Origin of the sequence: Crocosphaera sp. XPORK-15E, from assembly GCF_034931425.1 — a bacterium.
In the GTDB taxonomy this organism is placed as follows: domain Bacteria; phylum Cyanobacteriota; class Cyanobacteriia; order Cyanobacteriales; family Microcystaceae; genus UHCC-0190.
In genome coordinates, this window is record NZ_JAYGHQ010000008.1 from 21128 (window position 1) to 78798 (window position 57671).

Consider the following 57671-nt stretch of genomic DNA (forward strand, 5'->3'; position numbering starts at 1 on the left):
AACATGGTAAAACAAATTAATTTATTTTAGTTAGTAAAATACACAAAACTTAATATAAAGCCGCCCTAAAACGGCGGGGTTTTAAACCCAATTTTCCGATAATTCTTGCTAAAATACCATAAATACTTAGGAGTGTTATCATGACTTCCATCCGAGAAGAAATGCCCGTTTTAGTCCGTCATGAAGGTGATTGGGGCGGTACATATACATTAGTTGATCTAGAAGGAAAAATCCTCGATCGCCATCAATCTCACTTAAGCTGTGAATTTCCAACAGATGGTTCTTTTCCCTATTACCAAACTAATCGTTATACTTGGTCTGATGGTAGATATGAAGAACATAAATTTCCTGGAACTTATCGAGATAAAATATTATGGTTTGACACAGAACGAATTGATGGCAAAGCTTGGGAAGTGGATGATTCTACAGTTATTTTGTGGTTTTCTTATAAAGGAATAACGGGAGCCTATTTATATGAAATGATTCAAATTAGCCCCTGTAATAATCATCGCGCTCGTACTTGGCATTGGTTTAAAGATAATAAAATTTACCAACGCACTCTAATTCAAGAGGAAAGAATGAGATCAATTTAATTTATCATTACCAATTAGAGAATATAAACAAGATCAACGATGGCTAATAAACGCGAAGTTATTATTCCCAAAGGAATGGAAATATTGTATGAAAAGTACCATTACTCTCCTGGTATTAAGGTAGGTAATACATTGTACATTTCAGGACAGGTGGGACGGGATGAAAATTTACAGGTAGTAGAAGAAACGGAAGCCCAATTTATCCAGACTTTCGAGAATGTCAAAAAGGTACTGGAAGCAGCAGGAGCTACTTTTGATGATGTGGTAGAAATGATTACTTATCATGTGACAGGGGCAAATCTTAGCAAGTCTCATGATTCAGAACAACAACAGTTTACTATTCCACATCTGCCCTTGTTTATCAAAGTAAAAGATCTCTATTTCACTAACAAATTCCCTACTTGGACAGGGGTAGGTGTAACGGCTTTATCTACACCTGGATTAATCGTAGAGATTAAGTGTACAGCAATCTTAGAAAATTAAAGGCCGAACTATTCTTAATTGTTTAAAAAGTCGATTACTACCGTCCCTACTTGTTCAGGTATCTGATTCATCATACAAATAGTTCCTTCTTCAAATTCAACGACTTTGCCGTGAGGAATAGATTGAGAAAGAAAATAGCGATCCTTAACTTTCGCTAAACTCTGTCTTTCAAATTCTTTCATATCATCCATGCCCCAAATAATCAGAGTTGGACAATGGATAGAACGAAATCTTTCAGGTGCATCTAAACAGTAATTACCGACAGCCCAAACTGCGTATAAAGGATGACCAAAACATTTTAAATCATCTAAAACCCAACGGTGATTTAATTCAGCAGACCCTACATATCGAGAACGGGCTAACCATCTTTCCATGAGGTGAGAGCCATCTTCTTTAATTTTAAAACCTTCATCAAATCTTCTCAATAACTCTGCTTGTCCTCCTTCACCGAAACCAGCTACATTACCTAAAATGAGTTTTTCGATGCGATCGCTATAGGCAACTGCTACCTCTCCCGCCACAAAAGCACCTGTATGATTGCCAAAAATACTGGTTTTTTTGATGCCTAACTCATCCAAAAGTGCGATCACAGTTTTAGCATAGTCAGCTATGGTGTACATTCTGGGGGGCTTATCAGAATCACCAAAGCCCATCAAATCCATTGCTATGACCCGTCTATTCTTAACCAAAAGAGGCATCAACTCACGATATTCATCACTACTACGGGGGTTCATGTGCAGCAAAAGCAGAGGATCACCCTCCCCACCAATGCGATAAAGAATCTGTCCATCTTCTGTATCCAAAAAAGCCCGTTTAATCTTTTGTTTCATTTTTATCTATTGTGATCTACGGTTTAAATATTGTCCTTTCGGTGAACCTAAAACCTGTCCATTATTATATATAAGATTTCCACGCAAAAAGGTACTTTTAACCCGTCCAGTTAACTCCATGCCTTCAAAGGGTGTATAACCTTGTTGTGACTCTGATTCTGAGGCACGAACCATAAAGCTTTCATTGGGGTCTAATAATACCAAATCAGCATCATAACCAACAGCAATATCACCCTTAGAGTCTAACCCAAATCTTTGGGCCGGATTCCAGCTTAATAACTCAGCCATCTGATTATAGGACATTCCTCGTTTATTGCCTTCACTAAACACAGCAGAAAGCAAATATTCTGTGCCACCAAAACCCGATTTAGCCAACCAAATATTATTAGGATCTTTCAGACTAGCTTTCTTTTCAGCCGAACAACAGGCATGATCACTAACAATCCAATTTATTTGGCCATTAAGTACAGCTTGCCACAAATATTCAACATCAGCACGGGGACGAATGGGAGGGTTAACTTTGGCCCATTTTCCTGTAGGAGTATCCACATCTAACAAAAGATGTCCCACCGTTACCTCTCGTCGGAAATTAATATGAGGAAAGATGGTTTGCATCATCAAAGCTGCTTCTACTGCTTTGCGAGAACTGAGGTGCAATAGATTAATATTAAGACAATTAGTTTCATAAGCTAAGTAGGAAGCAATACAAATGGCTAAACCTTCAGAATGGGGGGGACGGGCTGCACTATAAGCTTTTAAACCCGTTAAAGTAGTATCTTGTTGAACTATTTTTGTATAGGCGTTGAGGATTTCTGCTACTTCGCAATGAAGACTAAGACTCAGGCGATCGCTTGCTTGGGGATATAATTCTCTTAGCTTAGTTAAACCGCGCATAATGAATTCAAAATGAGCAAAATCATATCTTTCCTCTTTATTAATCATCAAAAAGAGGTTTTGTTGATCCGACATTCCATGTAAACCATAGCCACCATAAAACATAAATATTTTAAATGAACCAATGCCATAATCTTCAAATAGCATTTGCATTTCATCAATATGAGTCGCGCTGATGGGGGCAATATGATAGCCATAATCAACAAAAAAATTCCCTTGAGATAGTGCTAAGACTTCTGGGAAAAAATCTCGGTAAGAACCACCTTTATTAAGATAATATTGCCCTGTGCGGATATAATTTAGGCTAGTAGTTACCCCTCCCATTGCTGCCGCTTTGCTTTCCGTTACAGCATCTTGATCTAAAGGTTGATAGATACCGATGTGCATATGGGCATCCACTATCCCAGGAAATCCTAGCAAATTTTGAGCATCAAAGATCTCTTTTCCTGTTTCTGGGCTAATATTAGGAGCTATTTGGACAAATTTATCATCTTTTATGCCCAAATCAAGTAATTCGACTGTATGCTGATGGGGACGAACTACCCGCACATTTTTAATAATTTTATCTAATATAGGAGCTTCAGACACAGGAAACCTCAAAATGAGAATCAATATCCTATGGTATCTTAATTTTAGATGATCATAATTAATTGGATAAAACCCAGTAGAGACGTTGCCTGCAACGTCTCTGCGTTAATCTATTTTGATAAACGGATTTGGTACGATAAGAGTTTTAGCCTTTTGGTGGGTATTGCCCACCCTACAATTAATTTTGTTTAGGTACTTATGACATTTTTTAGTTTTATTCTCTTAACAATCATAGTTGTTAATCCGGGCCCAATTAAGATAATTAGTAACATTCGAGTCAGTTGAATAGCTAAGACTAAACCCGCATCACCTCCTAATTCATTAACCGTTGCAATCATTGCTTCTAAACCCCCTGGAGTAAAACTTAATAGAGAGGTAATTAAATCTACCCCAGTTAAATTATGAAACTCATAGCCTACTATAAAGCAACCTATAATTAAACCGATAACCAATACTATCTCAATTAAAATAGCTTTCCACAATTTACGGGCATTTTCCCAATCAAACTGAACCCCAATAAAAATTCCGACTAACAACAGTCCAATCGAAAATAACCATGAGGGAACTTGTAATTGATATGGCATTGCCCACAATGTAGTTAACCCAACAAGAAAGCTACCTAAAAAAGCAGAGGAAGGCAAACGCAATAAATTACCACCCCAAATCCCTAAAAAACAGACCCCTGCTATTAACAATAAATTCCAGAAAATGGGTAGACTTGTTTTAGCTGATATTAACAACAAGGATGTGGTTTGAGTCTGATCAATAGAGGGAAACATGAAAATAGTAACAGTGGGGATAATAAAGACAACTAATAACAGTCGTAAATACTGGAGGATAGCAACTGTAATGGGATCAGCACCCAATTCTTCACTCATAGCAACAATAGCAGAAGCAGTACCTGGAATAGATGCGAGAAAACCTGTAGGACGACTAATATCAGTCCAGAGAGATAATAGATAGCCTTTAAACATACTTAATGCCGCAGTTATTAGAATACAACCCGCTAGAGGAATAGCATAAATAGTAACAATATTGATGGTTTCTGGAGAAAAGCGAAAGGCTGTGGAAATACCAATAATTGCTTTGCCAATCATCATAATTCCTGGCGGTAATGATTGGGGTTTCCCTTGTACAATGGAATAGATAATTCCAGCAATCATCGGGCCGAGTAACCAACCCACAGGAAAGTTCATCCAGTCAAATAAAAAGCCGACTAAAATCCCTAAACTTATTGGGGCGATGATTGTGGTAATCTGTGATAATTTTGAGGAGTTTAACACGCTTAAGAATCTACTAACCTAAAGAAAATAACTTGGATCTATTCCCGTAGCTTGAGAATTGCTAATAGTATTATTGTACAATTATGCAAGTCTTAGAAATCAGATTCAATAATGAAAGATCGAAATCAAGCATTGCAAGGTCGCACAGCAATCATTACGGGTTCAGGTCAAAATATTGGGAGAGCGATCGCTTTATTATTTGCCTCATCGGGTGCTAATGTGGTGATTAATGGTCATAGTAATCAGGACGCGATTGAAAAAGTGGCTCAGGAAGCACGGGATTTAGGGGGTCAAGCCATAGCAGTCATGGCCGATGTGAGTAATCCTGATGCAGTACAAAAGATGGTTGATCTTGCTATCGAAAAGTTTGGTGCGGTTGATATTGCTGTCTCGAATGTCTCCCTGAGAAAAAGACAAGACTTTACCGATATCTCCCTTGAAGATTGGCATCGAGTGATTAACACCAATCTCAATTCTGCATTCTACCTCGCTAAATCTACTATTCCTGGGATGAAAGTTAGAGGATGGGGACGAATTATTCATATTTCTGGTTATGACGGCTCTATCGGGGCATCCCATCGCGCTCATAACGTGACTTGTAAAGGGGGGCTAGATGCTTTGGCCAAAGCGTTAGCCACTGAATTAGGCCCCTACGGAATTACTGCCAACACCGTCAGTCCGGGGACTATTGATACGAACCGTATTGCTCAGGATTATCCCAATTTAGACGCTAAATACGAAATTATGAAAAAAATAATCCCTGTCCGTCGTCTTGGTTCTTCCCAAGACATCGCAGAAACTTGTCTGTATCTTGCCTCAGATGTTAGCGGTTTTGTCAATGGTCAAGTCATTAATGTTAATGGAGGTGCTTTGATGATTACCTCTCATTTAGATCCAATTCTTCAGTAATTAAAGAGGTGTAGTTAGGGTTTTGTCCCATTCTAATTGATGTGCTAAACCGTACTTAATGAAATCTTCTTCTTGAGCGCGATCGCTTTGACCAAAAATCCCCAAACTGTAGGGATTATCTCTCATTCTTTCTGTTACTAAATTCTGCTCAAATTCCTCAACTTCTTCCCTCGGTTTATTGGTTTTAAAGAAATCAATCACTAACACTACCCTATCCTTATCGGTGTAATTATGGGGAGAATGGGGATAACTATGATCTAAAACCATAAATTCACCTTCATACCAATAATATTTATCATGGCATATTTTCATAGCTACATCTCCTTGCGGCACAATTAATCCTAGATAACCTCGATTGATGTGAGGGTTATAATTAACATGAAGTTTAATGTCTAAACCTGGATGAAAAATACCAAAATAAACATTTCTCAATATGTGATCATAACTCAAATTAACTTGTTTAATCAGTTCAGTTAAATTAGAAAAATATTTTTCTTGTAATGCCCATACTTTTTCCGTTACAGATGAACCATAATCAGGATATAGTATGTGATGTTTTTGGATATATTCTTCAAGAAATAACCCTTGAAATAAGATACCAAAAGCAGTATATTTAGCCTTGTCTTTAGTTTTAATAGTTTTACTTTTGGGACTCATTACCTCATTAGTAAATTTTAACTCTTCATCAGATGCCTCATTCATGAAATTAGTAAATTCGTCTCGAATTACCTGCCAATTTTCTTGAAAGCTCTTGAGGAAAGTAAACTGTTTTGGATCTAAAAAGTATTCATTGTAACTTTTCATGATTTCTCCTGAAGATGAACAGCCCTATCATTCTAACTCTCTTCTCTCAAAGTAGGTAAAGACTATGTAATTAATTTGAGTTAGGCACTTACTGCTCTTGCTTATGGTATTTCTCGAAATAATAAGCTACAATCTAATTTATTCCCTATTCCCTAAAACTGGAAATCTTTATAATTTTTGAGGTGAATTTAAACATTGGAAAAATACCAAAAAACCTACAGAAAATTAATAGCAAAACAATTTAACCAAGATTTTAAATCTGCTATTGAAATTGTTGAACTTCCCCTGCGACAACCCGCCCCTAATCAAATTTTAATTAAAAATAAATTTGCCGGAATTAACAGTGGTTTTGATACCTTACTTTGTCAAGGTAAAGTTCCTTATGTTAATTTAACTCCCCCTTTTGATTTAGGTGTAGAAGCTGTTGGTGAAGTTGTAGGGGTGGGCCATGAAATCTCAGATTTTCACATTGGTGATGCAGTCGTCACCACCATAAGAGGAGGTGGTTATCGAGAATATCAAACTATTAATGGCAACCTTGCTATTAAAGTTCGTCAGGCAACCCCAGAAGTATTAACCCTAATGCCGACAGGAATATCCGCTTTAGTAGCATTAGAAAAGGTGGGAGAAATGACAACAAATGAAGTGGTTTTAGTGACGGCCGCGGCTGGAGGAACTGGTCATATTGCGGTACAGTTAGCTAAATTAGCAGGTAATCATGTCATTGGGACTTGTGGCTCTCAACAAAAAGCAGAATTGCTGAAAAAATTAGGCTGCGATCGCATTATTAACTATCGTACCGAAAACCTCGATCAAATCCTCAAAACTGAATATCCCAAAGGCATTAACTTAGTATTTGATTGTGTTGGTAAACAAATTTTTGATACTTGTGTCGCCAACTTAGCAATAGGAGGGCGTTTAGTCGTGGTTGGTTTTATTGCTGAATATGGCAAAATTAGAGAAGAAGTTACACAACCTCGGCTCTATCATCAACTATTTTGGAAAGCTGCTTCTGTGCGCGGTTTTCTGATGCCTCTCTATCAAGAATATGCTGCCGAAGCACGCGATCGCTTACTAAACCTTTTTTATTCTGGCCAACTCAAAGTTGCAGTCGATCCCACTCAGTTTAACGGCATAGAATCCATTCCTAACGCGGTTAAATACCTGTTAGATGGGCAAAATTGTGGCAAAGTTGTTGTTAGGTTTTAGCTCAAGCAGTGGCAAATACTTTTCCAATCACTTCTACCGATGGGTCTACTTCTAACCAAACTCTAGCACCACAGTTTTTGGGCTTTCCGGGAGAATAAATAATTTTGCAATTTCCCAGAATATCCACCTCATCGAAAATTTGGGTAGAAACCCCGTCTCTTTAGGACGGCTTTATATTTTGATGGTAGCGCAATTACAAAAAAAGTGCTACCATGTGAAACATGACAGAACGTGCCTATCGATTTCGCTTTTACCCAACCACCGAGCAAGAAAACCTCTTGCGACGGACCATGGGGTGTGTTCGATTAGTCTACAACAAGGCTTTGGCGGCACGTACCGCAGGTTGGTATGAAAGGCAAGAACGAATAGGCTATCCTGAAACTTCAAGCTCGTTAACCGAGTGGAAAAAGCAAGAAGACTTAGATTTCCTTAACGAAGTTAGCTGTGTACCATTACAGCAAACATTGAGACATCTTAACACCGCATTCACTAATTTTTGGGCCAAACGAGCTAAATATCCTAACTTCAAGAAAAAGCGTAATGGGGGAAATGCTGAGTTTACTCGTTCTGCTTTTAAATGGAGGGATGGACAGCTTTGGTTAGCCAAGTGTAAAGAGCCACTTAATATTGTTTGGAGTCGTTACATCCCTAATGATTGTAAACCCTCAAGAGTAACAGTTAAGCTTGACCCATCAGGTCGTTGGTTTGTCTCAATATTGGTTAATGACCCAACGGTTCAACCATTACCCAAAACAGGTAAAAAAGTTGGAATTGATGCTGGTATAACCAGTTTAATTACCACTAGCGATGGGGAAAAGGTAACAAACCCCAGGCATTTTAACCGTCTTTACAAGAAATTGAGGAAAGTGCAAAAGGCTTTGAGTCGGAAAACCAAAGGCTCAAATAACCGAGATAAAGCACGTCTTCAAGTAGCTAAAATTCACGCTCAAATCAAAGATTCTCGTACCGATTTTCTGCATAAACTAACGACTAAACTTGTCCGAGAAAATGACTTAATTGCTATTGAGGATTTAGCCATTAGGAATATGGTTAAAAACCGTAAATTAGCGCGGTCAATTAGTGACGCTAGTTGGGGAGAATTTAATCGACAATTAGAGTATAAATGTCAATGGTACGGGAAGGAATTAATTAAGATTGACCGATTTTTCCCTAGTAGTAAACGCTGTGGAAATTGTGGTAACACAATAGATAAATTGCCGTTAAAGATTCGTGAATGGGAATGTCCCAAGTGTGGGATGAACCATGACCGTGACATTAACGCAAGTAAAAATATTTTGGCCGCAGGGCTTGCGGTGTCAGTCTGTGGAGCGACCATAAGACCCGAACAGAGAAAATCTGTGAAGGCAGGTGCTAAGAAGCAGAAACCGTTCGGCTGAGCTCACGGCCGAAGCCTAAATCGTGAGGTTTGGGAATCACCGCCCTTTTAGGGCGCGTGAGGATGTCAAGACACTGTGTAGTGCGACTGCCACGATGAATACTGATAGCTGGTTCTAGATTTTTCTTGTTGACATTACGTTGAATAATCTTTTGATAGTTTTATTTCTGATTTGATTCTAAGTTGAAAATCTTTTGCTCAGAGAATTGAGGGATTTTTTCTCAAATGATTCCCAAAGCAGCTAAACGTTCGATCACAGATTGCTGTGTGTGTAAGAAGTGTTGACGGTCTACTTCTTGCTCTAGCATAGTATTGGCCGGATAAAAATGCGACTTACTGTAACTTTCTGTATAGAGTTCTAATCTTTGGCGCGATAGTAAATTATTTAACCCTGGCCGGCGACGGTAACGACGTAACGCAGTTAAATCAATTTCTGCAAAGGCTGCCATGCTTTCCCCTGTAGCTGTTTCAGCCAAAACAATGCCCCGATAATCAAGAATTTTCGAGCCACCATCAACAGAAGCAGAGGGAATAGGAGTATTGATGATCCCTGCTGTATTAGCTGAAACTAAGTAAGCCATATTTTCTACCGCACGGCTAATCTTAGCCGCCTCTTTCGGCGATCGCTCTTTACCATAAACTTCTGAGGTAGAGTGCAAAAAAATCTCCGCACCCCGCAGAGCAAGAGATCTAGCTATTTCTGGATATAAAATCTCCTCCGAGGCGATCGCAGCTAAATTACCAATTTCTGTTTTAGCAACGGGAAAAACCCCCTCTAACCCGTAACAGTCCAAATAACGATCCCAGACATCATGAGGTGTGGGAGCAAACATAGAATTTAACCTTCTATAGCGCAACACAATTGACCCATTGGGGGCGATCACAAAGCAAGTTTGGAAGTATAAACCCGGAAAGTTAGGATCAAGTTCATAGGCATTACCCGCCAAAAAGATGTTATGTTTTTGAGCAATTTTACCAAGTGCTTCATACTCAGCACCCGCCATGTCTAAGGCAGCTTTTTCTGCCCAAAAAGCTAGAGATTCTCCCAAAGGAAAACCTGTCAGGAAATATTCTGGCAGCACGATTAAACGACAATCAGAGCCAATAAAAGCAATACTAGCCGCAATTTGTGATGCCAAGCGATTGATGGACTTTTGCATTAAAGAAGCTGCTTCAGAGCGATCGCTTGCCTGATTAACAGCAGAACAAGTTACCTGAAGTGCTAAGGCTCGAAAAGAGTCGATTTGATTCGTTTCTCTAACATTCACAGGGGTAATCAAGTATAGTTACAATGAATTCGATTATGCCATGATCTAACTAAAATGACTCAACAACCATCAACTTCTATTAAAGGCATCTACGAGGTCTGTATTGGAGTCACAGAACCAATCCCTGCTATTCAATATTGGGAACAATTTGGCTATCGTATTGGCCAAATGGGTGAATTGTCAGCAACAGCGGCCCAACAATTATACGGGGTAAATTCTGCTTTAAGTTCGATTCGCCTCTATCACCAAAATGCCGATCATGGTTTGATCAGGTTAATGGTTTGGCAAAATCCTAATAATCAGGGTTTGGGGATGGGGTCGATGAAAGTTAAAGGCAATCGTTGGGCCACAAGCTTAACTGGGGATTGCTTGAATGTCTTAAATCAGGTTGAGGAAGCGGCCAAAGCCGGTTTACCGATTAAGTATACTAATCCTCATTGGGAAATTATCTATAACAAAGAGAGGAAAAGCCGTCCTTTTATTGATCCTGCCATTGGGGTACGAGAAATGTTGCTATTACAACCCTTAACGAGACAAGTTCTCTTTCAACGGTTTGGCTATACTATGCCCCATTATGGACAAATTAACGAAAATGCCCCTTTTAAAACCAGCCAATTTACCCACATGGGTCTGGTAATTCAGGATGATAGCAAAGAAACCCTGAAATTTTATGAAGAAGTTTTAGGTTTGCTGCGGGTACGGGATGATGTGGAAACTAGCTATGAATCATCCTTAGCGGGTCGAGAGATTTTTTATTTGCAACCAGGTGAAAAGTTTTTTGTCACTGCCTTTGATGACCCACGATCTTCAACAACAGACCTATCGGCCGCCCGTTCTGGCAGACTCTACATCATCAGATTTCCCGATTCTCTACAGTTAGAGTCGCAGTTTGAGCAGGCCAAACCAGGTTGTTTGGGTATCTGTTTATATACCTACCGTGTCACTGGGTTAGAAGTTTACAGCGATCGCCTGATCACAAATCAAGCTCCAAAGATAACAGAGATCGTTAGTAATGAGTTTGGGGAGAAAAGTTTGTCATTTGTTGCACCAGATGGTTATGTTTGGACATTGTTAGAAGGTTAAGTGACATCTTCTGGTTGTGGTAGGGGAAAAGTTTCACCAGCTAAATAAGCATCAAAGTTCTGTTGAAAATACAACCAGGAGGTCATATCTTCCACATCTAAGCAAGATGGTGGGGCATTTTTATATAAAGGTACGCGATTATTAATTTCATCCTTTAACAGTGATGGTAATTCTGTAAAATCATTGACTTTGCCGCCATAAGCACTATAAATCAATTGACCTGGGCGATCGCCCATTTTCATCCAAGGAACCCAGGGCCCGATCCGATCCCAACAAAGCTGTAGTTTAGAAACGGAAAGAATTTCAGGATTTAATAGTTCTTTCGTGGGAACAGTTAGTTTAAATAACTCCCCTGACTGATAAATCGGATTTGGGCTGTAATCAGCAAATTTTGGCTCTGTGGCCAGAGGATTAGGATAAGTAGAAAATATATCAAATACGAAGGTTGTACTGTCTCCGTTTACCTGAGCGGGAAATTTACCCTTAAAACAACCCTGTACTGGATTATTAGCCACGTGCATGACGGTGAGAGACTCTCCAGTCCAAGGATTTTCCCATTGTCGTAAAATTTCCCCTGTTTCGGGGTGAAGATAGTAAGTTAACTCTCTAGAGGTAAAATCCCAACTACCATCTTCTGTCGGAATACATCTGCTGACACTCACTCCCATCATCTTAAAGAGGCGATTTCTCTTACCACCTGGAACCCAAGCATAAATTGCTCCCGTCCAAACCACAAAGCTTGACTGGTTTTGATCCAGAGATGAGCGCGTCTTTACCCAGTGTTGAGCATCAAAGTTTTGGCTTTCAGCAACCATCTACAGATTCCTCAGTAATAAACAAAAGTTGGTTAAACTCATCGATAAGATTTTAACAATAAACCATGACTAACCCCATAGAAGTCCGCAACCCCCGAACGGGAAAACTTGACTATACAATTGTGCCACCCTCCAGCAATTGGCTTGAACAGCAATGTCTCCGCTTGCGTCAAGGGCAAAAACACTGGCTAAAAATGGGTGTAAAAGGTCGCATTGCAGCCTTACAGCAGTGGAAACAAGCTATATTATCTGAACGCGATCGCCTGACGGAAGCTTTGGTCAATGATACGGGAAGATTGTCAATTTCGGTCATGGAAATTGATTCATTTCTCTCTAGTATTGATCGCTGGTGTCAGTTAGTCCCAGAGTTGTTGTCAGAATCGACAAAATCCACCACAATTCCCTTTATCCAACTACAACAAACCTCATCTCCTTATGCCCTGGTGGGGGTGATTAGTCCTTGGAATTTTCCCCTATTACTGTCTACAATTGATGCTATTCCTGCATTATTGGCCGGTTGTGCTGTAATTATCAAACCTAGTGAGATTGCTTCGCGCTTTGTTGCACCCTTGCTAACAGCAATTAATGCTGTTCCTGATTTACGGGACGTATTAACCTTTGTTGAGGGAGGAGGGGCAACGGGGGCTAATTTAATCGAATATGTAGACCTGGTGTGCTTTACAGGTAGTGTATTAACAGGGCGAAAAGTCGCCGAAGCAGCAGCTAAACGCTTTATTCCTGCTTTCTTGGAGTTAGGAGGGAAAGATCCGGCGATCGTTCTGCCATCGGCTAATTTAGACTTAGCTACATCAGCTATTTTGTGGGGTTCAATTGTCAATACAGGGCAGTCATGTCTTTCTCTGGAACGTATTTACGTTGCTGAATCTATTTTTGAACCATTTGTGAACAAATTAGTCGCCAAAGCTAAATCTTTACAATTAGCTTACCCCACCGTTGAAAGTGGTGAAATCGGTCCAATAATCGCCGAGAGACAAGCAGCAATTATTAGGGAACATCTACTAGACGCAATAGAGAAAGGGGCGATTGTCCTTTGTGGCGGAACAGTAGAAAATAAAGATGGGGGATGGTGGTGTCATCCCACAGTGTTGACTCAAGTAAACCACTCGATGATAGTGATGACTGAGGAGACATTTGGCCCTATTATGCCCGTCATGGCTTTTTCAACAGTAGAAGAAGGGATTAACTTGGCAAACGACACAATTTATGGACTAAGTGCAGCAGTTTTTGCAGAAGAAAAAGAAGCCTTAGCCGTTGCTCAGCAGATAAATGCTGGTGCTATTTCTGTTAATGATGCGGGGCTAACTGCTCTAATTCATGAGGGAGAAAAAAATTCTTTTAAATATTCTGGTTTGGGTGGTTCCCGTATGGGAGAGGCTGCCTTAAGACGGTTTCTACGGAAAAAAGCTTTCTTGGTGAAAACTAATTCTGCCCCTGATCCTTGGTGGTTTTAAAGTACCATTAATTAGATTTACCATCACTACCGAAATATTCTCTATAAGCACAAATCTTGTCATCAGAAACATCAAAGGCGACAGCAACACGATTTTTATAGGGCTGTCCCCGCATTGGCCCCTCATCTCGAAACTCAAAGATGACAGTTTTTTCGTTGCTGGTAATCGAGTCTAAAGTGACAGTTAGTCCTTCATTAAAAGCCTTAGAAACATAGTCAAAGAATTCTTTTGCTCGCTCTTTACCTACATTTAAACCATGAAATTCTCCCACAGGAAACCAGAAAGTAAAATCATCCGTTAACATCTCTAAAAAAGGTTCCCATTCTCCTGTTTTTAAACCATGGGTAAATTTTTTAAAGGCTTTTTGTCCGACTTCTAATGTATTTTGTTGAGAGGTTTGAATCATATTTGTTGAACAATTTTCAGAGAGGTTATATTTTTGGGGATTTAGATGCGATCGCTATTCTCATTGTCTTCTAAATCAACACCAAGATCAAGTAATCTTTGTGCTAATCTGTCAGCCCTTTGTCTTTCTTTTTCAGCCCTCAGTTTTTCTTTTTCAGCCCTTTGTCTTTCTTTTTCAGCCCTCAGTTTTTCTTTTTCAGTCCTTTCTTCGGGGGTAGAAATCCAATTTCCATCTCCATCATACCAGCGTAACCATAGCCTTTCAATCCCCTCATAACGACCTTGCCAAAGCCCTAAACCTAAGCCAATATCTTCCATCCAGATTCGAGGTTCAATTAATTCTAATTCTTGGTATCGACTTCCGGTTAACTGAAAAGCTTTTAAATTATCAGTGTAACGATCAAAAACAATATAATAAGGAACTCTTAAAATATGCTCATAAACTTCCCATTTTGTCGGGGGTTGCTCTGCTTTTCGTAAGGTTTGTCCTAAGTCTTCTTTTTCCGTTCCTGGTGATAGTAATTCTACCACAACAAAGGGGTTAACACCTTCTTGCCAAACCACATAACTTAACCTCATATCCTGTTGCTCATAAAGGCGATCAACCCCTACCACAGCAAACCAATCAGGACGTTTATACCAACCTGTATGACGCACATCATAATAAAGGTTCATATCGGTGGCAATAAACACTTCATCAGGAGAATAATTAGCAGGATGAAATGTTTTTCTTAGTAGGTGGGGTTGGAAATCATGAAATTCGTCAGGCAAACCAGGTTCCTCCGGATTCTCACTAGGGAGATCATACATGGTTGGAAGGACTTTTGTGGGATAATTTAGGGCATCAGTTTGATACATAGTAATAACAATAACTCAAAACTATGATTACAGTATCTTAATTGTACATCAGTTGTTCTAAAGTTGCTTTCATTATATCATTTGTTTGACCAAAAACTGTAAATACTAAGGCTTCTCGATAAACTCTTTGAGCAGGATGATCATAATAATTTGCAGCCCCACTCGATACAGTTACTGCCGCTTTCGTACATCTTTGAGCAAGATTAATTGCCCATACTCTTAATTGTAAATCATCCTCAAAAGAACGGGAATCAATTTTTATGGCTGCTTTTATTTTTTCCTGACAATAATTGAATTCTTCATTGAGATGATTAAACCCTTCTTCAATAAAATCTAATTGCTTTATTTTAGCTATCTTTTCTACAATATCAAGACCGGCTTTAGCACATCCTAATACTAAAAAACTAGGATAAAGAACAATTTTTTTGTCATTTTCATGTATTGCCCTTACTTCGGTAATAGAAACAATATTTTCTGAAGGTAAAAACCAATTGTCAAAAGTAGCACTTACTGTATTTGTTGATTGCATTGCGCCTAACTTCATGGGGTCACTCAAATTGATTTTACCTCCCCTATTCTGACAAGATTTAGTGAAGGGTACTATCGCTCTAAGTTCTTGACCATCATTAAGAGTTGCTCCTAACAAAAAAACATCAAAAAAATTAAATCCAGTGAGCCAAGGCACAGTTCCATTGATTTCATATCCCCCATTTATAGGGGTTGCTATAATCATTGGTTTTCCCTTGCGTCGTAGCTGAGAAAACCCTAAACCACAAACTAATTTATTTTGGACAATTTGAGGTAAATACTGTTTTTTTAATGGCTCATTTTGACTGGAAACAATAGCACTAACGGCCCCTTGATGTTGAACTTGTAAAAAAGCTAATGCACCAGAATAACGAGAAATTAATTGCTGAAAAAGATAAAAAGTTTCAGTCTCTAATTCTAATCCTCCCCAATACTTAGGAATTCTTACCGATAGTAATGAGTGATCAATTAATCCTTGTAATGCAGTTTTTAAAGCATCAGGAGATTGATCAATATCTGAGGCAATAGGTTCAACAACTTCTTTTAAATATGATTCTATTTTTTCTAAAAAATTATCTGAATTTTCAAGATTACTAAAATTATTAATGTTTTGGTTAAGTACAGACATAAGCTCAGATTTAAAGTTGAATCAATGCTAAAACCATATCATTTTTTTTGTATTTTTTAGTATCAATTCTTACTTTTTTAGACAGGCCCATATTTTTGACTTAAATTATCCAAGGGACAGGGTAAAATATTGATTATTTTAAAGCTTCATGTCTTCGCCACGTTTTCCGACTAATTGAATACCAATAGGTAAACCTTTTAATGATAGAGTTAAGGGTAGTCGAAAGGGGATAATCCTGCCGCGATCGCAGTCACCCCTCCCCCTATTACTATCCCCTGGGGTATAATCTAAATTCAAAGGATTATATTGAGAAATATGGTGGATATAAGCTGTGGCCACTTCTTCAGCATAAATCTGGCATTCATGGATTATTTTTGCTAAAGTATGGGCAGGTAAAAAATAAAACAATTAGGCGATAAAATCGGATAATAAGTACCTGTTCAAGATTAGGAGTTGATAAGAGATCGGAGAAAGCTTCTCTTTTTTCTTTGATCCTTGTCACCCTTTGCGGTAAAATTGAAGATATGCAAGAAAATACATAGATTAGCTTATGAATTGTATAGAAGATTCAAAATTAACAAGGATCGGGATATTTTATGATGGTAATTATTTTCTTCATGTTAGTAATTACTACAATTACGAACATCAAAGACGAGCAAGAATTAGTGTCGCTGGTTTACATGAGTTTATAAAAAATCTGATCGCCCAAGAAGAAAAAACTTCGGTTCGACTATGCCAAATTGTTGATGCTCACTATTTTAGAGGGCGGTTAAGTGCTGGAGAAGCGAGTCAAAATCAACTTTACTATGATCGAGTATTTGATGATATTTTGATGTCAGAAGGAGTGATTACCCATTATCTACCGTTAAAAAATTTAGGAGGAAAAAAAGAAGAAAAAGGCATTGATGTTTGGTTAGCACTTGAAGCGTTTGAACTTGCTTTCTATAAAAGATTTAATGTACTTGTTTTAATCGCTTGTGATGGAGATTATGTACCACTGATCAAAAAATTGAACACCCTGGGAACTAGAGTTATGGTACTCAGTTGGGATTTTGAGTATGTTAATGAATTTAATAATCAGATGACCACGAAAACCTCTCAATATCTGCTGAAAGAAGTGACTTATCCCGTCGCTATGCAAGAAATTATCGGCGATCGCAAACAAAACAATGATCCCCTGATTAACAATTTATTTGTTCAACCCAGAATTCCTAAACAAGAGGAGATCTTGATTGATGAAAATACTCCCCTTCAAGAAAGTACAATTCTCAGTTTAAAACAAGGCTATGGCTTTATCAAAAATCCCCCCAATAATTTATTTTTTCATCATACAGACTTAATTGATGTAGATTTTAATGACTTAGAAGAAGGGGCAACAGTTCAATTTTCCATAGGCTCTAATGATAAAGGAGAATCTGTGGCCAAGAACATTAAACGTATTTTTGCTGCCAATGCCCAAGCCTAAAATCTTTTTTTCGGTCGATAATTGGCCACAGACTCCACCAAACCCAAGGCAATAAAATTGGTTAATAAAGCCGATCGCCCGTAACTTAACCAAGGTAACGGAATCCCTGTAATTGGTGCTAATCCCACCGTCATACAGATATTAACCACCACCTGAAAGGCAATCATGGATAACATTCCAATGGCCAATAAAGACCCAAAATTCTCATTAGCTTGACAAGCAATGATTACTAAGCGAAAACAAATTAACCAAAAGGCGACTAAAACCAAAATACCGCCCACAAATCCAAATTCTTCCCCGACTGCCGAAAAAATGAAATCTGTATGCTGTTCAGGAATAAAATTTAACTGAGTTTGGGTTCCTTCAAACAGTCCCCGTCCCCATAATTCTCCAGACCCGATCGCAATGCGAGATTGAATTAATTGATAACCCCCACCCAAAGGATTTTTCTCCGGTTCTAAAAATAGGGTCAGACGATCCTTTTGATAATCCTTCAATAAACCCCACAAGACACCGCTAAGCTTCCCTGCCGCAAAATTAGCCCCCATGGCCCCAATGGTAGCCACAAAGCGCAACGGTAAACTAAACCAGGCAATAATGCCCATAATTACCGCCCAAATAATCCAGCCAGGAAAGGAAATATTGAATAAAATCGCCGAAACCAGAGGAGAGATCATCAAAACTAGCCAACCTGGGTGCATATTTGCCCAGTAAAGCATTCCCAAGGTAATAGCCCCAAAAACTAACCCAGTCCCCAAATCAGGCTGTAACATAATCAACACCCAAGGAACCGCCGTTACTCCCAAAACCCGCAAAACGGAAGGGAGAGTCTGGGCATCTTTTTGATGTAACAAGGCGGCTAAGGTAATAATCAGCCCCACCTTCGCAAATTCCGAGGGCTGAATATTAAATCCCCCAATCTCAATCCAACTTTGGGCCCCATTAGCCGCAACCCCAATGGCAATTACCGCAATCAAAGACAAATTGGTGATGGCATAGGTTAACCAATGCCACTGTATCAAATTTTCATAGCGAAACCGGGCCAAAAATAGGGCAATAATCAACCCAAAGCCCCCAAATAACCAATGTTGCCACCAGTCAACCGATGTTTCATGTAGTTCCGTGCTACGAATCATCAAACCCCCTAAACTGGTTAACCCCACCACCAAGAATAGTAATAACCAGTCAACTTGTGGCAAGGCAGACAACCATAAAGGTAAGCGACGTTTGCGACTAACGCGGTAATTTGCGGCTTTTAACATCATATTGGGGAAACTCCTCACATAAACAACAGAATTGGGTTTAGGCTAAAGCCGCCATCGATACTTTAGCAGCAATTTGTTGGGCGATCGCTGTTAATGCCTTAGCTGAGGCCGACTCTGGGGCCGACATAACAATAGGAACCCCTTGATCTCCTCCTTCTCTGAGGGCAATTTCCAAAGGAATACAGCCCAATAGAGGCACGTTTAATTCTTTTGATGTTTTTTCCCCTCCACCGGAACCAAAGAGGTCGTAGGTGCGTTCTGGTGCGTCTGGGGGGATAAAATAACTCATATTCTCGACAATACCGAGAACATTTACGCCCAATTGTTCAAACATTTTTAAGCCACGACGAGCATCTAACAGAGATACAGTTTGGGGAGTAGTAACAATGACGGCCCCGGCCATGGGAACCGCTTGAGCTAAAGTTAACTGAGCATCTCCCGTTCCTGGGGGCATATCTACCACTAAATAATCTAACGCGCCCCAGTTGACTTGGTAGAGAAATTGACGGATGATGCCATTGAGCATGGGGCCACGCCACATCACAGGTTGATCGGGGTCGATTAAAAAGCCCATGGACACCATTTTAACGCCGTAATTAAAGGCCGGTTCCAGAATATCTCCCTCTGCCCTTTTTTCTACTTTTATCTCAGCGTTTTCTAGTCCTAACATGGTGGGTACATTGGGGCCATAAATATCCGCATCAAGTAACCCTACTTTTGCCCCGGCTTTGGCTAAGGCAACGGCTACGTTAACAGCTACGGTACTTTTTCCCACCCCTCCTTTACCACTAGAAATGGCAATAATATTTTTTGTTCCTGCTACGGTTTCTTGGTTGGGGAGGGCTTTTTGTTGGGGGGTTTCGGCCGTAACAGCGACTTCTACGGTTTCGACTCCTGGTAACTGTTTCACTGCTTTTTTACAGTCGTCTACGATGAATTCTCGTAAAGGACAGGCCGGAGTGGTTAAAACCAGGGTAAAACTGACGTTACCGCCCTCTACCGTGACATTACGAATCATATTGAGGTCTACTAAACTTTTTTGCAGTTCGGGGTCTTGAACTGGCCGTAATACGTCTAAAATTGCTTGTTTATCGAGCATTGTAATTTGTTTGTTCTCCTAATGGGGCAACTCTGGCGGTTACATCGATTACTTCTGTAATAAATCTTAACGGTTTTGGGCCGATTCTTGTTAAAGAATTATGATGAAAGGAGTTCTATAAGTGATTTTCAAGAAATACTATAGCGTTATGTCTCCTGTAAAAAATTTATTTATATCACTTCCAAAAGACAAGATTAGGGAATTTTGTCAACAATACCAAATCCGTAATTTGTCCTTATTTGGTTCAGTATTACGGGATGATTTTACCCCAGAAAGCGACATTGATTTTTTAGTTGAGTTTTTGCCTGAAGCAAAAATTACTTATTTAGATCTGGCAAGAATGGAAAGAGAACTTTCAAAAATACTGAATGGTCGAAAAATTGATCTTCGTACCCCCGCAGAATTGAGTCCTTATTTTCGTCAGGAAGTTTTAAAAACGGCCGTTGTACAATATGCCCAAAATTGATGATCCTACTCGATTACAACACATGAAAGATGCTGCTCTTGAAGCAACAAAGTTTATTCAAGGATGCGATCGGAAGTCTTTAGATAATAACCAAATGTTAGTTTTTGCTTTAATTAAAGCCATTGAAATTATTGGAGAAGCAGCAGTCAATGTTTCTGTAGACTGTCAACAAAAACACCCACAAATTCCTTGGTCTGATATTATTGGGATGCGAAATCGTCTTGTTCATGCTTATTTTGCTGTCGATCTTGATATTCTTTGGAATACAGTTACTCTTAAACTTGATCCTTTAATCGAAGAACTAGAAAAAATTATTAACAATAGATGAATTAGTCTATAATAACCAATAAAAACTATAAAATCATCCCATTATTGTAGGGGTTTAACACTGTTAAACCCATCACCATTAAACCCCAAAACTGTTAAACCCATCACCATTAAACCCAAAACTGTTAAACCCCAAAACTGTTAAACCCAAAACTGTTAAACCCATAAACATTAAACCCACTATTAAACCCATCAACATTAAACCCATCAAGGTTATCTATCCACAACTGAAATCTCAGGGCTTAATGGTATTAAGCCCCTACAAGCGTTAAAATCTTTTCAAAACCTGCAACAATTATCCTTGATATCGTGACTATTTGCTGTCTCAACCCTACTTGTACCAAACCAGAAAACCTTGATGGGACACAGTTTTGTATTGCTTGCGGTACTTCTATAACTGTCCTCCGAAATCATTATCGTCCCCTAAAACTATTGTCTGATGAGGGAGGTTTTGGACGGACTTATCTTGCGGAAGATATAGATAGACTGAATGCAAAATGTGTGATTAAACAACTTTGTCCCCAAAAACAGGGAACTGCTGCATTTGGGAAGGTACAAGATTTATTTGAAGATGAGGCAAAACAATTACAACAACTGGGGGAACATCCACAAATACCGCAGTTATTAGCCTATTTTAAGGAAGAAGATTATTTATATTTGGTGCAACAATATATCGAAGGAAAAACCCTGGATAAGTTGTATAACCGTTGTTGGACAGAAACAGAAGTTAGGGACTTTTTAAACAATATTCTGCCTGTTTTTGAGTTCATACATCAAAAAAAAGTCATTCACCGTGATATTAAACCTACCAATATCATGGGACGGGACGATAATAAGCAGTATGTATTGATTGATTTTGGTGCATCTAAGGACTTTGCTGCAACAGTAGCCACCAGAGGAACAAAAATAGGAACTGAAGGTTATGCTGCTTTTGAACAAATGAAGTCAGGGGAAGCATTTAACGCTAGTGACTTGTTTAGTTTGGGTGCAACTTGTTTCTTTTTACTGACTCAGATTGATCCTTATAACTTATTGTTGGAGGAGGGTTATCAATGGGTTAACCAGTGGCAAACTCATCTCAAACAACCTATTAGCGATGATTTAAGGCAGGTTTTAGACAAGTTATTACAAAAGGATAGACGTAACCGTTATCAGTCAGCAACGGAAGTCTTAACCGCATTACAACCTAAAGCGCAACAGAAACAAATTACTACTCCTCCACCCCAACAACCGACACCAGTAACTAAAGCGCAACAGAAACAAAGTCCCCCTCCACAACCTCAACCTATACACCCAACCCTGGTACAAACCCCTTCTCAACCGCAACCGCAAAATAGACGAAAATTTTTACAATTTTTGGGATATGGAAGTATTGGTGTTATCGCAGTTGGGTTGTTTGCTTGGTGGAAAAACAATAATAGTTCTACTTCCATTCCCACACCTACACCTACACCTACATCTACTCCTACTCCTACTCCCACTCCCACAACAACAGATACCTTTCCCCTGGAAACCTTCAGCTTTGAGACGGTAAAGGTTGACCCCCAAGGAAATATTGTTCAGCGAGAAACGAAACAAGGGGAACAGTTTACTATTGCGCTAGAGAATGATGTTTCTTTGGACATGGTGAAGATACCAGGGGGAACATTTATCATGGGTTCCCCGGAAACTGAAGCGGGAAGACAAGATGATGAAGCGCAACAGGAGGTGACGGTAGATGATTTCTATATCGGTAAATATGAAGTCACTCAACCGCAATGGGAAGCTATTATGGGAAATAACCCCTCAAAATTTAATAAAGGGGGTAAATATCCTGTAGAACAGGTTTCTTGGAATGATTGTCAGGAGTTTTGTCAGAAACTCTCGGAAAAGACAGGGTTAACTTTTACTTTACCCACGGAAGCACAATGGGAATATGCTTGTCGTGCAGGGACAACCACTCCTTTTTATTATGGAGAAACCCTGAATACGGATATTGCTAACTATGATGGTAACTATGTCTATGGAGAGGGCAAAAAAGGCATTGATCGGGGAGAAACAACGGAAGTAGGCAGTTTTCCTGCTAATGGCTTTGGTTTATATGATATGCACGGTAATCTCTGGGAATGGTGTCAAGATGACTATAATCAGAATTATCAAGCTAATAATAAAAATTCTCAACAAGCAGTAAGCAAGGTAACTGCAAACGCAGTGATGCTGGTTTCAGCATCTTCTAATATCGGTATTCTTGTTGAAAATGATTATCAATATAAGAAGGTAGTACGCGGCGGTTCGTACCTCAATGATCCGCGCTACTGCCGTTCGGCTAACCGCCTCATCAACGGCGCGCGTAACGACCTCAACGGTTTGCGTGTTGTGTGCGGTCTTCCCAGGACTTTGTAGCCCTTTGCACTGTTGCGCTTTTGCCCTTTGCCCTTATGGACGCGCGTCAGCGCGGATCGATTTTTTTTTGGGGTAGAAATAGGGCAATATATTCATCAATACTATCATATCACAATTTTTTTTACGGTGTGTGGGTTTAATGGTTGATGGGTTTAATGGTTGATGGGTTGCATGGTTGGGTGGGTTTAATGGTTGGGTGGGTTTAATGGTTGGGCGGGTTTAACAGTGTTAAACCCCTACAAGATTATCGAATACAAACAATTAATGTAGGGGCATAATACCATTATGCCCGATACCATTATGCCCGATACCATTTGTAGCAATTAATGTAGGGGCATAATACCATTATGCCCGATACCATTTGTAGCAATTAATGTAGGGACATAATATCATTATGTCCGATACCATTATGTCCGATACCATTATGTCCGATATCATTTGATGGTTATGTTATCGTAGGGGCTTAATAATATTAAGCCCAACCAGATGTTATGTCCACACATCATGATCCCCATCTACAATATTAAAATGGCAAGTCTAATAAAATTTCTCTGGATAAAGAGTATTCAGGATCTTTATCCCAGTTTAAAGGATTTTCAACAATATATTTGCGTATTTCTTGTAATGCTTTTTCATCACGAATAATATGTTCATAATAATTACGTTGCCAGACTAAAGATGTTCCCTTTTGTCCACAAATATAATTAATTTCTTTAGTAACTGCTGCTTTATAGGAACGAATTACACTAGATAATGAACCCGCAACAATATTACCAAAGCTTCGCGCTTCATTGACAGGTTTTTGAGAATTATTAAGCCATAAAATACCATGAACATGATTAGGCATAATCACAAAAACATCTAAAATAACATGAGGAAAATGTTCAGAAATTTTTAACCAACAATTATGAGCGATCGCCCCTAAAGCACAAATTTTAATTTTCCCCTGTTTAATATCAGCAAAAATACATTGTTTATTCTTAGTACAAAGGGTCACAAAATAAGCCCCATTATCAGCATAATTATACTCTTTGATACGAATAGAACGACGATGGGAAAAATCGGGATTATGAGCCATTATGTTACGATAAGGTAGGGGCTTAATAATATTAAGCCCTGAATATCAAGCCCTGAATATTAAGCCCTGAATATTAAGCCCTTATTTTTCTATCTAAAAATCACTGACTTGAGGTAATACCCCTTTCCCGTAACTGTTGAATAAAATAATCTTCTAAAGAAGCACGGGCGCGATTTAAACTGAGTAATTGAGCATCAATTTTTGATAGAAACTCAATAAATTCATGAGGATCACCTGTTAATTGTCCATGCCAAGTATTTTCAATCTCTTTAATCCCTAAAATCCAAGGTTCTAACTCTTTTTCTGTTCCCCCTTTAACGATAACTTGATAAACATCAGAACGGCCTAAAATATCCTCCAATGACCCCACACATAACAAATCTCCTTTCGCTAAAATTGCAATGCGATCGCAGATTCTTTCAATATCCGTTAAGACATGGGAATTAAAAAAGATCGTCTTTCCTTGTTCTTTTAAAGAGAGAACAATTTCCCTGACTTGATAACGTCCCAAAGGATCAAGTCCCGACATTGGTTCATCAAAAAACACCACTTCAGGGTCATTAATTAAAGCTTGGGCCATGCCAACCCGTTGTAACATTCCCTTAGAATATTTTTTTAATTGTTTTTTCTTAGCAGTTTTTTGGGCCAACCCAACTAAGTCTATTAACTCAGGAATTCGTTTCTTTTGAATTGACCTAGGAATTTGAAATAAACCCGCAATAAACTCTAAAAATTCCCAAGCCGTTAGATAGTCATAAAAATAGGCATTTTCCGGTAAATATCCCACCCGTTGTTTTACCGAACGATTACCTACAGGATACCCTAATAATATGGCACGGCCACTGGTAGGACGGACAATACCTAATAACATTTTTAACAGGGTAGTTTTTCCTGCACCATTGGGGCCCAATAACCCAAAAGTTTCCCCTTGATAAACCGTTAGGGAACAATCATTAAGCGATCGCAATTTTTGATTCATCCAAAAGCCAGTACGATAAACTTTACTTAAGTTAGTTGCTTGCACCACTGGCATTGCTTCATGAATGGGGGTTTGGGGTTGTACTTGAGTAACAGAATCCATCGCTTTTATGTTTTCTTCGTAATTCATTTGGATAAACTCTATCTCTATTGTTCCCTATTTATCTGGAAAAATAAACATCTTTAGAAATTTTAACAATTTCTTTCCCCTTCCTCTAATCAACTTTTCCAATTATGATTAGCTTGTTCGAGAACATAGTGAGAAACGGCTTCAATTTCTTGGGGGGTTAATTTCTCTTGATAAGCTGACATATTATTTTTACCATAAGTCACTAAATCTGTAATAGCTTCTAGAGTATCTAGTTTATTCCTTTGTAATGTCTTCAGTCGTAAATTTTTCCCCCGTCTAATAATATTAGAACCATTGGGATGACAACCAGAACAGTGAATCTGAAAAATTTCCGCCCCATTAATTGTTTCAACTGCCACAGCAGAATTATTAACGGTTATGAACAGGAAGCCTAAGATAATAAAGAGTAAAATTGAGAGAGTTTTCAAAGTAAATCTGTCCTCATGAATGTCCTATTTCAGTTTACGCTAAGCTAAATTAGAGAGGGAGGCATTTGTTGATCTTCACTATTACCCTAAGCTGCTTATGACAAATTCGGTTCATTCCGCTACCGGAAGTCTTTGGGACTTTGACATTTATCAACCCCAACAAAGTCAAGATAGTCAGTTACTGAACCTTTTAGGCTTTGTTCCTGGGTTAAAAGAACTGCTGATGTTGCGTCAAGTTCATGCTTTAGAACATGGGACGGTTTGGGTATTAAGTGAAAATCAGCAGGGATATCCCCAAGATAATGACACATTGGGGGGACTATCCACCGCTAATGGGTTTTATATCTATGGACAGGTTAACCAATTTGATTTACAAAAAGCCGTCCGCCAAGCCTTACAACGCTTCAAAGCTGGAGAATGGAATTTAGCGGTACATCCTCGCTGTGGGACGAATACTTCCGTTAATCTCCTCCTGACGGCTAGTTTTGCTGTAGGGGCCCATTTAATTTTACCCAGGGGCCCCCTTGAACAATTATTAGGGTTAGTCTTAGCTACCTCCACCGCATCCCAACTTTCTCCAGAGTTAGGACTCTCGGCCCAAAAATACCTAACCACTGCCATTCCCTTTAATTTAGAACTCACTCAAATCGCCAAAACCCAAGACTTTTGGGGACATCCGGCCCATTTTGTTGAACTAGAATGGCGAGATTCGCAATAAAACTTAAAATTTGGAAGTACCAAGGTGTCCCGATCAAATAGTAGTATTTTGTTTGTGTACCACACTGAAGTGTGGGATTGAATATCCATTTATCAAGGACAATAACTATGGTCAAGCGTGGCGACAAAGTTAGAATCAAGCGTAAAGAATCTTACTGGTACAATGATATTGGCACCGTTGCCAGTGTCGATAAAGCTGGTATCATCTATCCCGTCATCGTTCGTTTTGATAAGGTCAATTACAATGGCTTCAGTGGCAGTCCTACTGGGGTTAATACCAACAATTTTGCCGAAAGCGAACTTGTTGTCGTTTCCTCAAAATAATTAGGTTTCAGGGATAATATTGTGCCAGAACTCCCTGAAGTAGAAACAGTTTGTCGAGGGTTAAATCAATTGACCTCTGGACAAACTGTTCGGGGTGGGGAAGTGTTGCTATCGCGTACTCTTGCTCATCCCGTTTCTGTTAAGAAATTTTTGACTCAGATAACTGATGTTCGGTTTGATCAGTGGCAACGACGAGGAAAATATCTATTAGCCCGACTAAAAGACCTCTCAGGGCAAGAAAAAGGCTGGTTAGGGGTTCATCTACGGATGACGGGTCAATTATTATGGGTAAAGCAAGATGAACCCTTACAACGTCATACCCGTTTGCGTTTGTTTTGTGATAATTCTCAAGAGTTGCGTTTTGTTGATATTCGTACTTTTGGTAAGGTTTGGTTAGTTCCTCCTGGTCAACCTGTAGAAAACATCATCACAGGACTGCAAAGATTGGGGCCAGAACCCTTTTCTAATAGCTTTTCGTCAAATTACCTCACCATGCGGTTAAAGAGTCGTCAGAGCAATATTAAGACGATTTTGCTTGATCAAAATATTGTGGCGGGTATTGGCAATATTTACGCTGATGAGGCGTTGTTTAAAAGTGGCATTCGACCGACAACTATAGCGCAACAGTTGACCTTAGCGCAGGTTAAAAGGTTACGAGAGGCCATTATTGATGTTTTACAGACTGCTATTGAGAAGGGGGGAACTACTTTTAGTGATTTTCGGGATGTAACGGGTATTAATGGCAATTATGGCGGGGTTGCTTGGGTTTATGGCCGAACTAATCAACCTTGTCGGGTTTGTGGCACAATCATTGAACGGATTAAGCTTGCGGGACGATCTACCCATTTTTGTCCCCACTGCCAGGATCAGGATTTGGAGGATGATAAGATGAACACCGATTAGGTGATTGCTTGGTGGCTTGATATCTGTATTGACTCAGTCATCTTAATAAATGCTTTTTGTCAAGAGCAGTTTGCAAATCTTAAAAATACGCTTATTAAAAGTTCATGATTTTATGGGGTGTTTAGGGGAAATTAGAGTAACAAGAAACTGATGTGAACCAAAGTTACATGGTTTGCCGGTCACATAAGGTTTTTAGACAGTAATAGACCCATATTGTATCATTTAAAATCTTAACACGAAAATAACCAAAATGCAGTTATCAAGGAAAATTAGGGAAAATCAGGAAAAACGTTCAAATGGTTAACTTATGTAAATGAGGGCGTTTATTTGAAAAATCAAATATTTATCGAGTTTGTTGATAAATATAGCTTATCAGTCGCCGAGTTGCTTAATATTCAATAAGAATATGGGTTAATTGTGCAACGCCCTATCATCTAGAATCTTACCAATAGAAAAACTGTCATAGTTTGATCTTGCCTATTTTTTGATTTGGGTTACAATTGCGGAATATTAGTATTTTTCAGCATAAAAAAGTCAAAGCCATGATCGCTTATCAAAAGCTTTTAGCTTATTTATTGGTTCCTTTTGTCATATTATCTGCCTATCTTGTTTCTGCTATTACTGGTAAGGAAGATAGTGTTAAGTCGTCTTCAGATGAGAAGGAAGATATTATTGAGTCGTCTTCAAAAGATAAGGTAACGTTTGTTTGTCGTACGGATGAGTATAACGGTAAAATGGTTCCTGCAACTGTAGCTAATAATCCTAAGTTAGATGAAGCAACAACGATTATTTTATGGAAACCTGATAATGATTATTTTGGAGAAAAATGGAATCCAGAAAAACGTTGTCAAGAAGTGGCTAAACGGTTTCAGAAAATACATGATCGTGATGGTTTAAAGTATGTTGTTGCTACAGTAGATACCTGGGTTCCTGATAGAGATATTTCTGTAGTTTGTGGAGTAAAAGAAAAAGAAGTACCTTGTTATGAGGATGATTTATTATTTACTTTAGAAGCAACAGATGAACCGGATCAAGTCTTAGCACAATTGATTGATCGTCGTAAGTTTCCCAGTACAAAACCTGAGTTAGTTAGAGGACAGAAACAACGAGTTTATTATGATCTCTCTAATATATTGAATACAGAACAATCTGCTTTTTAATGCTTTATTTCTTCCCTAAGTTATGTTTTCTTATGTTGAAAGATTATCTTTAGATTATTTGAGGATTATTTATTATGAAATTGACAAAGATTTTGAAATTCATTGTTTTGTTATCTTCTATTCTAGGGCTATTAGAATTTGGGAATTCTTCAGTTTTAGCACAATTTAAAAATGATTCTATTGAACTACCTAAAGGTTTTGTAGAGAGATGGAAAGATTATAAAACAGTTTGGAATCGTGGTGAGGAACATAACTATGAGCTATATGATATGCGAATGAATATTCCTCCCTATACTAATGATGATGCTAACTTAATACTTGACAGATATTCTAGTGGTAGTGGTGATTTTGTCTCAGATATAAATCCTTTAGATAATTTTATAACTTTTGAAGATACAAAATTAGCGTTAAAAATATTTCAGAAAAATAGTAATTATGAGAATGAAGTACGTACTTTAGAAAGATTATGTACACAACATATTAGTGATTTCGATGTCCCATTGGATGAATTAATCAAATATTGTGAACAGTATTTACTCAAACTTAAAGAGAAAGATGAGGTAGAGATGTGGATTTATATAAAAATGTATAATCTTTATCAAAAAGCAGGAAATACTGTTAAATCCAATCAAATTTTAAATAAGATGATTGATGATAATCAAGATGCTCAAGAACCATATTACAGTTTATTGATGGGAAATTTAACAAAAGAAGTTACCTATTATCATCAAGTCATTAATGATTCTCTAAATCGTTTAGACGCTAATCAATTTGCATCATCACAACCACAAGAATTGATTCCTCAACTGCCATTTGCATTACTATATGTTGGTGAATTGTCTAAATCAGAGCAAGTTTTTAAAAGATTTGTCTCTCTTCAAGAAAAACAAATTTTGTATGGAGGATTCGGCAATAATTATGTTGGTGTAGCAGATTATAATGAACTATATTTAGGAATTCAAAAAAATCTTGTTGTTCAGGAGAAATATGAGGAAGCTTTATTATATGCCGACAGAGGAAGATCGTTAAGACTTGCTAATAGACTAGGAGGAAATAGTAAAAAATCAACAATCAATGAAATAAAAGAAATTGCTAAATCATTAAACACAACTTTTGTCGAATATTCATTACTAGAAAATCAATATAATTTTCCTAATAGTGAACTTTTAATATGGGTAGTGAATCCTAATGGAGAGATTAACTTTCGTTTGGTTAATCTTGATGAGCTTAACATTAAATCTTTTCCTAAAAGTTTAGGGACTGAAATCATAACAAGAGGAACTATTTTTACAAATACGAAAAAAGTACCTTGGTTAATTATCGTCTATACTGTCATAACGGGTGGACTATTATTTGGATTTTTATTTTATGTAACTAATTATAAAAAAACTGCCATTTTAGTGTTAGTCGTAACAATTTTAGCTGTGGCTTTTTCTCCTATCATTGATAATAAAATTGCTTCGATAATGCCCAATCAAAATAAAAATAATAATAACTTAGTAGCAGAGAGAAAATTTGAATTCAATAATCTACTTCAATCATCTTTGTTAAAGGTAAGAGGGAAAAGCTCAAAAAAGTTGGAACAATACTTACAGGATAGTAGCTGTTATGATAATAAGAATTGTTTATATCAACTTTATCAAGTTTTAATTGAACCAATTGCTGAATTTTTACCAACCGATCCAGAGAATAAAGTTGTTTTTATTCCACAAGGAAATATCTATAAAGTTCCCTTTGCTGCATTAATGAATGCCAATGGTAAATATTTAATAGAAAATCATACTATTGCCCTGTCTCCCTCAATTGTAATCTCTAAAATTCTCCATAATAAACTACAGGAAAAATCAACTCAAAAAGACAATATTTTAATAGTTGGTAATCCTAAAATGCCAAAAGTAAAACTAAGTCATTTCGGTCTTCCTGAAACTTTAAGCGAACTTCCAGGTGCAGAATATGAAGCTAAAGAAATTGCTAAACTTTATAATACCCAACCCCTTATAGGAGAAGAAGCAACAGAATTAAGGGTTAGAAAAAAAATGTTTCAAGCAAGTCTTATTCATTTCGCCACTCATGGTTTTGAACAAGTTAACACCACTATCAATACAGGCGTTCTTCAACCTGCAATAATACTAGCTCCTTCCGAGGGAAATAATAATAAAAATTACGACAACATTTTAGACGACATTGTAACTGATGGTTTACTAGCTGATGATGGTAGTCTAAGTCTTGTCGGAGATGGTAGTCTTAATCAAATGAATTTTAGGGCTAAATTAATTGTTTTAAGTGCTTGTGAGACAGGTTTAGGAACAGTCGTTAGTGAAGGGGTTATAGGTTTTGCTTATGACTTTTTCTCTCTAGGAGTTCCTAGTGTAGTGGTTTCTCAATGGCAAGTACCCGACGCAGCAACCTCTGAGTTAATGATCGACTTCCATAAGAACCTACAAGCAGGACAAAATAAAGCCCAGGCACTACGCCAAGCCATGTTAACCACGATGAAATCAAATCCCGAACCCGTCAATTGGGCTGGATTTATACTTGTGGGTGAATCAGATACGCTTAAGTAGTGTATGCCGTCTCAAGAGGGTTTAATGGTATTAAACCCCTACCAGTTGTCTTGTCTGCGCTCAAAGTATTATTGGTCAGAAAATTTTTTCTCAAAAATGCTTGACAAACTAGGGATAGGTTCTGTTATTATTACAAAGGCGACATCGTTGGGGTGTAGCCAAGTGGTAAGGCAGCTGGTTTTGGTCCAGCCATTTCCTAGGTTCGAATCCTAGCACCCCAGTTAAAAATAATTATGTAGAGTTTATTATTGGCAAAAGTAAGCTGAAAACTTCTTGCCGCTTACTTTTGCATTAAGTGCGGCGGTATAGTATTATTCAGAAAGCACAAACTAGACAGAGTAATGATTTGTATATGATAAAAAATATTAGGATAATTTCCCTCCTACTCATTATCATTTCTTTAAGTTTTGGATTGTTTATTCTGACTTTTGTTACACTAAAGTTCACCAATTATAGTGGCGATCAAATTAACGATGCTTATCGAGTGATGGGAATCTGGGAAGGCCAATGGCCAACCTTAGGGCCAGGCCCAGCAGCTTGGTCTGGTTTGGTTGGAGATGTCTATTTACCGCCGCTTTACTATTATTTGGTGTTTCCTGCTACCATAATAACCCATGATTTATCGGCTCAGGCAATTCCTAATGCTTTATTTACTTTTTTGTCTATCCCTATACTCGCTTTAACTATCTATAAATTACTTGAAGGCGTTGGTCATAATAAACGATTTTTTTTGTCAGCTTTAGCTGGATTTTGGTATATTTTTCTTTTCAGAAATATTGTTCTTAGTACAGGAGATAGCTTAGGTGGTAATCCTGTCTCAGTTCCTTTTTTTCTACTTTGTTTTACATTACTGTATACTTATCAACTAGAAGCAAGACTCCCACTCTATCTTGAAGTTTTGTGTTGGCTTGCCTATGGATTAGTCATAGCTATTATTACTAATTTGCACTTTTCTAGTTTATTTGTTATGCCAGTGGTCTTTATCATTAGTATTATTGTTTATATTGCTAAAGATCCCAAAAAGGCAAAAAGATGGATTTTACCTGGCTTAGCAATCTTAACAGCTTTACTTACTTTAACCCCTTATTGGATAGGAGAATTGGGACGAAACTGGATAAATACTCAAAGAATTTTATCTCTAGTCTTTGACTCTAGCACAAAAGAAGGCCATAGTGTTTCTTTGTTTCAGAGGTTTAATGCTATTCTCCATAGCTATTTTGATTTAGGCCAGGAAGTATACTTTCCGGGCAATTCTTGGAAAAATTTGATAATCTCATTGATTTTTTTGGGAATAATTTTGGTGGTTGGAATTTATAAATTTAGAGGTAACTGGACAATTTTTCGTCTCTTAGGAGTAACGTGGGTAATCTTTTGCTTAGCCTATTCTTCAACCAATTTAGAAAACACTTATAATCCTGTATTTTACAAAATTTTAATTTATCTGGCTCCTATTTTTCTAGCTATTTGTAGCTTAGCTTATCTAGATATATCTCGTCCTCTTGAAAAATATTTAATAATTTTAATTATCGCTTGTATCACAGTATCAATTTTAATCAATACTAAGTATTTCTATAATTACATCAGTAGTAGAGGTGGCATTCCGAGAGTTCCCAATACATCTGATATTAGTCAGGCACTGGAAAAAATTCCTGCTCAAGCAACGGTTTGCCACCACAAAGAAAGTTATAGAAATATCCGAAACCAGGAATATATTGATCGATATGTGAACAAAGGAAGTTTGAAATTTATAGCTAATTGTGAGCCTGGTTATTACTTATTGTATTCCAAATATGAAGCATTAGGAGATTATACCCTAAATAAGAGAGATCCTTTGTCTGAAAAGATGAATTTTTCTGGGAAAGATTATCAATTATTTGACGAAACATCGTTATTTTATATTTATAAGATTAAATAAATGCTTAAAACTAATAATTGACAATGATAAATTAGTTAATCATGTTTCATTATTCATCATTTCCCTAACAACTAATTCTGCTTCTTCTTTGGTATGAATTTCTCCATCTAAGGTTTTATTGAGTAATTGACTTAAAACTGCTTTATACTTTGGCCCTGGTTTATATCCCATTGCTTTCAAATCATTCCCATCTAATGGTGCATAAATATGTGACCATTTGGTTAAATATTGCCAAATAATGCGGCGAATATTTTTGTTAGACTGAACAGCAATAATAATTAAATCGGGTAATTTATAGGCATTTAATAGATTAACTTTTTCACTTAATTTGTGACAATTTTGTAATATTTTATTGACTTCTATTTTGTTTTGTGATATGTATTTTAATCTTTCAAGACTATCTTTTGGCAATTGAAGATTATCCGCTATTTTATTTCTTTCACCTGAATTTATGTGAGAAATCAACACTTCTAAACGAATTAACCAATGTCCTAAATTATTATCAGGATCAAGATATTTTAACCAACGGGAAGCATAACGAATTTGCCACAATATTTCCTCATTTAAACTAATTTGAGAATGTAAACAGCGTAAAGCATCTAAATCAGCCAATAATTTTAAAGCTGGTTTCCAATAATTTGCTGCTAAAATGTATTTTAGTTCCGCTTTTAATCGCGTCGTTAAAGCCGGGGCGACATGATTTTCAATGCGTAACCTTTCATAAACCCCGCTTTCTATAGCATAACGAATATAAGCCTCTGTTTGGGGTTCAATTTCAAACTTTAAACGCACAGCAAAGCGCACTGCTCGATAAATTCTGGTAGGATCTTCAATGAAACTATTAGCATGAAGTACCCGAATTTCACGCGCTCGCAAGTCTAAAATTCCCCCAAAGAAATCTAATAATTCTCCTTCCCTTGGGGACGTTAATCTTACTGCTAAAGCATTAATAGTAAAGTCTCGTCTATATAAGTCTTGACGGATAGAACTCGCTTCAACTTCTGGGTTAGCCGCAGGGTAAGGATAAAATTCTGTTCTCGATGTTGCAATATCTATCCATAGTGACCCAAATTCTGGATCTTTGTGCCATAATAAAGCAGCAGTCTGAAACTCTCCATGCACTGACAAACGTGCATTTGGAAACTTTTTTTGCAGAGTTGAAGCTAATTCAACACCGGCCCCAACATCAGCAGCACGATGAAACCCATCTACCACTAAATCAATATCCTGTAAGAGAATTTTATCGGTTTTTTTTGTCAGTAATAAGTCTCGAACTGCCCCACCCACAATGTATAAATGCCAACCTTTTTCTTGAGCTAATTTTGCTATTTTTTGCAACAATTTCCAAATAGGAGGAGCTAAGCGATCGCGGATCGAAGGTAATAAACAAGAAACAGTAGGAACTCGATGACCATTTTCATCTTTAACGTCTTTTCTCTCTTGATGAATCTGTCTTAATAAATCTGTTCTAGTGACAATTCCTACTAATTTATTATCGTCAATAACAGGCAATCTTCCCACATCATAAGTTACCATGATTGACTCTATATCAGGTAATAAAGTCTCAGAATTTATGGTTTTTAACTGTCTGCTCATATATCCCTTTACGGGAGCATGACTAAACCCATGATGTAGAGCTAAATCTAAATCTCGACGGGAAATAATGCCAACTAAACAATCATTTTCATCCACCACAGACAACCCAGAATGACCATAGCGAAATAACACTCTTTGGGCTTGTTCTATAGTTGTTTCAGGACGAATTGTTCTCACAGGAGAAGACATTAAATCTCTAGCAGTTAAGGGCTGAGGAATTTGGGCAATAAATTCTGTGACTAATTGATTTAAAGTTTCTTCTGGTTCCACATCTCGTAATATTAAAGAAGCAGCTTGACTATGGCCTCCTCCTCCATAAACTGTAAATAATTGACTGAGGTTTGTTCCTTCAATTTTTGTCCGTCCAATTACAGTTAAACGCCCGTCAGGATAGGGTTTATCATTGTGTCGTTTATGATAAGAATGGGCAAATAATAAAGCATCACTTTCTGTTAACTCGATTAATCTTTCTGCTAAATTAGATAATCCAGATACAAAATTTTCTGTAGAAAGTAAAACCCAAGCAACCTGATAACCTCTAACAGTTTTAGTTTGTAATTTGTCTAAAGATTCTGTAAATAACTGTTGCAATTGTAGGGAAAAACCAGGATCACAATATTCAGCAATAGTCTTAAGATTTGCTCCCATTTCCATCAACCATGCCAACGCTTTCGCATCCCGTGAAGTCGATTGAGGAAAGGTTAAAGACCCCGTATCCACATGAATTCCTAAAGCCATGATAGTCGCTTGAATGGGGTTAGGATAGACGTTTTCTTGCTGCATCTTTTCCACAATTAGAGTAGTTGTGGCCCCAACAGCTTCCAATTGTTTAAAAGTGGTCGGAATATCAGAAATTGTATTAAGATGATGATCGTATAATTCGATAGTATTAATCTGAGGTAACTTAAACCATTCTGCCGCCTTTCCTAAGCGATCAATTTGTTGATTATCAACCACAATTAAACTACGAATTTTCTTCTCATTCACACTTCTTAATTCGATTAAGGCAATTTCATCTCGATGTAAAGCCAAAAAATCCCTAACCGCAGGATGGGCCCCACCCGTCAAAACAATGCGACTACCAACTTTTAGGCAAGATAGTCCAACAGCAGCCCCTAATACGTCGAAATCAGCCGTTTGATGGCATAAAATTATGTCCATGTTAAAGTCTGTGTTATGCGATCGCTTTCTCAATTATATAAAGCCCTATGTCAAAGCTTTGTAATATCTTGTCGGTAATTCTACAGAATAGCGATATAGTAAACATTAGCATACGTTCATTAGGCACAATCGGTAATGCAGGTTTCATTCCGGTCGAAACAACTCCCTCACTTATTTTCAGACTCCTCTCTGACTCGCCTCAAATCAGGAGTCATCAATGTTCTTACCCAAAAAAGACTGTACAAAATCGGTCGTTGGTTATTGGGGTCAACGGGTGCAACTTTAATGCTGGCCTGGAACGGGAAACTGGTTTTAGCCACTACCACTGGCCTTGGCTTAATGGTACTTGTCTATCAAATGCAAGGATGGAACTGGCAACGTCGTTGGCATTATGGGCGGGAGTTTCTCAAAAGTTCTCAGGGTAAGTTAGCTGTCGCCGTAGGAAGTGGCGTTTTAGCAGTTATGGGTAGCTATATCGCTATTTCCCTTTGGGTTGAGGCTGAAAATCACTGGTTAGCCACTGGGTTAATTTTACAAGGTTTAGGAACCCTATCAACCCTAGGATTATTGGCTTGGCAAATTTTTCATGTTCAAATAAAAACCCAGGAAAATCAATATTATCAATGGATATCTGCCCTAACGGATGCTGATACCTTAAAACGATTAATTGCGGTGCGAAATCTTGGTAATATGTTGGAAAAACAGCAGTTAAGTCCCAGTCATACTCAGCAACTTTGGGAGTATTTCCGCTTAATGTTAACCACAGAAAAAGAAACAGTCGTGCGTCAGGCAGTGTTACAATGTTGTCAACTGTTGGATCACTCCCCCATGTTTAACAAATCATAGAAATTAATTTTGTATGCCCACCCAGTCAAATTGAGAAGCAATATGAGTAAGCTGTTAGTTAACTTAAGAAAAGTTATATTATTAATTGTTTTAAGTGTAATTATTTTGGCAGTGGTAATCCAGCCGGCCATGTCCCATAGACCCCACGATGTAGTAAACCAAATAGAATTATCCCCAACTTATGATCAAGATAACACTCTCTGGATTATCGTGAGAAGTAATCTTTTTAAGTCAGTTGATGGGGGAGAGAGTTGGCAAAGAATCACCAACGGAATAGATAGTCGAACAGATCTATCGGGACTAGATATGTTTGCTCAAAGTAAAGATATCCGGTTCTACCGAACTTAGTGTGGTAAAAATCGTTCAAACCCTAACTCAGCCTGACTTGGCAAGGAATTTACTAAAAAGCAAACTATTAAAAACTAAAATACTTGCAAAATCAGGCTTCCAGGATGTTATTTTTAATAGTTTTACATGACAGGTTCGGTAGAACCAGATATCCTATTTTTATCTTCCTATGGTGATGGAATGTATAAGTCTCAAGATGGAGGAACATCTTGGGAAAAAGTTAATCAAGGATTAGAGACACTCAAAATTGAGTCAGTGGCTATTTCACCCAATGATCCTGACTTAGTTTTAGCAGAGGGAACTGAGGGAGGGCTATACAAAACAGACGACGGGGGTAAAAGTTGGACATCTGTTATCGATAGCAAAACCCAAATTACTGCTATGGCTTTTTTGCCAAATAACGATAGTCAAATTATCTTAGGAGATAGTAAAGGCAATTTACACTTGTCCTCAGACAAGGGAAAAAATTGGCAGCTTATGGGAAAAATTCAAGATAATAGCCCCATAAATGCTGTGGCAATTTCACCCAATTTTTCCACAGATAAAATGATTCTGATTGGAACTGATAAAGGTATTTTTAAGAGCGTTGATCTTGGTAAATCTTCGGTTAATATAAGTCAAGAAAATTTAGATAAAAACATTAGAGATATTGTGATAAAATCTGGTGAGAATAATAACCCAAAGATTTTCGTCTCTACCAAAGATACAGGAGTATTTCAATCTGAGGATGAAGGAAAAACTTGGACAAAAATCAGTCAAGGTTTAACCAAAGATCATCAAGCTGACGACTTCAAAGTTCCTCATTTTTATAAGTTAGGAATTTCCCCTTTCTTCAGCCAAGATGGGGTGATGTTTGTCGGCGGTTTCAATGGCTTGTTTAAATCCCAGAATAGGGGTGAAAATTGGCAAAAACTAGAAACCTTGTCAGCAGGGACAGTTGTCAGCTTAGGGATCTCTCCTAACTATAAAAATGACGGTACCCTAGGGGTTGTAACCTATGTGGGCAATGCTTATCTTAGCGAGGATGGGGGAAAGACTTGGAAAACCATTAATAAAGGGTTAGAACCCCCTCGCTTCACCGGAAAATTCGACTTTCAGGGACAAGATCCTCGCCGCTTTTTTGATATGGCCTTTTCTCCTAACTATGAATCTGATGGGAATATTTTTGCCACTGTTCTTTGGGATAACTTTTTAAGATCTACTAATCGAGGTGATAATTGGCAAATTGTTGGTCTTCCTGGGGCAAAAGGTCAAGCACTTCGAGGCTTTACTATTGTTCCTTCCCCTAATTTTGCCAAAGATAGCACTGTTTATGTCGCTACCATGTATGGTTTAATCATGCGCTCAACAGATGGTGGTCAAAACTTTTCTATTATGTCAGCCATTGAGAGTCGTAAGATTAACGAATCTTTAGCTATAGTGATATCGCCTAATTTTGCGGCTGACCAAACCCTCTATGCTTCGGGGACTAAAGGAATTTATAAGACGACAGATGGGGGTAAGACCTGGCAAACTACAACTGAAAATACGCCCTTAGAAGATCGCCCTTATGTGAAGTTGGCCATATCACCAAATTATCAAAATGATCGCACGGTAATAGCTGGAACAGGTCAAGGGGTTTACATAACAAAAGATGCAGGAAAAACCTGGGTTAAGTTGACAAAAACAGACTATGGAGATGATGGATATGTTGAAGGTTTAGCCATTTCCCCAAACTATCAAAATGACCAAACTTTTATACTAAGTATAAGAGGAAAAGGACTTTTCAAAACTGTTGATGGCGGCCAAACCTTTGGGAAGATTGGAGATAATATGATTACTTTGGCAAGAATGAATGACGTTCCTGCTGCGGGGAAAGCCATACAGTTTTCGCCGTCTTATGCTGAGGATAATACCCTTTTTGGCTTTGGGGGAACCCGCACAGGAGTCTATAAATCCACCGATGGTGGCAATACTTGGGAGACGATTGCTATTCCCATCAATACTAATGATAATTATGATTTAATAACTTGGGGCAGTCTGATCTTTGAGGTTTATCGGGGTCGTATATTGAGAATAGCTGCTGCTGTAGTAGTTGCTTTATTGAGCTATGTTGCTTTAGGATATTTAGGGTTGGAGAAGAAGCTACCTTTGAGTAAGCTACAAATTAAGTCAATAGGAACATTTGTAACCTTTATTGTGGCATTACTCATATTGTTGAAATTATGAAAAACCTATCGGCTAAACTGCCCCATTCGCCTAAATATTCTCTAATTATTCCGATTTATAACGAACAAGAAACCATTTCTGAACTTTATCATCGAGTCAGCCAAATTATGAATGACCTTAATGGTCAGGTGGAGTTAATTTTAATCAATGATGGGAGTAAAGATCGTTCCCTAGAACTCATTAGACAACTCCATCAAGAAGATTCTAGAATATGTTACCTCAGCTTTGCTCGTAATTTTGGACACCAGACGGCGGTAACTGCGGGTCTTAATTTTGCCAGAGGAGAAGCAATTATTGTTTTAGACGCAGATTTACAAGATCCGCCAGAGTTAATTCCAGAAATGATTGATAAATGGAAACAGGGGTACGAGGTGGTCTATGCTCAACGGATTAAGCGAAAGCAGGAAGGCTGGTTTAAACGATTTACTGCCTATGCTTTTTATCGTTTGCTTCAGTTATTAGCAGATGTGACAATTCCCGCCGACACGGGAGATTTTTGTTTGATGGATCGAAAAGTCGTTGATATCCTCAATGTTATGCCCGAAAGAAATCGCTATATTCGAGGATTAAGAGCATGGATTGGATTTCGGCAAACTGCTGTTCTATTTGAACGAGAACCTCGATATGCTGGCACTGTTAAATACACCTTTCGTAAATCATTTTCTTTGGCTCTTAATAGCTTAATTTCATTTTCCAGAGTTCCCTTGAGAATTTCCACCTACTTAGGGTTATTATCCGCTATTTTAGCTCTATTCATGGCATTTTTGGTCTTATACTGGCGATTGATTCAAACGAATTCCCCCGTAACAGGATTAGCTACCATTATGATTGCTATTTTCTTTTTAGGCTCAGTTCAACTGATTTGTCTAGGCATTCTAGGGGAATATATCGGTAGAGTGTATGAGGAAGTCAAAGGTAGGCCTCTATATACCCTAGCTGAGATAGTAGGATTTGAGCAATCTCATGCAACCGATAGCTAAGACAATGACAGAGATATAGTTACATTTTTAAAGTTATGTTATCTCCCCTATTTATTGAGGATTAATCCATATGTTAATATCTAAATCTTGGAAATTTTTAGTGATTGTTGTCTTATTAATTGGTATTGTTTTACGGTTTGTGAATCTCGATTCAAAAGTTTACAGTGCTGACGAAGTTAGGAGTATCATGAGACTTTCTGGTTCGACAAATCAGCAGTTAATTGAGGAAGTGTTTGATGGAAAGATTACCAGTGTTGAAGAATTGCAAAGCTATCAAAAGCCAACCCCTCAAAAAAATCTATCTGATGCGGTTAATGCCTTAGTAAGTAATCCCGAACATCCTCCTTTATATCCTTTATTGACTCGCTTTTGGATGCAAATTATTAATATACCAATCGCAGCAAGATATATTTCTATTTTATTTAGTATAATAGTCTTTCCTAGTATTTACTGGTTATGTCTAGAATTATTTGAATCACCTGTAGTAGGTTGGGTAGCTATGTGCTTAACAGCAGTTTCCCCTTTTCATATTCTAGCTGCTCAAAATACTACTCAATATAGTCTCTGGACAGTAACAATAACATTATCAAGTGCTGCTCTGATTAATGCTTTAAGGTTAAATAAAACAGCCTGTTGGTTGAGGTACGCTGTTTTTTCAGCAATGGGATTTTACACCCATCTTTATTTTTGTACCGTTGCCTTAAGTCATGGACTTTATGTTTTGACAACTGAGAAATTGCGATTAAGTCGTAGAACAATTGCCTATTTGTTATCTTCTGTTGGCTCATTACTTCTTTTTAGTCCTTGGATTTATGTCATAGTGACTAATTTAGACACGATCAAAAAAAATACTACATACTACAGCCTAAGCCACACCAATTTTAAAGTTATAAGCTCTCGATTTCTGGAAAACATTACTAATATTTTTGTTGATTTTCATAATAAAACAAAGTTAGAAAACTCGATTTTAAGCTACTTAATATTAGGTTTGATTGCATTTTCTATTTATTTTATTTGTCGTTCTACTTCAGTTAAAACATGGTCATTTGTCTTGCTTTTAGTTATTTCAAATACATTGTTTCTGGTGATACCTGATAGTTTTGGTGCTTCAATTCGTGCTTTGCAATATAGATATTATCTTCCCTGTTTTTTGGGAATTGAGTTATCTGTTTCTTATCTAATTGCCCATCAAATTAGTAACTTATCATTAAAAGTTTGGCAACGACAACTGTGGCAAATTATATTTCTGGTAATTGTGTGCTTGGGAATTATATCTGGTATTTTTATTGCCCAGGATCAAGATTGGGGAATAGATGACCAAAAAGGAACTGCTAGTTCTCAAAATATTCAATTGGTTCTTCCAATTAATCAATCTGATCGTCCTTTAGTTATGAGTGCTACCACACCTAGTTTTATTCTGGCATTAAGTCACATGGCGGAACCCAAAGTTAAATTCAGATTATTTAGCCAACAAAACAGATCACAATGGGACAAAAGCATAAATCTTTCAACCGACGCTGCACAATTTAGTGATATATTCATCATTTATCCAAACCAAGAATTTTTGGGATTTATTGATCAAGACAAACAATTTAAAAGAAAATCAGTTGTTAATAATAAGCTTTACAAGCTTGAAAAAGCAAGCTCTTCCTAAGCTCATCCCATAGATATTCAAGATAGGTTAAGGAGGCAGGAGGCAGAGGACAGAAGGGCAGATCAACTCAGTAGTTAAAATTCTCCCAGAGTTTCAATGGTGCTGCAATGGGTAGATAGTGTGGTAAAGCATTGTCTAAAGGAATAAGTCGCTTTTTCAACTAATTCACTAGAAATTTTTATATCTGATTGTTTTCGATTTCTAATGATATGACCAGCTTTAATATTTTCTGACGAATCCCCAATACCTCTCATACCAGTTGTTTTTAATGTTTCATATTGTTCTGAAAAACTGTCTTGGGTCTCCAAAAAAAATTTTAAGCTATTTAAAACCAAGTCACTCTGATTGATCAGTTGCTCATAAGTGATAAAAAAGCTTCGTTTTTTATTGTTAATTAATTTGGCATAACTTTCTAGTATCTCTAAGCGTTCTTGATAGTAAGTTAGAGCTTTTTCTTCATTTAAGTGAGGTTTTATTTCCAAAATACTTGCTAGGGTTCTTTGGGGTTCTCTAATTAGAAATAGACTATAGACCTGATCAGAAACTAAAAAATCATCTGCTAAAAATTTATGGTTATGTAAAACTTTATCTAATACATATTTATGGTTCATTTGATAGTCTTTCATAGTCCTGTAAACCTTAAATATTAATGTTTTAAAATCTAACTCCGAAGCATAGTTAATATGGGTTTCTCCATAGCCAATAATTTCAGGATTAGAATTGAGTAAATGAGTCAATAAAGAAGATCCAGATCTCATGTGACTCAAGATGAACAAGATGCGAAAAGGCTTTTTCCGAAAACGTATTTGATAGGGATTCTGATCAGTATCAATCCGAAATTGATAGTAATTATCAGCTAGATTATTTTTAAGCTCTCTAAAATATTGACGCATTTGTTCTACTTGAGATGTCATTGGGCTTAAATTTTAGATAAAGTTCCTCGACTTTCTAGTATAATCTAATCTGTTTTAAAACAAATATTTCAACAACAAGAGGCAATCTAGATGGCACTTCCAAGCTGTTCCCTGTGGATTTTCGTAGCCCGCACAGATGTTTCCTTTATGATGCACACCATTCCTCACTTAGTGAGAATGAACCATTTTCCTTTTGAGGAGAAGGTTTTGGTCATTGATACCGCGCCCTTGACTGGGGATAAAGTGGGCCGCCCTGGAATCGGTACTATGCAAGAACTTCTAGACTGCACTCAACAGCTACTCAAGGCTAATATTGTCGATAGGATTGTCGATATTAATTATGATCCAAATTATCGCCAACGAGTTTACCGCAAGCACTTTGGTAGCTCGATTCGCTGCACCCACAACTATAAAGGGTATCCGATCTTAGGGTCGATTTTTAAGATTGAGGAATGCAAAAGCGACTATATGCTTCACTTCGACAGTGATATGCTACTGCACCAAAAACCAGATTATGATTGGATTACAGATGGTGTTGAGCTAATGCAGCAGTTTCCTGAGATGATGTTTGTCAGACCGTTAACAGGGCCACCAACGGAAGATGGCACAATTTACCAAAGCAGTCCCTACGAAAGAGAATCGGACAAATTTTACAAATCTAAGTTTTTTGGAAGTCGAGTGTATTTAATTAACTGTAAACACTTCGATGATTTACTGCCTTTACCAATTATTTGGCGTTCCTATCGGCAGCAGTTTATGAATGAAGTTCCCCTATCCCTAAAAACTTTTCTTAATCAGATTACGGGTAAGGGAAAATTAGATTCTTGGGAAATTATGGTATCTAAGAAGTTAGAGCAAACTAAGTATTTTAGAGGAACTTTGATGAATCCTAAAGCCTGGACTTTACATCCTAAAGATCGGAGTCCAGAATTTATCAAAGCTTTACCTAACATCATTAAAAAAATTGAAGCAGGAGACTATCCTTCTGAACAAGCTGGTTATTATGACCTTATTTCTGACCTATGGTTCTAGATTTTATGGAAACAATCAGCATTATTATCCCCGTTTTAAATGAAGAAAAAGTTATTAAACAAAACCTACTCCGACTCAAACATAGCTCTGGTATAGAGATAATTTTGGCTGATGGGGGAAGTCAAGATCAAACTATTCTCATTGCTCAAAATATGGGAGTTAAGGTTGTTTTTTGTACTCAAAAAGGTCGTGCTTATCAAATGAATCAAGGTGCGTCTATTGCTACCGGAGATATTCTTTTATTTCTGGTTATTGTCGGGGTTTACTCTGGATATCAGCTTTTATATGCTTTTCTTGGTTATCGGACTTTACTTAATATACTTCAAACTTCCGGTATTAGCTCATTTATTCGACAGTTACTCATGTCTATTTACGATATTTCTATCAATCAGATTTTATTCTATGTTCTTCCTTACGGATGTTTGTTTGCTTTGGGGATTCTAGCAGTTAATTTGAATCGCCAGAATTTCTTGAAGATGTTTTTATTTTTCTTGGGGATTTTTATAACAGGTTTATAAGATAATCAATTTTCCAATAAAAGCGTTAAACCATGCGCTATTATCTCTGTCAATAGAAACAAAAATAATCCTAATAAAACGATTGTCAATAGACATCTCCAAAAGCCCAAATTTGACCCCGATGCTACAAGGGTTTGAAGTTAATTTCTGGAGATGTCTAATGAAAATTTTGTTTATCAAGAATATTGGTCAGGAGACTGGAAAAAGCAAGGGATAGTTCAAGTATTTATTCGAGAATCAACCCAGTAGTTAAAACTGGAGAGATATAAATAGGTGTGGAAAAGGCATTTTATCTCTTATAATTATCTTCAATATCTTATTGATGCCTTGTCCCTACAAATTTTCAATATGTTATGATAAAAGTGTAACCTTTCATCATCCATCAATCAATGAGTTTAGATTATGATCTCGTAATTATTGGTGACACCTTAGAAGCGTCTTATGCTGCACTAAAAGCCGTTAAACTAAAAGCGCGAGTTGCTTTAGTATTAGGGAAAACAGAAACTAATACTTATACGGAAATTGATCGTTTTACCTTTAATTACTTAACTTGTTTTGACAAAAACTGGCAAAATTTAACCCAATGGGAACTAAATAATGATTTTGTTACCCACTTAAATTCTTACCAAATTAAAACTTGGACAACCCAAGTTAAACAAGACATCAAAGAATACTATTCCCCTGCTATTTTAGCGGCTGCGGGAATAGATATTATTATGGAGTCAGGAGAGTTTTGTCGTCTTCCTCAATTGGGGTTTGTGATTAAAAATAGAACCTTACGATCGCGTAATTATTTATTAGCAATGGGTTCTATTTCTAGTATTCCTAAGATTCAAGGATTATCAGAGGTAGGATATTTAACTCTTGAAACATTAGACTTAGAAAAGCTTCTTAATGATCTAATTATTGTTTCACAAACCCCGATAGGTATTGAACTTGCACAAAGTTTAAACCAGATAGGAAAAAAAGTTACTTTAGTCGTTGAAGATAGCAGTATTTTACCTCAAGAAGATGCTGACGCTATACAACTTATTCAAGCACAATTAGAAGCGGAAGGCATAAAATTATTGGTTAATTGTCCCATTAGTCAAGTGAGAAAAATTGAAAATAAAAAATGGCTTCAAGCAGGAAATGAAGCCCTGGAAACTGATGAAATTATTTTCATAACCAAACCAAGTCCTAATATTCAAGGATTAAATTTAGACGGGGTAAAAGTTCAAGTACAACCCCATCAAATTATTGTCAATGATAAATTACAAACAACTAACCCACAAATCTATGCTTGTGGGAGTATAATAGGAGGATATTCATTATCCAATCTTGCCAAATACGAAGCAAATATTGCTGTAAAAAATGCTATTTTTTCTCCTATTTTTCAAGTTAATTATCATCCTCTGCCTTGGCATATTTTTACTCAACCTATTTTATCAAGAGTTGGATTAACCGAAACTCAAGCAAGACAGAGTTATGGGGATGATATTATTGTCATTAAACAAAATTATAAGACCTTAGCTAAAGCACAAATATTAGATGAAACCACTGGATTTTGTAAAATAATTACCCGTCGTAATGGTATAATGTTAGGAGGGCATATTATAGGAAATAATAGTGATGAATTAATAAATATAATTGCTTTAGCGATTAAAAATAACATCAAAATTCAGCAATTTTCTCAATTATTTCCCTCCTATACCACTATCTCAGAAATCTTATTTCAGATCTCTGAAAATTGGCAAGATAAAAAATTTCAAGAAAATAAATCCTTAAATAATTGGTTGGAAACGTTACTATTTTGGCGTAGAAAATGGAATTAATTAGGATTTTTGTTGTGGGTTACGGTGAATAATCAATTAACCGATTAAGCGACATAGCATATCGCTACCTAACCCACCCTACACATTACTTCCATTCATCCCAAGTTTCATTAAAAATTGAAGTATTAGGAAAAGTCGTCGGATTATTATTAGCATCTAATCTTTGCCGTAATTCCTGTAACTTTTTCGACCGAAATATAGGTTCTTCCACTAATTGATAAGGTAAAATTTGTTCATCAATAGCAAATGCAGCAGCAGTACCCGCAGCGGCCCCAGATGACCATTCAAACGAGTGTACCCGATAAGCAGCAGCAGCAATATGACTAACAGCAATACTCTTGCCAGTAACAATTAAATTATCAATATTTTGGGGTAACATTGACCTTAAAGGGACTTGGAAAGGATAAGCTTGACCTTGACCCATTCTTTCCCCTTCTCGTTCCGTATTCCCTGGTTTTTCTGCGGGATATTCAGTCATACAGGGATGAAAATCAATAGCATAATGACCAATACCCACCGAGTCAGGATAAATAGTTGATCTTTTACGTCTTGTCACCTGTTCAGGAGATGCTTCACCACTAAGAATTTTAAACCCTTCTAACCCTGCTAAAGTACCATGAAGTTGACGATAAGTATCAGGAGAAAGGGTCTTTTTATAATAATCATCTTGATAGTTACGGCGAGAAATATCAATTTCATTCACCATAAATCCATTTTCATAAATAAAAGATTCTCGGCCAATAATGCGCCTTGCTTCGCGCATATAGGGGTATTTTGATAACCCGTGAACTGTTCCCATGGGAGACTCTAAACCGGTCAAATAACGATTATTTGGGTTTGGTGTTTTGACCCCTTCTCCTAACTGAGAATCTGTAGTTCCTTCCACCAACCAATAAAAATATCCAATCGCGTTTTCTTCCCCTTTCCGTAAGGTTTCTGTCCGCAAACCTCCCATCCAGTTTCCAGGATTAAGTTGCCCTATTTTTTGTAATTGTTCACGGGTATAAATAAGATTATCTTGAGAAGTTCCTGGACGATAATCATTCCCCCATGTCCAGTTTTGCATGGAAATATCCCCAGGAGTGGGAACGGTAAAAGTGATCCCCCCAAAGGTCTTTGTTTCCCCTTGTTCGGGACTCCAAATACGACGATAAGTATGGACTAAATCGAAGTCAGCTAACCGTTTTAATTCATAACTATAATAAGGAGAATATTGTAAGTAAAAATCTGGTAATTCATGTTTTTGGGGTTCTTCCGTGGTTTCCATGGCAAAAGTATAGGTAAACCCTTGGGTACAATAGGGGTCATTTTTTGTACTGGAAGCAGAGGGTTCTAAATAGGAACGGGGATCAATTCCTAAGCGATAAGGTACATCAGCTAAGGCAATAATTTCTCCCGTTTCTGTTGCTTCAATTACATACCAATCAGCCGGAGTTTGTTTATCATGGGGTTTAGGAATAAACTTAATAATAGTCTTTTTAAATTGTTCTGAATCTTCGTATTTATAGGAATCTTCAATAGTTTGAGAAAGGGGATAAGTGTTTAATTTGGGGGCATTTTCAGCAGGAGTATGCTGAATTGCGATCGCACTCATAATTTGCTTTCCTGTTCCCCCATTTGGGTTCTTTTCAATGGTTAAATCTTTAATTACTGTTGAAGGAAACCATTTTAAAGTTCCTCTGCCTTTTTTAGCTGCCTCAGTTAACATTTCCTGGAGGATTTTATCACCATCCCCAGGCAAAAAACAAGAATCACTAACCCAACAGTCTCCTGGGTTAAGTTCCCCGTAATGTTGTTCAATGCGTTTTCTTAATTCTAAATAACCCCGTGGATAAATTAACTGCGATCGCTGGGTTGGGCGTTCATCCAATGCAGAGGTTCCTTGGGCGGAAATTTGTCCCCCCACCCAGTCAGTTATTTCCGTCAAACAGACTGTTTTTCCTGCTAATAACCCTTCATAAGCAGCGGCAGTTCCGGCCAGTCCTCCACCCACAACCAACAATTCACATTCTACCGTTTCGTCAGGGTTACGGGGAGGAGTTGCGAGGGTTAAAGGGGTCAAAACTTGCCACATCACCAAAGTTACAGGAAGGGTAGCAAAATAGCGACGGATTTTATTGAACATAGTCTGTGAGGTTGTTTTTGCCTTAAAATTAAGCCTTGTTTATTATTTATAGAAGTATTTTTAAGGTGCTTTGTTCCCTTATGACTATCACAATTTATCAATGGATACCATAAGTTTAATCGGCTTTGTTTTTGATTAAGTTATGTTATATTTCTTCGATAGAATCTGAATAGGATTGTTCCACAGTTACCTCTGGTTTCAGATCACGAGTTAGCATATCTAAACGAGGAGTCATTTGGGTATTTAATTGGTTAATAGCCCATTTTGCCGTATCTTGAACCTCTCGATCTTTATCGTCGATCGCATGACAAAGCAGTTGACTAATTTGGGACATTAATTCATAAATTCTGGTTAAATCTCGGATGGCATTTTTACGAACTTGGGGATTTTTATCTTGTAAAGAAATCGATAAAGCTTGATTCATTGGTCTCAGAGTTCTTGCACTAATTTGAGATAAAGCTTCTAAAATCAAACTTCGTTCTTGAGAGTCCGTATCAATCATCAAATCTACGAGAGGTTTCATCGCCCTAGAATCAGCTTTTTGGGCTAATCCCCAGATAGCTTTACGGCGTTTTTTAGGATCAGTTTCTTGTAAATAATCGATTAATATTTCAACGGCATCTAGACTAGAAATACGGCTTGTTGCTTGAATTTTTAATTGGCCTTCATCCGCCGAAGACTCTGATAAAATTATTGGTTTAAGTCCATTGTTATTGGAGATTATCGGTTCTTTAATTGATGATTTTTCCTGGTCTTTTAAAACTGGCTCAAAATATTCTTCGTCTTCTTGATTGGAGATTATCGGTTCTTTAATTGATGATTGTTCCGGGGCTTTCAAAACTGGCTCAAGATATTCTTCGTCTTTTTGAGAGGTCAATAATTCATCTTCAAATTTCTCTTTAGGATAGGTAGAAGGACGACGAAAAAATAACCAAAACACTAGACCAAAACCACCAGTAATAATAACTAAACCTAATAATAACCAAATCCAATTAGTGGTTAAATTACTGAGGGGGTTAGCTTGTTTAGCAAGATAAAATTCAACATTTTGCAGAGCTTGCTGAGCATAAATATCATTGGGACGAGCTTGCAGAGCTTTCGTGAATTGTTCTTTTGCTTTTTGATAATTCTTCTCTCTTGTCGCTTGATACCCTGCTTGCATCAAAGGATTATACTGAGAAGGTTTAGATGCTTCAGTTGCGGGAGCTTGGGCGACGGTTTCAACCTTTCTCTCGGTTGCGCTCTGATTTAATAAAAATACCCTAGCGTTACTATCGGGGGCCCAACCCAAAGCAGTGAGACAGATAATTACTAATAGGGATAAACGATAGTTAATCATATAGACAATTTAAAATGTTTTGGCTCAGTTTTCTTAATTTAACCTTTAATTCTTGTTCTTATGTTATGATTTGAAACTTTTTGACTCAACTCAATTTAGTTTAGCCAGATTTGTCCAAGTTTTTTGAGGTCTGTCCATTTTTAACATAATACATTGGTTTAACTCATCTGTCCTTAATCCTTATTTAAAGATAGAAGCTGACTCAAATTTAACTCATCTTCCTTTTTTTGCCATCATAGCAGTCATTAAGTTTCCTTGCTTGGCCAACCCTGAGTGCGGATGTCAAGAAAATTTTTGTATGATTGAATGAAAAGGTCAAAGCCTTGTCAACAGAGGTTAAGCCACTGGAGTTGTCCCCCAGCGATCGCCAGAAATCAGGGTATGTTGTTCCCATTGAGAAGAAGACTGAGGATAATCTAAACGATAATGGCCGCCCCTGCTTTCAGTGCGGAATAAGGCACTATTAAGCATTAAGTAGGCAATATCTAATAAATTAAGAGTTTCGGCGCAAATCCGCAAATACGTCTGTGCAATTGGTAATTCAAACCTCACCCATTGAGCAGGAGATAACCTCAGAATATAATTACTCATGGTCAAGCCAGTAACTTGAGTTCGCCACTGTTTAACCTGTTCTAGAGCCGATTCTAACACTCCTTGAGTGCGAGAAATTCCCGCACTTTTCCACATTAGGGTAGGCAAAGCTTGACGAATTTGCCGAATTAATTCAATGTCCGTTTCCCACCCTTGAAGATCTTCAATCACAGTAACAGAAACCTGCTTTTTAGGAGACAAAGGATTAACCTCAAGGTTAGCTAATTGGGCCGCAAACACCAAACATTCTAACAAAGAATTACTCGCCAAACGATTAGCCCCATGTACCCCTGTACTTGCCGTTTCCCCAATGGCATAAAGTCCAGGAATAGAGGTACAGTTATCCAAATCTACCTTAACCCCACCCATCCAATAATGGGCTGCAGGGGCGACAGGAATGGGTTCTTTGAAAACATCAATGCCCCATTTTTGACAGACGCGAATAATATTGGGAAAGCGACGGCGAATTTTAGCGGCTTCAATCGGTCGCAAATCCAGATAAACTGGGTCATGGGCCGGATCTGGGGCGTATTTGTGCAAATGACTAAAAATTGCCCTACTGACCACATCCCTAGGTGCTAATTCTCCTGATGGGTGATAATCAAAGGCAAACCTTTTCCCTTGAGCATCGATCAGATGGGCCCCTTCTCCCCGTACCGCTTCACTAATTAAAAAATGGGGGGCCCCAGGTTTCGTTAACGCCGTAGGATGAAACTGAAAAAACTCTAAATCTCGAACTATCGCCCCGGCCCGCCAAGCTAAGGCCACCCCGTCCCCCGTACTAACTAAGGGGTTAGTGGTTTGGGCATAAACTTGGCCGCCGCCTCCTGTGGCTAAAATAACGGCGGCAGCTTGAATCCAATAGATTTGGTGGTCATAGAGAATACTTAGCCCCTGACAGCGTTTTGTGGTGGAATCAAGCCATAATTGAAGGGCGATCGCTTGTGGGATAATTTCTATATTGGGACGTTCGATCACTTTGGCCGTGAGGGTACTAACAATGGCCCTTCCTGTGGTATCGGCAGCGTGAAGAACACGAGGATGAGAATGGGCCGCTTCTAGAGTCATGGCTAATTGTTCCCCTTGACGATCAAAGGCCACTCCCATCTCTACTAGGGATTTAATGGCGGTAGCAGCATGATCTACCAAAAATTGAACCGCAGAACTATCACAGAGGCCGGCTCCAGCTTTTAGGGTATCCTCTAAATGGAAGGTCGGAGAATCATCGGGGGCGATCGCCGCAGCAATTCCCCCTTGGGCCCAATCACTAGCTCCGGTTTTTAGGGTATCTTTGGTAATTAGTCCCACTCGATACTGTTTCGGTAAGCATAAGGCCGCATAAAGTCCGGCCGCCCCTGACCCGACGACAACAATGTCAAAGGGGGTCATCAATCTTTCTATTCCCACAAAATTCGCTGAAGATGTCAAGGTAACAACGGATAAATTTTTGCTTCTTTAACTGTAGCTGAGATCTTACTCAGATCTTGCACCAGCACGGAAAAGCTAAAAAAATCCGATTTTTAAACCGTCAAACCCTGATTATTTCGTTGAAATTTAGGCAAAAAATCGGATTTTTGGTTCAGGTGCAAGATCTCAGTTTTACCCAATTTTATCTAACCCCTAAAAACTTGTGCATTTGTAAACTCATTCGCCAGTCAGGATGATCTAAAATATAATCAAAAATCAAAGGCTGACTTTGAGGACTATTCCACTCTGGTTGTAGATATTTAATCGCTTCAGGATGTAACTTTTTAGCTTGTTCTTCTGCCCAAATTAAATCTTTTTGATTAGCAATAACAACTTTTAATTCATTCACATGAGAATAAACACTTTCATGGGGAACTTTAAACGGTTTTGGTGAAAACGTTACCCAGTCAAACTGCCCACTAAAAGCATGGGCCCCAGAGGTTTCTAAATGTACCCTTAACCCCAAACTCTGTAACTCCTTAGTTAAGGGCCATAAATCGTGCATTAAGGGTTCTCCTCCTGTAATAATGACAATGGTGGGATTAGCTTGTTTTGCTGCTTCTCCTAACACCTTAATCGACTGTTGAGGAGATAATTTACTCGTCCATGACTCTTTTTGATCACACCAGGGACAATAAACATCACATCCGGCCAAACGAATAAAAAAGGCACTTACACCCATCCAAGTGCCTTCGCCTTGAATCGAGTGAAAAGTTTCTACAATGGGGTAAGTAAGAGTGGTCGGTGCGATCGCTTTCATCCCAACTAAAGGTAAACTATCCATAAACTATTATTAACACTTATCAAAAATCTCGCTATCTTACGGTTCTAATGCACCCATGAAATACAGTTTATCTCGGTTTTTTCTCACCTTTCCCCTGCTAATCATTAGTTTGATCGGATGTCAACCCATCGAACCCATTTCCTTTGAGCAGACTCCCAGATCACAAACACCCCAACCTCTCCCACAATCTAGTTTAACCGATCCCAGCTTTCTTGAGGGAATTGAAGAAATCACCTATCGAGAAATTAATCAATATCGTCTTGCTCAAAATTTACCCCCATTAAAGCTTAATTCTCAAATTACCCAACAAGCTAGAATTCATAGTGAAAGAATGGCCTCTGGCCTCATTCCTGTTGGCCATGAGCGACTAGAAGAAAGACTAAAAATTATTAATTTTAGTACCCCCCATCAAAAAGGTGTTGAAAATTTAGCCATTCAGCAAGATAATTCCGATCCGGTAAAATCTACTATTAAACAATGGTTAAGTAATCCTGAAAGTCGTCAAAATATTCTAGGAAAATATGATGAAACAGGAATTGGAGTCGCTAAAAATACAGCAGGAAAATATTATTTTACCCAAATTTTTATTCAAGAAAATCCTTCCTCAATCAAAGATTCTGTTCCATTTACCGATCCTTTAGAACCTTGGAAAAATCGAGATCTTGTCTTAGAAAAATCTGGTCAAGATAGTGAATTATTGATTGCTTTAGAAGCAGAAATTAACCGTCGAGTCAATCAATATCGGTTATCTAAAAATTTACCCCCCTTACAAATGAACGCAGAAATTAGTTATGTGGCCCGACAACACAGCCAAAATATGGCCAATAAAACAGCCACTTTCAGTCATGATGGGTTTGATGGACGGGCCAAAACTGTGGGGAAAACAATTCCCTATCAAACCTTTGCTGAGAATTTAGCTTATATTAAAGGATATCCTGATTTAGCTGCCGTTGCCGTTAAAGGTTGGATTGACAGTCCTGGCCATCGTAAAAACATGGAAGGAAAGTTTAATTTAACCGGAGTAGGTATTGCCAAAAATGCCGATGGGGAATATTATTTCACCCAGTTATTTTTATTACAACGATAATCTGATGACAGAATCTAACAATTTTCAAGTCTGTAATTACGATCTTTCTGCTGAAACCTTAGCCCGTTATTTAGAAGCTGATGCCCTGGCCATTGATACAGAAACTATGGGATTAGTTCCCCAAAGAGATCGTCTCTGTTTAGTACAGTTATGTGACCCCAGTGGTTTTGTTACCGCCATTCGTATTGAACGAGGACAAACGGAAGCCCCCAATTTAAAGCAATTAATGGAAGCGAAAAATATTGTTAAGATTTTTCATTATGCTCGCTTTGATGTTGCCCAATTTAAGTATAGTTTTAACATAGAAACTCAGCCAATTTTTTGTACTAAAATTGCCAGTAAATTGGGCCGAACCTACACCGGATCTCATGGTTTAAAATCCTTAGTCCAGGAATTACAAGGGGTTGAATTAGACAAAAGTTCTCAAAGTTCTGATTGGGGCAATGCTAATAATTTATCCGATGCTCAATTAAGTTATGCTGCCAATGATGTGCGCTATTTAATCCAACTGCGAGAGCAATTAATTACTATGTTACAAAGAGAAGAAAGATGGGAATTAGCTCAACAATGTTTTGATTGTATTCCCGTATTTGTCGCCTTAGATTTAATGTATTATAAAGATGTTTTTGAGCATTAATTCTGTGTCAACTAATCATCAATGGTTTGTCAATGATAACCTTACTTAACACTTATTACTTGTGAAAAGTTGTAAACTTCAAGGTAGGATAGAGTAACTAGCACCCTGAGCAGCAGAGGTAAATTATGGCAGAGACAATGACCTTAACTCCAGAAAACGTTGAAACAGTATTAGACGAAATGCGTCCCTACTTGAATGCAGACGGTGGCAATGTTGAACTCGTCGAAATTGATGGCCCCATCGTCAAACTAAGGCTTCAGGGAGCTTGTGGCTCTTGTCCAAGCTCTACCATGACCCTAAAAATGGGTCTTGAACGGCGTTTAAGAGAAATGATCCCTGAAATTTCGGAAGTTGAACAAGCGTTCTAAAACGGAGCAAACTCCCTCGTTATCTAAACAAGGGAGTTTCTTAACTTAATCACTGTCAGGAAGTTCAAACAGATACCCTCTTCCCCGAACTGTTTTAATGAGTTTGGCATCAGGATCATCAATTTTTTTGCGAATTTGACCAATATGAACATCTACCTTCCGTTCTACCCCAACTTCGTGATTATCGCCCCAAACGGCTGAAATTAGGTCGCTTCGTTCCCAAACCCGATTGGGATGGGTGGCTAAAAAGTATAATAGTTCAAATTCTAGGGTTGTTAGAGGAAGCACTTCATCTTCCAGGGTGACTTCACAGCGGTTAGGATCAATAGCTAAGTCGTTAATGATTAAACGACGATCAGGATAACTGAGAGGGGTTCCACCGAAGTTGCGTCGTTTCAGTAAAGCCGCAATTTTTGCCTTGAGAATTTCTAAATTAAAGGGTTTGGTCAGATAATCATCGGCCCCCTGTTCAAATCCTTCTAACACATAACTGGTGTCTGTCATACAGGTTAGCATTAACACTAAAGCCCCTGTTTGACGAATTTCTTTACACAAACCGAAGCCACTCTCATCAGGTAAATTAACATCCAAAATGACTAAATCTGGGTTAAGCTTTTGAAAGATTTGACGAGCCATTTTTGCATCTGCTGCTGAAACGATATTATAGTTGTTATAACTAAAAAATCGAGAAATTAATTGGCAAATTGCGGGATCATCATCAACAATTAAAATTTTGGGTTGCGGGGAACTTATTGCCATAGATTTTTGATGTAAGGGATGTTAACAGAAATAGAAAATAAGGGTTAGGGATTTATGAATACTATCTCAGTTGTAAGAAGTTTTCTGGGAATTTTATTGAGCTTTAGGCAATAAAACCTGATAGTTGTTGGTTCTCAGCATCAATTTAGGGCTGTTTTTTTTATCTTTTTCTGTCCATGACATTCTCTAAAGACGCTTTTTTTCAATCCCAAAAGACAACCCCTTTGATTGAGGCTTTGAGTACCTTAAAAAACCAGCCTGATGCTGCTTTTTATACCCCTGGCCATAAAAGAGGGCAAGGAATCGCTCACTCATTGACTTCTTTAGTGGGAACCGCCGTATTTCAGGCAGATTTGCCAGAGTTGCCAGAATTAGGCAATTTATTTGCCCCTGATGGTGCGATTCAACAAGCCCAAATCCTAGCAGCCGAAGCGTTTGGGGCTGATCAGACCTGGTTTTTGGTCAATGGGTCAACCTGTGGCATCATTGCTGCTATTGTGGCAACTTGTGGTAGTGGCGATAAGATTATTGTACCCCGTAACATTCATCAATCTGTCATTACAGGTTTAATTGTCTCTGGGGCCGTTCCCATTTTTCTCAATCCTGAATATGATCCTATCTGGGATCTTGCCTATAGCTTCACTCCAGAAGCCCTAGAAGGGGCGTTAAAGCAACATTCTGATGTTAGGGCCGTTTTGTTGGTTTATCCCACCTATCACGGTGTCTGTGGGAATATACAAGCGATCGCAGATGTTACTCATCGTTACAATATTCCCTTGTTGGTGGATGAAGCCCACGGGGGACATTTTGCGTTTCATGAGGCTTTACCTCCTTCGGCTTTGTCCCTAGGGGCAGATTTAAGTGTACAATCGACCCATAAGGTATTAGGGGCCATGACTCAGGCTTCTATGTTACATCTCAAAGGCGATCGCATTGAACCTCAACGCATTAGTCAAGCTTTACAGTTAGTTCAATCTACCAGTCCTAATTATTTATTATTAGCGTCTTTGGATGGGGCTAGGCAACAAATGGCTATCCAAGGACAAACATTATTAAATGAAACTATAAAATTAGCTGAAATTGCTAGAAATGAACTCAGTCAAATTGAAGGATTAGGGGTTTTTAAATTAGAAAAAACTTGTCCAGGTTTTCAATATTTAGATGTTACAAGATTAACGGTTAATGTTACTTCATTAGGGATCACGGGTTTAGAAGCTGATGAAATTTTACACAATAAATTGGGGGTAACGGCAGAATTACCGATGTTATCTCATTTAGCTTTTATTATTTCGATTGGCAATACACAAAATGATATAAAACAATTAATCAAAGCCTTTAAATCTCTAAGAGATTTTTCCTCACCCCCTCGGTTGATGAGCGTAGTCGAATCTCCGTTGATGAGCGTAGTCGAATCAAACCCCCTCACTCCTTCATCCCTTAAATTATCGCCTCGTGATGCTTTTTTTGCTCCCAAAGAATTAGTAGGAATTGAGCAGAGTCTTGGGCGTATTAGCGGGGAATTAATTTGTCCTTATCCCCCAGGTATTCCTATCTTAATGCCTGGAGAAATTATTACATCTGAAGCTATTCAATATTTAATCAAAATTCAAAAATTAGGGGGAATGATTACGGGATGTAGTGATCAAAGTTTACAAACTTTTAAAGTTATTAAGTAAATTGGGTTAACATCATTAATATGACAAGATTTGTAGGGTGGGCAATGCTCACCTTACATTTATTTTTAGTTATCATATAATTGCTTAATTGTCAATTATCAATTGGTAAAACTATTCTTTTTTAACATTATCAGGAACACCTACGGGAGAAAGATTAGCTAAAGATTTAAGATTTTGAGTACGAATTAATTCTGTAAAATCAAGAATAGAACGACCTTCTAATTGGGCCGCATTTTCGATTCCTTCTAGTAGGTTTTTGGCTGCTTCTACTTCAGAATAACCTCGTCTAACCGCAACTTTGATTGCCGATTGATCAGCGTCTAATTCCCGTTGCACACTGCGATTATTTTGCCAAATTTGTCGGGCTGAAATTGCAGTTAAACCTCCAGCAATGAGCATTCCTAGGGCATCACCTTGTATAGTTTGGAGGGTTAAACCGATCACACTAGCTAAGACAATACCCTGATATAAATCCGCTTTAAACCAGCGAATATTGGTTAAACTGCTAGTAGCTCTTAAA

General features: G+C 37.9%; 52 protein-coding genes and 1 tRNA gene (1 of these 53 cut by a window edge). 30 read left to right on the plus strand and 23 right to left on the minus strand.

Going from position 1 to position 57671, the window contains the following annotated elements:
- Positions 1-140: 140 nt before the first annotated feature.
- Entirely contained in the window at positions 141-593 is a 453-nt protein-coding gene (locus VB691_RS09605) for a DUF3598 family protein (protein ID WP_323291269.1), read from the plus strand.
- A 39-nt stretch (positions 594-632) separates the two neighbouring features.
- Positions 633-1076 carry a RidA family protein gene (locus VB691_RS09610; RefSeq protein ID WP_323291270.1) on the plus strand — a complete coding sequence of 148 codons (444 nt, stop codon included), beginning with the start codon at positions 633-635 and terminating at the stop codon, positions 1074-1076.
- A gap of 14 nt (positions 1077-1090) precedes the next feature.
- Here the strand turns inward: VB691_RS09610 and VB691_RS09615 are convergent, their stop codons facing one another.
- The 3 genes from VB691_RS09615 to VB691_RS09625 all read right to left on the minus strand — a co-directional run bounded on the left by VB691_RS09615 (position 1091) and on the right by VB691_RS09625 (position 4671).
- Positions 1091-1906, minus strand: a complete 816-nt coding sequence (locus tag VB691_RS09615) for an alpha/beta hydrolase (RefSeq protein ID WP_323291271.1) — start codon at positions 1904-1906, stop codon at positions 1091-1093.
- Between the two features lie 6 nt (positions 1907-1912).
- A complete protein-coding gene (locus VB691_RS09620; RefSeq protein WP_323291272.1) occupies positions 1913-3388 on the minus strand; it encodes a dihydroorotase in 1476 nt (491 codons plus the stop codon).
- Between the two features lie 188 nt (positions 3389-3576).
- On the minus strand, positions 3577-4671 hold the full coding sequence (locus VB691_RS09625; RefSeq protein WP_323291273.1) for an AbrB family transcriptional regulator: 1095 nt from the start codon (positions 4669-4671) through the stop codon (positions 3577-3579).
- A 111-nt stretch (positions 4672-4782) separates the two neighbouring features.
- On the opposite strand from VB691_RS09625, the gene VB691_RS09630 reads away from it, so the two are divergent.
- Positions 4783-5580, plus strand: coding sequence for a 3-oxoacyl-ACP reductase family protein (locus tag VB691_RS09630; protein WP_323291274.1), 798 nt, complete (start codon positions 4783-4785; stop codon positions 5578-5580).
- Here the strand turns inward: VB691_RS09630 and VB691_RS09635 are convergent, their stop codons facing one another.
- Positions 5581-6384, minus strand: a complete 804-nt coding sequence (locus VB691_RS09635) for an aspartyl/asparaginyl beta-hydroxylase domain-containing protein (protein ID WP_323291275.1) — start codon at positions 6382-6384, stop codon at positions 5581-5583.
- Positions 6385-6579: 195 nt separating this feature from the next.
- On the opposite strand from VB691_RS09635, the gene VB691_RS09640 reads away from it, so the two are divergent.
- Positions 6580-7593 carry a zinc-binding dehydrogenase gene (locus tag VB691_RS09640; protein ID WP_323291276.1) on the plus strand — a complete coding sequence of 338 codons (1014 nt, stop codon included), beginning with the start codon at positions 6580-6582 and terminating at the stop codon, positions 7591-7593.
- Between the two features lie 221 nt (positions 7594-7814).
- Positions 7815-8990, plus strand: coding sequence for an RNA-guided endonuclease TnpB family protein (locus VB691_RS09645; protein WP_323291277.1), 1176 nt, complete (start codon positions 7815-7817; stop codon positions 8988-8990).
- 220 nt (positions 8991-9210) lie between these two features.
- Here the strand turns inward: VB691_RS09645 and VB691_RS09650 are convergent, their stop codons facing one another.
- A complete protein-coding gene (locus VB691_RS09650) occupies positions 9211-10257 on the minus strand; it encodes a nitrilase-related carbon-nitrogen hydrolase (protein WP_323291278.1) in 1047 nt (348 codons plus the stop codon).
- A gap of 54 nt (positions 10258-10311) precedes the next feature.
- Between VB691_RS09650 and VB691_RS09655 the strand changes: the two genes are divergently transcribed.
- Positions 10312-11340 (plus strand): VOC family protein, encoded by a 1029-nt coding sequence (locus VB691_RS09655; protein WP_323291279.1) that lies wholly within the window; start codon positions 10312-10314, stop codon positions 11338-11340.
- Here the strand turns inward: VB691_RS09655 and VB691_RS09660 are convergent.
- Complete coding sequence (locus VB691_RS09660; protein WP_323291280.1) at positions 11337-12155, minus strand: DUF1838 domain-containing protein; 819 nt, start codon at positions 12153-12155, stop codon at positions 11337-11339. The two genes, VB691_RS09655 and VB691_RS09660, sit on opposite strands and share 4 nt — an antisense overlap.
- 65 nt (positions 12156-12220) lie before the next feature.
- On the opposite strand from VB691_RS09660, the gene VB691_RS09665 reads away from it, so the two are divergent.
- Positions 12221-13627, plus strand: coding sequence for an aldehyde dehydrogenase family protein (locus tag VB691_RS09665; RefSeq protein ID WP_323291281.1), 1407 nt, complete (start codon positions 12221-12223; stop codon positions 13625-13627).
- A 7-nt stretch (positions 13628-13634) separates the two neighbouring features.
- On the opposite strand, the gene VB691_RS09670 is transcribed toward VB691_RS09665, so the two are convergent.
- The 4 genes from VB691_RS09670 to VB691_RS09685 form a co-directional block, all read right to left on the minus strand.
- Positions 13635-14033, minus strand: a complete 399-nt coding sequence (locus VB691_RS09670; RefSeq protein ID WP_323291282.1) for a nuclear transport factor 2 family protein — start codon at positions 14031-14033, stop codon at positions 13635-13637.
- Between the two features lie 41 nt (positions 14034-14074).
- The gene (locus VB691_RS09675) at positions 14075-14890 is read right to left on the minus strand and encodes a Uma2 family endonuclease (protein WP_323291283.1); all 816 of its coding nucleotides are present in this window, start codon (positions 14888-14890) and stop codon (positions 14075-14077) included.
- 37 nt (positions 14891-14927) lie between these two features.
- On the minus strand, positions 14928-16046 hold the full coding sequence (locus VB691_RS09680) for an acyl-CoA dehydrogenase family protein (RefSeq protein WP_323291284.1): 1119 nt from the start codon (positions 16044-16046) through the stop codon (positions 14928-14930).
- Positions 16047-16184: 138 nt separating this feature from the next.
- The gene (locus tag VB691_RS09685; protein ID WP_323291285.1) at positions 16185-16454 is read right to left on the minus strand and encodes a hypothetical protein; all 270 of its coding nucleotides are present in this window, start codon (positions 16452-16454) and stop codon (positions 16185-16187) included.
- Between the two features lie 142 nt (positions 16455-16596).
- On the opposite strand from VB691_RS09685, the gene VB691_RS09690 reads away from it, so the two are divergent.
- Positions 16597-17511 (plus strand): NYN domain-containing protein, encoded by a 915-nt coding sequence (locus VB691_RS09690; RefSeq protein WP_323291286.1) that lies wholly within the window; start codon positions 16597-16599, stop codon positions 17509-17511.
- Here the strand turns inward: VB691_RS09690 and rodA are convergent.
- Positions 17508-18776, minus strand: a complete 1269-nt coding sequence (gene rodA / locus VB691_RS09695) for a rod shape-determining protein RodA (RefSeq protein ID WP_323291287.1) — start codon at positions 18774-18776, stop codon at positions 17508-17510. The genes VB691_RS09690 and rodA overlap by 4 nt on opposite strands.
- A gap of 37 nt (positions 18777-18813) precedes the next feature.
- Positions 18814-19875: an Mrp/NBP35 family ATP-binding protein gene (locus VB691_RS09700; protein WP_323291288.1), complete on the minus strand. Its 1062-nt coding sequence runs from the start codon at positions 19873-19875 to the stop codon at positions 18814-18816.
- Positions 19876-20023: 148 nt separating this feature from the next.
- Between VB691_RS09700 and VB691_RS09705 the strand changes: the two genes are divergently transcribed.
- From VB691_RS09705 to VB691_RS09715, 3 genes are all read left to right on the plus strand, one after another.
- Complete coding sequence (locus tag VB691_RS09705) at positions 20024-20341, plus strand: nucleotidyltransferase family protein (protein ID WP_323291289.1); 318 nt, start codon at positions 20024-20026, stop codon at positions 20339-20341.
- Positions 20328-20669, plus strand: coding sequence for a DUF86 domain-containing protein (locus VB691_RS09710; protein ID WP_323291290.1), 342 nt, complete (start codon positions 20328-20330; stop codon positions 20667-20669). Before VB691_RS09705 ends, VB691_RS09710 begins: the two co-directional genes overlap by 14 nt.
- A 308-nt stretch (positions 20670-20977) precedes the next feature.
- The gene (locus VB691_RS09715) at positions 20978-23050 is read left to right on the plus strand and encodes a bifunctional serine/threonine-protein kinase/formylglycine-generating enzyme family protein (RefSeq protein ID WP_323291291.1); all 2073 of its coding nucleotides are present in this window, start codon (positions 20978-20980) and stop codon (positions 23048-23050) included.
- A gap of 523 nt (positions 23051-23573) precedes the next feature.
- Here VB691_RS09715 and VB691_RS09720 read toward each other — a convergent pair.
- The 3 genes from VB691_RS09720 to VB691_RS09730 form a co-directional block, all read right to left on the minus strand.
- Positions 23574-24128 (minus strand): transposase, encoded by a 555-nt coding sequence (locus VB691_RS09720; protein ID WP_323291292.1) that lies wholly within the window; start codon positions 24126-24128, stop codon positions 23574-23576.
- Between the two features lie 100 nt (positions 24129-24228).
- Positions 24229-25209 (minus strand): ABC transporter ATP-binding protein, encoded by a 981-nt coding sequence (locus VB691_RS09725; RefSeq protein WP_323291476.1) that lies wholly within the window; start codon positions 25207-25209, stop codon positions 24229-24231.
- Positions 25210-25325: 116 nt separating this feature from the next.
- A complete protein-coding gene (locus VB691_RS09730; protein WP_323291293.1) occupies positions 25326-25664 on the minus strand; it encodes a c-type cytochrome in 339 nt (112 codons plus the stop codon).
- Positions 25665-25761: 97 nt separating this feature from the next.
- On the opposite strand from VB691_RS09730, the gene VB691_RS09735 reads away from it, so the two are divergent.
- The 7 genes from VB691_RS09735 (at position 25762) to VB691_RS09765 (ending at position 33247) form a co-directional block, all read left to right on the plus strand.
- Complete coding sequence (locus tag VB691_RS09735) at positions 25762-26382, plus strand: DUF6391 domain-containing protein (protein WP_323291294.1); 621 nt, start codon at positions 25762-25764, stop codon at positions 26380-26382.
- Between the two features lie 107 nt (positions 26383-26489).
- Entirely contained in the window at positions 26490-26705 is a 216-nt protein-coding gene (locus VB691_RS09740; RefSeq protein WP_323291295.1) for a photosystem I reaction center subunit IV, read from the plus strand.
- A gap of 21 nt (positions 26706-26726) precedes the next feature.
- Entirely contained in the window at positions 26727-27608 is an 882-nt protein-coding gene (locus VB691_RS09745) for a DNA-formamidopyrimidine glycosylase (RefSeq protein ID WP_323291296.1), read from the plus strand.
- Between the two features lie 500 nt (positions 27609-28108).
- The gene (locus tag VB691_RS09750) at positions 28109-28768 is read left to right on the plus strand and encodes a COP23 domain-containing protein (protein ID WP_323291297.1); all 660 of its coding nucleotides are present in this window, start codon (positions 28109-28111) and stop codon (positions 28766-28768) included.
- A 74-nt stretch (positions 28769-28842) separates the two neighbouring features.
- Positions 28843-31332, plus strand: coding sequence for a CHAT domain-containing protein (locus tag VB691_RS09755; RefSeq protein WP_323291298.1), 2490 nt, complete (start codon positions 28843-28845; stop codon positions 31330-31332).
- 148 nt (positions 31333-31480) lie between these two features.
- Positions 31481-31553 (plus strand) — tRNA-Gln (locus VB691_RS09760).
- A 191-nt stretch (positions 31554-31744) separates the two neighbouring features.
- Positions 31745-33247 (plus strand): hypothetical protein, encoded by a 1503-nt coding sequence (locus VB691_RS09765; RefSeq protein ID WP_323291299.1) that lies wholly within the window; start codon positions 31745-31747, stop codon positions 33245-33247.
- 39 nt (positions 33248-33286) lie between these two features.
- Here VB691_RS09765 and VB691_RS09770 read toward each other — a convergent pair whose 3' ends face one another.
- Positions 33287-36004 carry a CBS domain-containing protein gene (locus tag VB691_RS09770; RefSeq protein ID WP_323291300.1) on the minus strand — a complete coding sequence of 906 codons (2718 nt, stop codon included), beginning with the start codon at positions 36002-36004 and terminating at the stop codon, positions 33287-33289.
- Positions 36005-36139: 135 nt separating this feature from the next.
- Between VB691_RS09770 and VB691_RS09775 the strand changes: the two genes are divergently transcribed.
- The 5 genes from VB691_RS09775 to VB691_RS09795 all read left to right on the plus strand — a co-directional run bounded on the left by VB691_RS09775 (position 36140) and on the right by VB691_RS09795 (position 42040).
- A complete protein-coding gene (locus VB691_RS09775; protein ID WP_323291301.1) occupies positions 36140-36850 on the plus strand; it encodes a hypothetical protein in 711 nt (236 codons plus the stop codon).
- A gap of 42 nt (positions 36851-36892) precedes the next feature.
- A complete protein-coding gene (locus VB691_RS09780; RefSeq protein WP_323291302.1) occupies positions 36893-37198 on the plus strand; it encodes a hypothetical protein in 306 nt (101 codons plus the stop codon).
- Between the two features lie 126 nt (positions 37199-37324).
- Complete coding sequence (locus tag VB691_RS09785; protein ID WP_323291303.1) at positions 37325-39406, plus strand: WD40/YVTN/BNR-like repeat-containing protein; 2082 nt, start codon at positions 37325-37327, stop codon at positions 39404-39406.
- The gene (locus VB691_RS09790; RefSeq protein WP_323291304.1) at positions 39403-40386 is read left to right on the plus strand and encodes a glycosyltransferase family 2 protein; all 984 of its coding nucleotides are present in this window, start codon (positions 39403-39405) and stop codon (positions 40384-40386) included. The genes VB691_RS09785 and VB691_RS09790 overlap by 4 nt, the downstream gene beginning before the upstream one ends.
- Positions 40387-40456: 70 nt before the next feature.
- A complete protein-coding gene (locus VB691_RS09795) occupies positions 40457-42040 on the plus strand; it encodes a glycosyltransferase family 39 protein (protein WP_323291305.1) in 1584 nt (527 codons plus the stop codon).
- Between the two features lie 74 nt (positions 42041-42114).
- Here the strand turns inward: VB691_RS09795 and VB691_RS09800 are convergent, their stop codons facing one another.
- The gene (locus VB691_RS09800) at positions 42115-42933 is read right to left on the minus strand and encodes a sulfotransferase family protein (protein WP_323291306.1); all 819 of its coding nucleotides are present in this window, start codon (positions 42931-42933) and stop codon (positions 42115-42117) included.
- Positions 42934-43044: 111 nt separating this feature from the next.
- On the opposite strand from VB691_RS09800, the gene VB691_RS09805 reads away from it, so the two are divergent.
- The 3 genes from VB691_RS09805 (at position 43045) to VB691_RS09815 (ending at position 46318) form a co-directional block, all read left to right on the plus strand.
- Positions 43045-43986, plus strand: a complete 942-nt coding sequence (locus VB691_RS09805; protein ID WP_323291307.1) for a hypothetical protein — start codon at positions 43045-43047, stop codon at positions 43984-43986.
- A gap of 5 nt (positions 43987-43991) precedes the next feature.
- On the plus strand, positions 43992-44504 hold the full coding sequence (locus VB691_RS09810; RefSeq protein ID WP_323291308.1) for a glycosyltransferase: 513 nt from the start codon (positions 43992-43994) through the stop codon (positions 44502-44504).
- 389 nt (positions 44505-44893) lie between these two features.
- The gene (locus tag VB691_RS09815) at positions 44894-46318 is read left to right on the plus strand and encodes an NAD(P)/FAD-dependent oxidoreductase (RefSeq protein WP_323291309.1); all 1425 of its coding nucleotides are present in this window, start codon (positions 44894-44896) and stop codon (positions 46316-46318) included.
- Between the two features lie 85 nt (positions 46319-46403).
- Here the strand turns inward: VB691_RS09815 and VB691_RS09820 are convergent, their stop codons facing one another.
- The 4 genes from VB691_RS09820 to VB691_RS09835 form a co-directional block, all read right to left on the minus strand.
- Positions 46404-48443, minus strand: coding sequence for an FAD-dependent oxidoreductase (locus tag VB691_RS09820; RefSeq protein ID WP_323291310.1), 2040 nt, complete (start codon positions 48441-48443; stop codon positions 46404-46406).
- Between the two features lie 145 nt (positions 48444-48588).
- On the minus strand, positions 48589-49782 hold the full coding sequence (locus VB691_RS09825; protein ID WP_323291311.1) for a HEAT repeat domain-containing protein: 1194 nt from the start codon (positions 49780-49782) through the stop codon (positions 48589-48591).
- Positions 49783-50118: 336 nt separating this feature from the next.
- Complete coding sequence (nadB, locus tag VB691_RS09830; RefSeq protein ID WP_323291312.1) at positions 50119-51762, minus strand: L-aspartate oxidase; 1644 nt, start codon at positions 51760-51762, stop codon at positions 50119-50121.
- A 220-nt stretch (positions 51763-51982) separates the two neighbouring features.
- Complete coding sequence (locus tag VB691_RS09835; protein WP_323291477.1) at positions 51983-52600, minus strand: 7-carboxy-7-deazaguanine synthase QueE; 618 nt, start codon at positions 52598-52600, stop codon at positions 51983-51985.
- A gap of 79 nt (positions 52601-52679) precedes the next feature.
- Here VB691_RS09835 and VB691_RS09840 point away from each other — a divergent pair, with 79 nt between their 5' ends.
- From VB691_RS09840 to VB691_RS09850, 3 genes are all read left to right on the plus strand, one after another.
- Entirely contained in the window at positions 52680-53711 is a 1032-nt protein-coding gene (locus tag VB691_RS09840) for a CAP domain-containing protein (RefSeq protein WP_323291313.1), read from the plus strand.
- 4 nt (positions 53712-53715) lie between these two features.
- A complete protein-coding gene (locus tag VB691_RS09845; RefSeq protein WP_323291314.1) occupies positions 53716-54348 on the plus strand; it encodes a ribonuclease D in 633 nt (210 codons plus the stop codon).
- A 125-nt stretch (positions 54349-54473) separates the two neighbouring features.
- Positions 54474-54716, plus strand: a complete 243-nt coding sequence (locus VB691_RS09850) for a NifU family protein (RefSeq protein ID WP_323291315.1) — start codon at positions 54474-54476, stop codon at positions 54714-54716.
- 45 nt (positions 54717-54761) lie between these two features.
- Here the strand turns inward: VB691_RS09850 and VB691_RS09855 are convergent, their stop codons facing one another.
- Positions 54762-55475: a response regulator transcription factor gene (locus VB691_RS09855; protein ID WP_323291316.1), complete on the minus strand. Its 714-nt coding sequence runs from the start codon at positions 55473-55475 to the stop codon at positions 54762-54764.
- 176 nt (positions 55476-55651) lie between these two features.
- Here VB691_RS09855 and VB691_RS09860 point away from each other — a divergent pair, with 176 nt between their 5' ends.
- The gene (locus tag VB691_RS09860) at positions 55652-57151 is read left to right on the plus strand and encodes an aminotransferase class I/II-fold pyridoxal phosphate-dependent enzyme (protein ID WP_323291317.1); all 1500 of its coding nucleotides are present in this window, start codon (positions 55652-55654) and stop codon (positions 57149-57151) included.
- Positions 57152-57262: 111 nt separating this feature from the next.
- Here VB691_RS09860 and VB691_RS09865 read toward each other — a convergent pair whose 3' ends face one another.
- Positions 57263-57671: the 3' portion of a DUF3318 domain-containing protein gene (locus VB691_RS09865; RefSeq protein WP_323291318.1), read on the minus strand. 203 nt of this gene lie beyond the right edge of the window; 409 of the gene's 612 nt are visible here — the last part of the coding sequence; its start codon lies off the right edge, out of view — the gene reads right to left on this strand; it ends in the stop codon at positions 57263-57265.

Excerpts from the sequence above, each read along its gene's own strand:
- VB691_RS09770 (WP_323291300.1), bottom strand. The coding sequence starts at position 36,004 with ATGGACATAATTTTATGCCATCAAACGGCTGATTTCGACGTATTAGGG.
- VB691_RS09660 (WP_323291280.1), bottom strand. The coding sequence starts at position 12,155 with ATGGTTGCTGAAAGCCAAAACTTTGATGCTCAACACTGGGTAAAGACG.
- VB691_RS09735 (WP_323291294.1), top strand. The coding sequence starts at position 25,762 with ATGACAAATTCGGTTCATTCCGCTACCGGAAGTCTTTGGGACTTTGAC.
- VB691_RS09710 (WP_323291290.1), top strand. The coding sequence starts at position 20,328 with ATGCCCAAAATTGATGATCCTACTCGATTACAACACATGAAAGATGCT.
- VB691_RS09610 (WP_323291270.1), top strand. The coding sequence starts at position 633 with ATGGCTAATAAACGCGAAGTTATTATTCCCAAAGGAATGGAAATATTG.
- VB691_RS09670 (WP_323291282.1), bottom strand. The coding sequence starts at position 14,033 with ATGATTCAAACCTCTCAACAAAATACATTAGAAGTCGGACAAAAAGCC.
- VB691_RS09785 (WP_323291303.1), top strand. The coding sequence starts at position 37,325 with ATGACAGGTTCGGTAGAACCAGATATCCTATTTTTATCTTCCTATGGT.
- VB691_RS09755 (WP_323291298.1), top strand. The coding sequence starts at position 28,843 with ATGAAATTGACAAAGATTTTGAAATTCATTGTTTTGTTATCTTCTATT.
- VB691_RS09850 (WP_323291315.1), top strand. The coding sequence starts at position 54,474 with ATGGCAGAGACAATGACCTTAACTCCAGAAAACGTTGAAACAGTATTA.
- VB691_RS09690 (WP_323291286.1), top strand. The coding sequence starts at position 16,597 with ATGAATTGTATAGAAGATTCAAAATTAACAAGGATCGGGATATTTTAT.
- VB691_RS09790 (WP_323291304.1), top strand. The coding sequence starts at position 39,403 with ATGAAAAACCTATCGGCTAAACTGCCCCATTCGCCTAAATATTCTCTA.
- nadB (WP_323291312.1), bottom strand. The coding sequence starts at position 51,762 with ATGACCCCCTTTGACATTGTTGTCGTCGGGTCAGGGGCGGCCGGACTT.
- VB691_RS09825 (WP_323291311.1), bottom strand. The coding sequence starts at position 49,782 with ATGATTAACTATCGTTTATCCCTATTAGTAATTATCTGTCTCACTGCT.
- VB691_RS09615 (WP_323291271.1), bottom strand. The coding sequence starts at position 1,906 with ATGAAACAAAAGATTAAACGGGCTTTTTTGGATACAGAAGATGGACAG.
- VB691_RS09815 (WP_323291309.1), top strand. The coding sequence starts at position 44,894 with ATGAGTTTAGATTATGATCTCGTAATTATTGGTGACACCTTAGAAGCG.
- VB691_RS09780 (WP_323291302.1), top strand. The coding sequence starts at position 36,893 with ATGAGTAAGCTGTTAGTTAACTTAAGAAAAGTTATATTATTAATTGTT.
- VB691_RS09835 (WP_323291477.1), bottom strand. The coding sequence starts at position 52,600 with ATGAAAGCGATCGCACCGACCACTCTTACTTACCCCATTGTAGAAACT.
- VB691_RS09675 (WP_323291283.1), bottom strand. The coding sequence starts at position 14,890 with ATGTATCAAACTGATGCCCTAAATTATCCCACAAAAGTCCTTCCAACC.
- VB691_RS09705 (WP_323291289.1), top strand. The coding sequence starts at position 20,024 with ATGTCTCCTGTAAAAAATTTATTTATATCACTTCCAAAAGACAAGATT.
- VB691_RS09855 (WP_323291316.1), bottom strand. The coding sequence starts at position 55,475 with ATGGCAATAAGTTCCCCGCAACCCAAAATTTTAATTGTTGATGATGAT.
- VB691_RS09845 (WP_323291314.1), top strand. The coding sequence starts at position 53,716 with ATGACAGAATCTAACAATTTTCAAGTCTGTAATTACGATCTTTCTGCT.
- VB691_RS09795 (WP_323291305.1), top strand. The coding sequence starts at position 40,457 with ATGTTAATATCTAAATCTTGGAAATTTTTAGTGATTGTTGTCTTATTA.
- VB691_RS09635 (WP_323291275.1), bottom strand. The coding sequence starts at position 6,384 with ATGAAAAGTTACAATGAATACTTTTTAGATCCAAAACAGTTTACTTTC.
- VB691_RS09810 (WP_323291308.1), top strand. The coding sequence starts at position 43,992 with ATGGAAACAATCAGCATTATTATCCCCGTTTTAAATGAAGAAAAAGTT.
- VB691_RS09820 (WP_323291310.1), bottom strand. The coding sequence starts at position 48,443 with ATGTTCAATAAAATCCGTCGCTATTTTGCTACCCTTCCTGTAACTTTG.
- VB691_RS09680 (WP_323291284.1), bottom strand. The coding sequence starts at position 16,046 with ATGTCTGTACTTAACCAAAACATTAATAATTTTAGTAATCTTGAAAAT.
- VB691_RS09860 (WP_323291317.1), top strand. The coding sequence starts at position 55,652 with ATGACATTCTCTAAAGACGCTTTTTTTCAATCCCAAAAGACAACCCCT.
- VB691_RS09630 (WP_323291274.1), top strand. The coding sequence starts at position 4,783 with ATGAAAGATCGAAATCAAGCATTGCAAGGTCGCACAGCAATCATTACG.
- VB691_RS09655 (WP_323291279.1), top strand. The coding sequence starts at position 10,312 with ATGACTCAACAACCATCAACTTCTATTAAAGGCATCTACGAGGTCTGT.
- VB691_RS09775 (WP_323291301.1), top strand. The coding sequence starts at position 36,140 with ATGCAGGTTTCATTCCGGTCGAAACAACTCCCTCACTTATTTTCAGAC.
- VB691_RS09725 (WP_323291476.1), bottom strand. The coding sequence starts at position 25,209 with ATGGATTCTGTTACTCAAGTACAACCCCAAACCCCCATTCATGAAGCA.
- VB691_RS09720 (WP_323291292.1), bottom strand. The coding sequence starts at position 24,128 with ATGGCTCATAATCCCGATTTTTCCCATCGTCGTTCTATTCGTATCAAA.
- rodA (WP_323291287.1), bottom strand. The coding sequence starts at position 18,776 with ATGATGTTAAAAGCCGCAAATTACCGCGTTAGTCGCAAACGTCGCTTA.
- VB691_RS09700 (WP_323291288.1), bottom strand. The coding sequence starts at position 19,875 with ATGCTCGATAAACAAGCAATTTTAGACGTATTACGGCCAGTTCAAGAC.
- VB691_RS09805 (WP_323291307.1), top strand. The coding sequence starts at position 43,045 with ATGGCACTTCCAAGCTGTTCCCTGTGGATTTTCGTAGCCCGCACAGAT.
- VB691_RS09800 (WP_323291306.1), bottom strand. The coding sequence starts at position 42,933 with ATGCGTCAATATTTTAGAGAGCTTAAAAATAATCTAGCTGATAATTAC.
- VB691_RS09665 (WP_323291281.1), top strand. The coding sequence starts at position 12,221 with ATGACTAACCCCATAGAAGTCCGCAACCCCCGAACGGGAAAACTTGAC.
- VB691_RS09645 (WP_323291277.1), top strand. The coding sequence starts at position 7,815 with ATGACAGAACGTGCCTATCGATTTCGCTTTTACCCAACCACCGAGCAA.
- VB691_RS09605 (WP_323291269.1), top strand. The coding sequence starts at position 141 with ATGACTTCCATCCGAGAAGAAATGCCCGTTTTAGTCCGTCATGAAGGT.
- VB691_RS09840 (WP_323291313.1), top strand. The coding sequence starts at position 52,680 with ATGAAATACAGTTTATCTCGGTTTTTTCTCACCTTTCCCCTGCTAATC.
- VB691_RS09740 (WP_323291295.1), top strand. The coding sequence starts at position 26,490 with ATGGTCAAGCGTGGCGACAAAGTTAGAATCAAGCGTAAAGAATCTTAC.